Genomic DNA, 57,671 nt, shown 5'->3' with positions numbered 1-57,671 from the left:
TGGTGGTGAAGATACTATAAAAAGCCGATGGTTTTCACGAAATTATCCTATTATTTGTTGATCTCACTGGTAATTTCCTGCACATCTTGGAGCGTAAAACGCCCTAACAATTGCATGACGCTGAAGCCCCCGTCGTCCATGTCGGCTATCATGATCAACTCCTGTATCAGTTCTCCTTGTTGCTTGACGTAGAAATTGGCTTTGGTCTTTCCGTCTTTTACTCGCATGAGTTCCTCATGGTCCTTTCCGATCAAGGCTTTAAACTCCCCTCGCATTCGTTCCCTCAAATCCGCTTTTTGGGTGGTGAGTATTTGCAGGGATTCTATTTTCCCTTTCAGGTTGGCAAGGTTGAGTCCGGCGGTTTCCATGACCGGCATCATCTGAAACATCTTCTTGGAGATATATACGGAAGTAACATCATCCATATCCGCATATTTGTCGAAAAGCTTGTTCTGGGCAAAACAGATATTCACGCAACAGAGAAGCAGTATTGTATATAGATATTTGAGTCTCATTGTATTAATCATTTAAATGTTTATTTACGATCTTGTTTATTTTTGTGATCTCTTGACCGGCTTCATTGACCTGCCCGAGACCTTTGTTTAAATTCCTAGACATGAACGCCAAGGCATTTTGGGCTACGACAGCTGCCTCTTCAGGATCGGTAAAGGTATCGGCCATAATGGGAGCCGGACGATTTGTCTCCGTGAAGATGAGGAATAGGGCGCCGAGAATAGCGGCGGCGATTCCGCTTATCCAATAGAAGGAACGTCTTCGTGATACTCGGGGAGATACCTCTTCTTGGGCTAGGAAGTCGATTCGTCGTTCCAGCCTTTCGGAAAGTCCCTCCGGTAAGGCTAAATCCTCTTGGAGTGCCTTGTTTATTAGTTCATCTATCCTTTTATCATCCATGACAACTTGCTTTTTCTAGTTTCTCCCGGATCAATTTGCGTGCCCGGGAAAGTAATGTTCGTATATTAGAGGAGCTAAGCCCCGTAATCTGTTCAATGTCCTCATAGGAGCAATCCTCAATACCACGCAGGCGGATTACCTGCCTCTGGTTCTCGGGAAGCTGCTCGATCAGTTCCTGTATATGCCGGATATCCTCCTTTTCTTCCAGTTCCTTTTCCGGCGAGGAGTCGGTCGTTAATAGAACGGTCTCCAATGCCTCTTCATTGTCTCTTCGGCTTGCTTTAGGCGAGCGCAGGAAATCCAGACAAAGATTCTTGACCAATGTTATGGAAAATGCTTCCGGATTCTGGATGTCTCCCAGCTCATCCCTTTTATTCCATAATTTGCAATAGGCATCTTGAAGTATGTCTTCCGCATCCGCTTTATTGTCTAATAAGGCATAAGCGATTCGATAGAGTTTAGGATGAAATGGAAGGAACCGTTGTTTAAAAACATCAACGTCCATCGGTATCGCCCTTAATGATTTCCAGTTTTGTGCTCATTGATTACCCGGTCTAGATCGGACGGGCTGATCTTTCCTTTGATACGGATTAACGCATTGTCGTTTCCTGTCGTGAATATGACCAGTTCACGGATCATATCCTCTTTTATTTTGACAAGAACTTTCGTGCGACTGTCCCTTTCATTTGCCGTGACCATCGTCTCGTAATCAGGATCTCTCAGGTTCCGTATGGCGGTAGACAGTCGGTCTTTCACCTCTTGGGCACAATTATCAAATTCAAGGATCTCTATACCGTTTACTCCCATTGTCTCGGTGAACAGGCTGGCTAGCTTCATCGTTATGTTTCCGATATTTACGGAAGTAACATCGCTTTCACCCCGGAAAGCATTGAATAATTGATCCATCTTCTGCTGCCCGTATCCTACTTGGCTGATAAGGAGGATGGCCAGTAACGCTAGTAATCTTTTCATTGTAATTGACTTTTTCGTTAATACTATGTTTTTGGATAGCCCTTCGTCCGTGCGCCTTAGAGTGGGGCTTTCACAAAGAAGACGGGATAAGGGATTTGTTTGTTACAAAAATAGGCAAAAAAAGAATTATTTTTTATTCAACTTAGGTATCCAAATGCAGGCAACTAAGTCGTGAAACTTAATCTCCTTACCATCGAAGTAGAATTTGTATGAGTATTTATATCCTTTATTCCAACAGGTGCCTTCCGGAATGATGTATTTGTAAGTCTTCCCATTGATCGTAAAGATCGCCTCAACTTCTTTTTCCCGGATAGGAGAGTAGGTAGGGACTATACGGATATTTTGCTCCTCCGCTTTCGCGTGTCGTAAAGTTACGGATGGATCTATTGTAAGTAAAGTGGCCTTGTGTGCCCCGGGAGTTCCTTTGATATTTCCGGTTACGATATCCATTGTGCCGGTATACTGCAAGGTATTACCTCCCGCACGGTTACCGATCTGTATGGAGGTTAGCTTGAATAGCCCGTTAATGTTCGAATCTTGATATATTTCGAAAGAGAGAAGTGATAACGCGTAATTCATGGAGAGTTTCGCGAGCGGAGATTTACGGTTAACCTCTTTTTGACCTTGCGAGAGCCTCCCATATTTATAAAAGGGGGTTTCCGCCGCGATTGGGGATATTTTGATCGGTATGGAAGTGGGATCTAACGGTATTTGTACTTTATAAGGTGAGTAAGCGTAGATCATGACTGGTCGATTAGATCTGAGGAATACCTGCGGTGTTTGTTTCCATTTTAAAGAACCTTTTGATGAGCCTACAGCCTTTGATTTTACGTTTTTATAAAGAGATGCGCCTTTATATAAACTGTCTTGATTACCATAGGTTATAAATAATCCTATTTCGGACCCTTCGGGCAGAATTTCGGTGAATACTGAAGAACCTGCCGTATAGGACCGGGTGGTCATTTCAAGAACTGACTTTCGTGTGGTTGATTTCTCTTTGGACATCCACTGCTGATTTTCATGACATCCGGTAAAGATGATTAACAAGATCGTAATTAATAATAATTTGTTCATTTTGTCTAATGTTTTAATGGAACCTTTCAAACAATAAACATTTGAGCCAATATAGTTTATTATTCTATTACTATTAATTATCATTCCTGTTATAAAATGATATTTTTATATATTATATAGTAACGATTGTTTTATCCTCTTAATACGCAAAGTAACCTGCTTTATTGTATACTATAATAATCAATATATCCAAGAGATATAAAGATATTATTAAACGGGTCTCGTTCTTGTAATAGTCAAATAGAAGAGTGTTTTTGGCGATAAGTTGAGAGGGAATGATAGCCCTTGAATGTAAAAGGGTATTTGGACGAGACCCGTTGTTTCTCTTATTGAGAGAATATATAGAGTCGGCTGAGTGAAAAACACATCGTACGGGTAGTGACGCCGATGGTCTAATTCGCCGGAATGATAGAGCCAATTGTTATTTTCAGTGTAGTTGCCGGTGGCAAACGGATCAAAGCTTGCCACGGCATTACACCTTAATAACCACAACATAAAAAACTTACATGATATTGCCAATCAATCCTTCGTCGTTACCCGGTAACCAGTCTGTGATAGAGACGTCTCGCAATTGTAACGACCTTCCGTTAAAGCTTAGCTTATATAAATATTTTTTCCCTTTTTCCCATTGGGTGTTAGCGGGTATGTCAAATTTGTAGGTTTCTCCGTTGATCGTGAATAAGGTCTCCACGTCTCCGGTTCCGATCGTGCCGGAAGGTGGAATTACCATGAGCCGCATAGGATCACAATATTTCTCGTTGATGAGGGTAACTGGATTCGTCAAGGATAATACCGTGGATGCGGACGTGCTACGGGCGGTAGAACCGATGATATCGCCTGTCGTGATATCGAGGGTTCCTTCGCTGACTAAAGTTGTTCCACCGGGCTTATTTCCTACTTGAACGGAACTTATAATAAAGGCACCTGTCTTGCCTTTGCTTAGGTTCAGCTGGAAAGATATAAGCGATAGGGCATGATTCATGCTGAGTAATACAAGTGGCGAGGTACTGTTGACTGCTTTTTGTCCGATCGCATGGGTTCCATACATATAATCATCGGTCTCCAATGCGTTCGGGGCCAGTTTAACAGGTATCTGCCGGGCGTTAAAATTTATATCTTCTTGATATGGATAATATGCGTATATCGTAGCTTCATTAGAGTCGAGGATCACTTCCGGACTCTGTTGCCACCGGATTTTTCCATTCACTCTATAAGCTTTTACGCTTACGTTTTTATAAGTGGATATGCCATTGTATAAATCGTCGACTGTACCGGACGTGATTTGTAGTCCGAGCATAGAGCCTTCTTTAAATTCTTGTATAAAATTGGTGGATTTTGTAGTTAGGATACGAGTCGTTATTTGGAGTGGTTTTTCATTCCAGCCGATATTCTCAAGACCTCCGAAGTCTTTGTCGTTGGAGCAACCCCAAAAGCTTAAAATCATACTGGTAAAGAGTACTAAATTTCTCATTATTTTACTTATTTTTGTGTGAAACTTCTGGATGCAAATATCGGGTGGTTAAGGGGAAAGGGAGGTGCATACGGTCTAAAACGTCGGTGAAATCGTATAAAATTAGATCGTTCAAATTGTCTAAGGCGTTCATATTGTTAACTGAGGGGTCAAAAAGAACATTCGGGGGGGCGTATTGTTTAATAGATAGGAGGTAGTGTTATTATGTTGGATAAAATTCAGTTTCTACTAAGCTTACAGATATTAGGCTTTTGTGTTTTTGGTGGTATTACCCTGCTACTACGGGCCCGTGAGAATAGGGCAAAACAGATTTTGGGGTGGAGTATGTTATTATGGGCGTTTTTAGCGGCGGTACGAGTATCGGTTAACCTGTATTTAGAGGATTCAAAAGAGATATTTCATCCGGATGTGCTGATTATGGGATGTATTGTGGTAGCTACATTGGCTTGTTACGTGATAGAAGTGTTACGACCTTGCTATATGACCGTTCGCCGTTTCTTTATTTTTACCAGTCCGATATGGGTATTGGGTATTTCTTTTTTGATTTACCGGCTATCCGGTGGAAATATTCATCGTTATAACTCTTTTGGCGAGGTATTCGATACCTTGAATCTGGATGTGGTTATAAGGCTTTTGATTTTATTTTTCACGCTTCTGTATATGATCGTTCCTATTTATCTGATCTTGCGCTATAGTGAGGGATTTAAGGTGTATTTAAGGGAAAATGTATCGGACCCGGAAGATTATGATCTGGACTGGTTGAAAAAGACCATGCTGATCCTTTCTTCTATGTATATTTTTTATTTGGTATTGTTGTTTACGGATCGGGTTAGCCTATATGTAATCGACAAAACGTTTTTATTGGTTTTATGGTACTATTTCTTTTATAAGGCCTTGTTCCTAAAGGTTATCCATTTGGATCACACATTCGAGAGCGGATGGGGATTACCCGATTTGGAGGAGGATACGGATGATGATCAAGGTAGTGAGGAACAGAAAGGCATCATACGCCAAAGGTATGTTGAGGAAGTACAGGCGTGGTTTGAACGTGAAAAGCCCTATCTACGGGAAGATTTGCGCTTAACGGATTTACAGCGGATCTTCCCGATGAGCCGTTCTTATCTATCCCAATTGCTTAATAAAGAACTAGGTTGTTCCTTCTCGGATTACGTAAACCATTTCAGGGTAGAGGAAAGTAAACGTCTATTGGAAGCCGAACCTCTGGCCAGTATACAAGAGATAGCCGAACGTTCGGGCTTCCATTCTATCAGTACGTTCCGTCGTGCGTTTATTAAGCAGACGGGGGTTATTCCTTCCGAATACAGGAGAGACGGGAACGAGTCAATTTAACCGGTAGCTGACGAAAGCGAATCGTTTGCTATCGGGTGCCCAAGAGTTTACGTTTATGGTACCTTGGCCGCCGAATAGTTTGACTAAAGTCTTAGGTTCTCCGCCCTCGGCCGGCATAAGGCGTAACTCTACGTTTTTATTGGCGAGGTGCTGTCCGGGTTCCAGATCTCCTTTTGTATAGGTGATGAAAACGATTTGTTTTCCATCCGGAGAGATGTGGGGAAACCAAGAATTACGGGTCTCATCGAATGTCATTTGGGTTTGTTCGGAACCATCCGCTTTCATGCGCCAGACTTGCATAAGCCCGGTACGTACGGAGTTGAACCAGATATATTGTCCGCAAGGTGAGTATTCGGGGCCATCGTCCAAACCTTCGGCTGTCGTAAGACGTTTTTCTTCTCCGCCTAGGGAAGGAATGACGTAAACATCAAAATTACCGTTTCTTTCAGCGCAATAAGCGAGTTGTTTTCCGTCGGGGCTCCACCCGTGTAGGTAGCTAGGACCGAGTGGGGTAATCAACCGGGGAACACCTCCTTCGAAAGGCAGGGTATAGACACGCGATTTACCATCTTCTTTTGTTCCGTTACTGATCGCTATTTGTTTGCCATCCGCAGAGATCACATGGTCGTTGTTGCAACGGGTCGCATAGTCGCTATTGATTAATTGCGGCTCGCCCGGAGATTCCGGAGAGAGCTTATATAATTTTCCTCCACTATTATATACAAGCCAATTACCATCCGGAGTCCAGTTAGGTGCCTCGATTAAAAAAGGGAATTCCTTGACAACGGAACGTTGCCCGGTCGTAATGTCCATCACTTCCAGCACACTAGTCACATTCTTTTTTTGGGCATGCGTACAAAAAACGGCGATACACATACAAAGTACAGAATTGAGAAAACGTTTCATATACATATAGATTTAAAGGATATAAGAAAACCGGGTAAAATTAGCTTTACGCTATTTTACCCGGTTTCAAAGATATAATTTATTTCGATTACTCTTTATACATTGAAACGGAAATGCATGATATCTCCATCTTGCACAACATATTCCTTACCTTCAACGCTCATCTTTCCGGCCTCTTTAACAGCAGCCTCGGAGCCATAAGCGATATAATCCTCGTACTTGATCACCTCGGCACGGATAAATCCTTTTTCGAAGTCCGTATGGATAACACCGGCGCATTGAGGAGCTTTCCAGCCTTTATGGAACGTCCACGCACGACATTCGTCCGGTCCGGCGGTCAAGAAGGTTTGCAGATTCAATAATTTATAAGCCGATTTAATCAAACGGCTTACGCCAGACTCTTCCAATCCGATCTCTTGTAAGAACATCTGGCGTTCCTCATAGGTATCGAACTCAGCGATCTCGCTCTCGATCTTAGCGGCGACTACTAAAATCTGGGCATCTTCGTCTTTAACCGCCTCACGTACGGCATCTACATATTTATTGCCATTTACGGCGCTAGCCTCATCCACGTTACAAACATACATGACAGGTTTATCCGTCAGCAAGAATAAATCGTGGGCAATGCGCTCCTCGTCTTTCGTATCAAAAGAAACGGTACGTGCGCTTTTTCCTTGTTCTAAAGCCTCTTTGTATTTACAAAGTACCTCGTAAGCGATCTTGGCTTGCTTATCACCTCCGGTTTGCGCTTGTTTTTGCACCTTGGCGATACGGCTGTCTATCGTTTCCAAATCCTTGATCTGAAGCTCATAGTCAATGATCTCCTTATCACGGACCGGGTCTACACGTCCGTCCACGTGCACGATATTATCGTCGTCGAAGCAACGCAATACGTGCAAGATAGCGTCTGTCTCACGGATATTAGCCAAGAACTTATTGCCCAGTCCCTCGCCTTTACTTGCTCCTTTCACCAATCCGGCGATATCCACGATCTCTACGGTGGTGGGGATCACTCGCTGCGGATGTTCGATTTCCGCTAGTTTATTCAGTCGCTCGTCGGGTACGGTGATCACGCCTACATTCGGTTCGATCGTACAGAACGGAAAGTTCGCTGATTGTGCCTTCGCGTTGGATAGACAATTGAAAAGGGTAGACTTTCCTACGTTCGGAAGTCCCACAATGCCACATTGTAATGCCATATTATTATCGTATTTTTTATTATCAATCTGTTATATAGTCGCCCCAAGCGACTTGTTTTGAGTTCGCAAAGATAATCAATTTTAGGCTGATACGGTTATTTTCTTAGGCTTTCTCTTCATGCTTAACCGGTTGCCTCATCGATTGTTTGCTTAATAATGTTTTAACGAGTTTGTTCATAGGCTTCTCGAAATAGTAGTAAGAAAGCAGGCTCAACAGGATTATGACACAAAATAGAAGCGGAATCGAGATGTACCAGTCTATATGAAAGTCGCTTTCTTTTTGCCATTTAGCATAAGAGAGCAGTACAAAAAGATGAATCAAATAGAAACTGTAACTGATTTCTCCGCCAATCACTAAGAGGCGGTTCGATAGGAGTCGTGAGACCATACCTTTTTGCAGGGAAAAACTTATTAGGATAAACGCGATGGGAATCCAGTAGTAGCAGGAGTATCGGTATACTTTGGGGATTTCAGCGGCATACAGATAGAAACTTAAGAATAATGCTATTGACACGATCTCTATGATACTTCCTTGGCTGGAGGTGATGTTTTTAGTTTTCAAATGGTCGTATAATTGAAATAATAGCATCCCGGCTATAAAATCCGGAAGTCGGGTGATTGGATTAACATACCAATATCCTTTTATACTTTCCAAAGGCGTAAAATACATACCGACAACGCTCAATATCGCGCAAATCAAGAAAGTGCTAAGTAATTTTCTGTAGTCTTTCGTGAATGCTATAAGGAAAGGAAAACAAATATAGAAAAGCTGTTCACAACATAAACTCCACGAAGGGCTGTTGAATGAAAAAAAGTAATTGTCTTTTGGTATATAGGCGTTTGTCAATGTGAGTGAGGCGAGGAAATGCTTGCACCAATCTATAGTTCCCGATGCTATTACATAGTTTCCTAAAGCGACGGCAATCAATAAGGTCAGCCAGTGTAAGGGATAAATACGGGCGATGCGTGCTACCCAAAAAGTGCGTTTGGTTATCTTATTCTCACTAAATTTCTTTTGATAATTGTACGCTATAATAAAACCGCTTAGCATGAAAAAGAAACTAACCCCTACAAATCCCTCCTTGAAAAATGGATATCGAAGTGATTATCTATTACATAACAGTGCGCCCCAAAAACCATCATGGCGAATATAAATCGCAAAGATGTTAAAGTGTTAATCATAATTTCGTTACATTAAGTCTGTAAATGTAGGAAATTAATATGGAAATTTAGACAAGAGTATTTAAAACAATCTTTTGCTTTAATTATGGCATTACAAATATATTACAGTAATGCCATAATTAATTATTTTGATCTGGCTATATGAGTTCGATTGTATTCTTGATGCCAGTTAAATCAATTGATCCGGAGTTAGCGGGTATCTCTTTTCCATTTATCTTGATAGACTTACAGTTGACCGGTATGGTAAAATGTAGGTTCCATCCGTTTTCTGTACAAGAGATAACAAAAGATTTTTGTTGTCCGGATTTCTGGTAATCAATGCTTAACTGATTATTACCCACTAACAAATTATCAAGTTTGGCATACTCCCAGTCTTCCGGGATATCGGTCTTAATATTTATCTCTTTTTTATAAGCCATCGGGTCTACGCCGAATACGTAGTGTATTAATGGAATATTGTAGCCACTAACGTTCCAAGCTTGCACGAACATGCCGTAATCCGGAGAAACCTCATAAGTCGTTCCGGGTGTAGCGAAACTGAAATTATTCAGGATTTGCCGGATATATTTACGGGCACTCTCAAATCCCCTGTATTGGCACTCCGCTATCGCTAAGCTGGATGTCGCCCCTTGCATGATCGCCTCATTGTAATTGAAATCACCATTGAGGCGGTCGGCCACGGAACACTCCTCCAGCGTGATATCATCCGGTCGTGCGATACCTGCCACGTAAATACCGAACTTATTCGTAAAGAAAGATACCTCGTCCAACATTTGAAGAGCTTTATCCCGATCGGCAATGCCTTCCTTGATCGGTAAGAGGCAAGAAGCATTATAGAATACCGTATAGCCTTTTTCCTTATGCTCCCCTTTCAATATCCGCTCTTTCAAGGTTGTTAGTTCCTTCCGTGCCCATTCGTTTCGGTTGGGGATCACTCGCTCTTGAAGCGCCATATCGATCAATTGAACGGCTTTTTGCTGATCCGAGATAAAATCGGCAAAACGTTTCTCGGACGGACTCCACCAATCCTCGTTGATCTTTTCCTTCAATTGTTCCGCTTTAGAGGCGAAATCTTTCGATAAATCCGGTTCATTTAATACCGCTGCCGCTTGTGACATAACATCCAAGAATGTCTGGGTATGAACGGCTACGTCCAACATCTCGTCATTCAGTCCTTTGATCTCCACTCCTCCGGGGCCTTCCACGTATAAGTTATGGTTGGTATCGTGCTCCTGTAAAAACTCCCATACCTTTTTCCCATGCTCATAATAGGTTCTTAGGAAATCTATATTCCCGGTCCATTTGAATATTTCCCAAGTGGCGATGATAAACTCTTGGGATTCTTCCATACGCCCTTTATCATAGACCGCCCCGTTGGTAGAGAACTCGTGGACGATACGCCCTGTATTATTATTGAACTTGTCCGATACCTCCTTGATCATTTTCATGGAATTGTAGAATAAGCCCGGGTCACGGGTTCCGACTAGGGCCTTGAACGTGATGGATTGGTCATTACTAAAGAACCAAGGATAATCCGGAAGTCCGGCGCTCATGGCATTCCCTAAACCGGGGACATCACGAACCAACCAATCACTATTGTACTTACCCCATTGGTAGGCGGTCATAAGTAAAGTATCCGGTATGGTTATAGCGGCGGTACGGTCTATTTCCTCATACCGTAGTCTCTTTTGCTCATACAGGTCTTTTAGATTCTCTTTCGCTACCCGAAGGTTCTCTTGTATCTCGGTCTCGTTTTTCATGGAGCCGGAGATAAAGAAACGGATGTTCCTCACTTCGTTGGCCGCAAGGTTTAAACGGGGTGTATTAAGTTTCACGGAAATCCCTTGGCCTTGTACCGGGCTATTTCCCAAATCGTCGATCGATAAGCTATCTTGATCGGAAGTAACGCCGACGAACCAATTGTTTAAGCTGTCTTTAGCGAAAACCGTATTATGGATCAAACCGGTATATTGGTCTCTGGTATCCGTCATTCCACTACGTTCACCTAACCAGACCGGAGATAGATCGGTATCGGCGGTAAGTGATAAAAGGATTTCTTTCGGCTGATTCGTTTTATTACGGACTTGATACTCTACGGCCAATACCGGAAGGCTATCCGGAACAAAATCCGTACGTACAATTTCCAAATCATCGGCCCCGTCATATTTGAATTGGGTGGCTAACGGGTACGTGATAAAAGAATCGCATTTATCCAAAACGATGGATTTTGCCCCATCCTGTATGGATAAGGTAAAGCCGTCCAGTAACTTGATCGGATGTTGCCATATACCGCTCATCTCACCGGGTACGTGGAAACCTGCCGGCGGGAAATCTCCATACTGGTTACCGATGGAATATAAGTTATTTCCGGCGGTAACATATAAATAGTTCCCGTTTCTTTTCTTACCTTGGATATTAGGTAATTGACCAACCTCTTTCCCCAAGCTGAATGCTTGGGGAGCCTTAGGTGCGTTACAGCTAAGGAAAAGGGGGATGCTCGCTAATAATATACATAATTTCATGATCGAAGAATTTGAGTTATTTAATTAGATTCCGGATTCAATATCCCGGATTTTGTTTCAACAGCGGGTTTAAAAGTAACGCATTTGTCGGGATCGGTTGCAATATCCGGTCATTATTATTTTTCCATGGCATATCTTTACCAAAATAATAATGATATTTCTCATTTACTTTCTCCAATAACTTGCCGTGTCTCACTAAATCCTCACGGCGATAGCCTTCATGGTACAATTCCCAACCTCTCTCATCGAGAATGGCGTCACGCATGGATGCCATGTTTAAGTTTGCCGGGAGATTCTCCAAACCCGCCCGGCTACGAATTTTATCGACATAGGTTTTCGCTTCCTCCAAATGGCCTAATTCATTCTCGGCCTCCGCATAGGTTAACATAACTTCGCCAAGACGCAATGCGGGAACATTTAGGGAGGCATCCTCTCCTAATGGAATATTCGTTTGCACCTCCCATTTGAACGTAAGTATGCGACTTAGTTGTTCCTCTACGCTTTTGGGTTCCTCGGGAGTACCATAAACCGGCGTTCCATCACTCTTATAAACGATTCCGGATACGGCTATACCTTTGCCGGTAGCTGGATTATAAGGTGTGATGCGTTTATCGTCCGGATCGAAAGTTCGGAAGAAAGGTACGGCCATACCGTATCCGTTGGAAGCGGATACTCCGGTAATGCCAAGGGCGTCGCGGATGGATGCCTCCAATACCAAGGCTACGTATTTGTTTCCATGATTAGCCTCCGCTATATGATTAATAGCCAATATGACTTCATCATTTTGATTCTTGGAGAATATATCTTGATAATCAACCAAGTTGAAACCTCCCTTGTCGATAATCTCTTTCGCATAGATGGAAGCTTTCTTCCAATCTTTCTTATTCAAGTAATAGCGGGCTAATGTAGCCTTGACAGCCCATGAGGTGGGACGGCCATAATCCGTAGAGGAATAAGTTTCCGGCAAGACCTTCTCTACATCAGCCAATTCAGTCTCGATAAAAGATTCCATTTCCTCTTGGGAAGCCCGGGCAATGCCGTTTTTGATATCTTGGCTACCTGTAACCAAAGGAACCGTACCGAATAAATGATATAATTTGTCGTACGAGAAAGCCCTCCAGAAGCGAGCCTCAGCTACATACTGGATAATTTCCGGTTCTGTGGATTCCCCATATTTAGTGATTACCTCATTACATTGCGTAATAAGACTGTAGACACTATTCCAGTTTGTTTCCGACATAGCATGTCCGGCATCCATATTGAGGAAGTTTTGTGCGCCTCCCCATCCGGTTTCAGGCGTACCACCCCAATTACAGAAAAACTCATCGGAGTAAGAGCTAACATTCATTAGCCAATTATTTCCCCCGAAGTAACTGAAATACTGTACATATCCGTAAATACCATTGGTCAATAAACGAGCGCCTTCGATATCGGAAAGGTTACCGTCTCCGATCTGACTGAACAATTTTTCTTCTACCATGGAATCAGAGCAAGAAGTAAAAGCGAGATTGCCAGCTAACAAGGCAAGTAAAATATATTGGATAGAATGTTTACGTATCATATTGAATGTATGTTTTTAATGTTAGAAACTAAAGTTAAGACCAACCGTGAATGTCCGTGCCGGGGGATATGCGTTCATATCTACGCTACCGGGAAGGAATGCGGGAAGATTCTCGGAAGAGGACATATAAGCGTTATTCGCTAATTCCGGGTCCAAGCCGGAGTAAGGGGTGATCAGGAACAAGTTTTGTGCCTGCACATATATCTTAGCCGTCGGGAATATCTTACGAAGTGAAGGGATAGAAGCCAAGTTATAAGACAAGGTTACGTTTTGTAGACGGATAAACCAAGCATCCTCAATCCAGCGGGAATTATAAAGGGCATTACCATTTCCATTCGCACGGTTGGCCGCTATATCTGAGTTCGGATTGGATTCGGACCAATAATTCATGGCATCTACCATATAGTTGGAAGTCTCGAAAGTATTCGGCAGCGTGAAGTTCATCGCTGAGTAGTTATACATCTTATTGCCGAAATTAGCGTTAAAGAAGATATCTAAAGCGAAGTTCTTATACTTGAATGTATTGCCGAAGCCTAGGATTACCCGGGGATCCGGAGTCCCGAGAATCGCTTTGTCTTTGACCGTGATAGAACCGTCTCCATCTAAATCCTTGAAACGATACGAGCCACTGGAAGGATCGATGCCGTCGATGACGTAGGTATAATATGAGTTCGTGCGCTCTCCCTTGATAACACCGATCGTATTCAACGCCGCTACCGTGCTTTCGTCGGTTACGTTATAATCCGTGATCTTATTATCTGTCCAAGAGAAACTCAACTGTGTATCCCATTCGAAATCCCGGGTTTGTATATTGGTTGAGTTCAAGCTATACTCAAGACCCCATACTCGCATGGAGGCGGCGTTCTGCCATTGATATTTATGGCCGGTCATAGGTGATTGTGAAACCTGAACTAACATATCCTTCGTATTTTTCACGAAGAAATCCAGATTACCCGATAAACGGCTGAAGAAGCCATAGTCGATACCCAAGTTGACCTGTGAGGTAGTTTCCCACTTCAAGTCCGGATTTTCCATATAATTCGTTAGCGTGGCTCCGGATACTTTGTTTTGTCCGAGAATGCCATTCGTTGTCATATCATACTTAGAAAGAGATTGGTAAGGATCGATACCCGAGTTACCGGATTGTCCGTAACCCAGACGGAGTTTTAATATATCGACCTTATCTGCGGCTCCGGCCATAAAATCTTCCTTGTCTATTTTCCAACCTACTGAAACGCCCGGGAAATAAGCATATTTATTATTACCACCGAATACGGAAGATCCGTCACGTCTTAACGTTACCGTAGCGAGGTATTTATCATCGAAAGAATAATCGACTCGTCCGAAACCGGAGATATCTTTACGACGATCTTTGGAAGAACTCATCTTGGGAGCGTTTCCACCACCTAGATTGTTTTCGTGTGTGGCATCTGTACCAAAACCTGAGTTCTCGGCACGGAAATAATTGTTATCCCGTTGGTAATACTCGTATCCTAACAACCCGGTTACGTGATGTTTTTTATTGAATACGGCATCATAATGAAGTAAGCCATCGAAGGAGATACCGGTACTTCTCATCGAACTTTGGCTAGCGGTTCCTCCGTGCGTAAAGTTTCCATTATATGCGGTTGTCGACGGTACATAGAAGCTGCGGTGGGCGTTTTGTACGTCGTAGGTAAGCTTGATCTCCGGTTTCAATCCGGGTAATACCTCGTAAGAAGCGCCTGCGCTGAAATTTAATTTGTCCGTATAGATCTTATCGTTTATGTCTAATAAAGAAACCGGATTGGCGATAAAATCATTGTTCGGATCTTTATTATACGCTCCGTTTTGATCCCGTACGGTTACGTTGGGGGCGAAAGCGATGGAGGAGGAGATGACGGAATTACGGGTACCACCTTCCGTCGGCTGGTTCGTATCCAAGATATGGGTAGCGAAAATATTGGAACTGAAGGTGAATTTATCTTTCTTATACTCAATATTACTTCTTCCGGTATAGCGGTCCATTCCAGTATTTTTCACGATACCGTCCATTCCGTAATATCCGAGGGAGAAATAATATTTAAGTGATTCGGAACCACCGGAAAGGTTTACATTATGACTTTGCAAGAAGCCGTTTCTGGTTACTTGATCAAACCAATTCGTGGCTTGCGCCGCATTGATCTCTTGTTCGGTAAAGCTGGTCAAATTGAAAGCGTTGTTGTATCGCATATATTGTTGTGCGTTCATGACGTCATACTCGTTAGCGACAGTTTGTACGCCGGCATATCCATCATAGGATATGCGAATTTTACCTTGTTTACCTCTTTTGGTCGTGATGATAAATACACCATTAGAGCCTTGAGCACCATAAATAGCGGTGGCGGCGGCATCTTTCAAGACCGCTATGCTCTCGATATCGTTCGGGTTGATAGAGTTCAGCGGATCACGGTCCGGAGCGTTGAACGCCATTCCGCTACTAGGAGCGCTAGGTGTGTTTACGACGAAACCATCTACTACATATAAGGGGTCCGTATTTAAGAAAAGAGAGTTACGCCCGCGGATAATCGTCTTACCGCCACCACCGGGCTGAGAGGTGTTTTGCTTGAACTGTACACCGGAGATACGACCGGAAAGCATTTGATCCACCGAAGTAGAGGCTCCTCCTATATTCGTCTTGTCCGCACGGATATTGGAAACGGCTCCGGTGATATCCTCAACCTTGCGGCTGGCATAACCAACGACTACTACCTCATCCAGATTCAAGGAGTTTTCTTTCAAGACGATATCGAAATTACTCTTGTTCGCTACCGGGATAATTTGTTTTCCATAGCCGACATACGAAATCTCTATCGAGCTGTTTTCCGGTAATTCCATAGAGAAACGTCCGTCCAAATCCGTGATCGTTCCGTTCGTGGTATTGCGTTGAACGATGCTGACGCCAATAACCGGTTCGTTATTCTCGTCTTTTACCACACCGGAAATCTTCTTGCTCTTTTGCGATATACCATTCTTTTCTTTAATAATAAGAGCGATCTGGCGGTTATCGATCTCGTAGGTGAGATTTGTGGTTTTTAACATAGCATTGAGGACCTCCTCTATACTTTGACCATTTGCGTTAGCGGAGACTTTCTGAGAAAGATCCGTTCTCTTGTCATCATAGAAAAAGGTATATTTACTTGCGGACTCAATTTTTTTCAAAGCCTCTTCCAGAGAGACATTAGAGAAAGAAATACGAAGCTTTTCTTGCGCATAGGTTACTCCCGCATGGAGGAGCATCACTATAAATAATGATAAAGTGCAAAATGAATGTTTAAAGATGGAATAATTTTTCATACTTTTGTATTAATAAAAGATTAAGAATCTGTGAGCTACGGAAAGCGCCAACTTTTGTCATAACTCACGTTTTTTTTCGTTTATGAGGGCATGCGATGCCCCCGAAAGGCATAATCAAATTATGCCTTTTGTCTTTTGTCATATACTCATAGGCAAAATAATTTAAGGTTCTACACTACTTATTGTTACACGGTTGTTATCATCGAATGTATATTTTATCGGATTAATCTTAGACAAAGTTCGTAATATCGTTTCCAAGGAATCATCTTTTACCGTGAACGTATAGAATTGACTCTCGGCTATCTTTGGATCGACATTGATTTTCACGTTGTACCATCTTTCCAGATATTTACAGATATAGCCGAGCGACTTACTTTTAAAGAATACTGATTCTTTTGCCCAGAATGTCTCTAGCTCCACATCCGACTGTTCAATCTTCAATGTCTGCTCCTTTTTATTGATCCTTGCGATCTCTCCCGGGCTTAGAAAGGCTTCCTTTCCGTCTTTTAGTGATACGGATACCGATCCGCTACGAAGGGCGATCTTCGCGTTATTATCGTTCGGGTAGGAATATACGTTGAACTTCGTTCCATATACCTTTACTTTTAAGTCTCCGCTGGAGACGATAAACGGGTGCCTTTTATCTTTTGTGACCTCAAAGGAGGCTTCTCCCTCCAGAACTAATTGCCGTTTATGGATGAACGAAGAGGCATATTGAAGGGTAGAGCCGGTATTTAGCCAGACAACAGAGCTATCTGGTAAGATTATTCTGGATTTCCCGTTCAAGGCGGAATAATATTGATTTGTATTATATTGCCGTACGAATTGATAGCTATAACCGATACCTAACAGTAATAAGATACTGGCAGCGATGGAGATAACTGAGTACTTGATCCGGCGTAAATTTCTTTGTTTATGTTGGCCCGCATGTATACGAGTTTGCATCTTTTCCCAAGAAACTGCCAGATCCGGTTTCGCTTCCGATACCTCTTCTTGTATTTTGTCCCAGAGCAAGGTGATGTCGACGAATAACTCGGCGTTATCCGTTTCTTTTATCCATGCGTCGAACAATACATCTTGTTCCGGGGTGGATTCGTGTTTTAATTGAGCTATAAGTAGCCCCCATGGTATGATTTTTTCCATTACACCGAAATTAGCCTTTTATAATAGAGACACGGTTTTGGAAAAGAACCCTAACGTCTCGAATGAAATTTTTTCAGAAAAGATAATGATAGCCTTTCCCTAAATGAGCTTTAATATGTTTGAGCGCTTTGGTTATCTGGGCTTCTACGGTTTTTACCGTGATATTCATATCCGTGGCGATTTCTTTGTTAGAACGATTCTCCATACGGCTTTTTAAGAAGACTTCCCTACATTTGTCCGGTAAGGCATAAATGGCTTCGTTTATCAGTTGTTCCAGTTCTTTCATCTCGAGAGGATATTCCTCGATAGCGGATTCGAAAAGGGATATATTCTCCGTGTAAAGCTCTTGTTCATGGTCTCGGAGATAGTTTAAGGTCCGGTTACGGGCAGAGGTGAGGAGGTAAGCTTTTATGGATAATTTGATCTCGATTGTCTTTCGTTTCTCCCAAAGGGCCGTGAATACATCCAATGCTATTTCCTCCGATAACGTATCTTTCTTTATATAGAAAAAAGAAAGTCGATACACAGCGGTGAAGTAGGTGTCGAAGAGATATTTGAATGCCGCCTCGTCATCTTCTTTGATTCGTTGTAAAAGAAAGATATCATCGATATTTTTCATCATACCATTAGATTTACTGATCCTTATCTCCGCAAAAATAAGAGAATATGATGAAATATGTATACATATGGCTAATTTGTCATAATTTTCTAGCATGAATTATCGCAGAGACTTGCCTATGTATAGAAAGAATTTGAAAGCTTTTGATAACTTTGTATGTATTAGTATTTAATATTCATTCAAAACTTTATGTCAATGAAACACGTCTACTTGGCTTTGTTAGCTTGTGCTACGCTATGTGTACAAACACTTTCAGCTGATCCGATAGGTTCGGCCGAAGCGCTCCGGATTGCCCAGCAACAGTATTCGATGGAGAATACCTCGGTGTTGAGGGCCGGTTCTTTTCCTGAGTTTAAGTTGGCCTACGTAGGGACGGAGGAAGGCATCGAGGCCCCTTCTAAATTACGTTCCTCGAGTGTGGAGAATGCCTTACTTTACCTGTATAACGTAGGGGATAACCAAGGTTTTGTAATCGTATCCGGAGAAGATCGTGGAAAGCAGTTATTGGGTATATCCGATAAGGGGTCTTTGCCGGAGAAAGGTCTGTCCGCTACGATGGAGAATTTTATGCGTATGTATATCCATTATGTAAAGGCGTTACGGTCCGGGATGCCTCTAGCGGTGGATAGTGTTGAGGCTTCTTCACGGTTTCCGGAGGCGGTGATCCCTTTGATTAAAACGGAATGGAAGGATGATGCTCCCTACAATGAGATGTGCCCGGTTGTCAATGATGTTCTAACTTTTGCGGGTGGGGAAGGTGTCGCTATGGCGCAGATCATGAATTATTATCAATATCCGAAAAGCGGTATGGGTAACGTAAATTATAAGAATCCGGGAAGTACGTTGCTTGTTTCCGCTGATTTTGGGCATACAACGTATGATTGGGAAAATATGCCTGCTACTCTTGATGAGTCTTCCTCTTGGGATGAGATAGAGGCTGTTTCCACGCTGATTTTTCATTGTGGAGCGGCTGCCTATATGAATTATGAATGGGATATGGGGGCTAATAAAGAAGATGTACGGAAGGCTTTCATTAATAATTTTGGATATGATAAGAATATACAATTGTATGATAGGACCTTCTTTTCCGGAAAAGAATGGACGGATCTGCTGAAAACGGAACTAGCCGCTCAACGTCCGGTTTATTATGAAGGAGGTAGCGGAGAAAATAATCAGGCCTATAAATGGGCATTTGTTTGCGATGGCTATAATCGGAGCGGACTTTTCCATTTAAATACGGGCTGGTTTGGTAGTGGATATTTTGAGTTAGGTGCGATTGACGATAATTTACGTACTTACAATGAACGCCAAGCCATGATCACGGGTATCCGCAAACCGTCTGATGACTCGAAGCCTGTGAAGTTGTTAACGATCAGTTCTTTGGGTACTAAAGATATTGAAAGTATCAAGCTAGGTGAGAAGTTTCCGATTACTTATAACCTATTTAACTTGGGGAAAGATGGGAGCTATGTCCATACATTAGCCTTTTTCGAGGAGAATGAGGCGGTGGAGTTGCCTGTTAGCGAAGCGGCATTTTTAGATACGATCGCGGACTTTCAGCTAGGTAATTATATAACGAAAGATTTCCTTTGTGAGTCCCTAGGTATCCCGGATACTACGGTTACTCTGTATATGTACGTACTGGGAGGAATGGAAGGAGATAGCATCCTACGTCCGATCCGTTCGGTAAATCATCCGTATGATTATATCTTGTTGGATGTGAAGGATAGCGTTATTTCTTTCTCACAGGCACGGAATAGCTTGACCGCCGATCCTGTAAAGGTCGAGTATGATGCGGAAAGTGGGACCGCTACCTTTGAGGTGACTTTCTATAACAAGCAAAAAACGAATTTCCAAGGTACGGCCGGCCTTTACGTGCGAGATCCTAATCTCTCGATAGACGATTACAGTTGGGAGGTGAATAATTGGCTGGAGATTCCGGCAGGGAAGAGCCAGACGGTATCTTATAGTGGCTCGTTTGATTGGGGTATTGGTGATATGCTTGCCGTAATGGCTACTTACCAAGGTGACTTGAGTGAGCTGTGGGAAACCAAGTATACGGATATCCGTGAAAGCTATCGTACGTTCTGCCTAAAGATCGATGGTTCGCTAGTGGTTTCTAATGAGGTTACCGAGCCGTCTGTCTCGGATTTGGAATATGCGTTTGATTCCGCTTCCGGCCTATTATCGGTTCAATCGGATGTGGCGATAGAAAATATGATGCTTTATACTTACGACGGTGCGTCTGTCTGGGGAACTACCATAGATAGCCGGAAACAATATACGACTACCTTGTCGATACCTTCCGGGCATTATATCTTACGTATAAAGACGGCGGATGGAATAATCTCTAAGAAGATTTATAAGCAATAAGAGTTCCTTTTGATCACTAATAAATAGGGTGTCCTAAAAAGCTTCCGGCGATTTAGGACACCCTGTTGTTTTTACTTAGGCTGTTATGGTCTTAAAAAAACACGTACGTGTTTTTGGAAAAAGTCGTACAAGTTTTTCGGAAAACACGTACATGTTTTTTTAAGGGGAATTCCGGCATTATTTTAATGCGCCTCCAACCAGTTCTCTCCCTCGCCGCAATCGGCGATTAAGGGGACTTGTAGTTTCATGACGTTTTCCATTTCCTCCAGCACGATTTTCTTTACCTCCTCGGCTTCCTCTTTGTAGACATTGAAGTTTAACTCATCGTGTACTTGGAGGATCATCTTGCTTTTCAATCCCTCTTCCTCAAAGCGTTCGTAAATGCGTACCATCGCTAGTTTGATGATATCGGCGGCGCTCCCTTGGATAGGGGCATTGATCGCGTTTCGCTCGGCATAGCCGCGTACGACGGCGTTGTGTGAGTTGATATCCGGAAGGAAACGCTTGCGCTTGAAAATGGTCTCTACGTATCCTTTTTCCTTGGCTACCTTGATGCTCTCCTCCATGTATTCCTTGATGCGGGGGTAGGTGCTGAAATAACCGTCTATCAGTTCCTTGGACTCAGAACGAGGGATGCCCAGACGCTCGGCGAGCCCGAAGACGGAGATGCCGTAGATGATACCGAAGTTGGCGGTTTTCGCCTTCCGGCGCATATCGCTGGTTACTTCTTCTACCGGGATTCCGTAGATCTTGGCGGCTGTGGCGGCGTGGATATCCGCTCCGCTTTGGAAAGCCTCGATCATATGCGGGTCACCGCTCAGGTGGGCCATGATACGAAGCTCGATCTGGGAGTAGTCGGCCGAGAAGAAGAGGCAATCCGTATTGTCCGGGATAAATGCCTTACGGATCTCACGGCCCAGATCGTCCCGTACCGGAATGTTTTGCAGGTTCGGATTGGTAGAGCTGAGGCGTCCGGTAGATGTTACCGCTTGGTTGAAAGAGGTATGTATCTTTCCGGTCTGCGGATTGATCAACTCGGGTAGAGCGTCGATATAGGTACTTAATAACTTTTTAAGTCCGCGGTATTCAAGAAGCTTGCCGATGATGGGATGCTTGTTGCGAAGTTTCTCCAATACATCCTCGCTGGTACTGTAACCGCCTGTTTTGGTCTTCTTCGCTTTCTCGTCCAGCTTCAAGCGGTCGAAAAGGATTTCGCCGACCTGTTTCGTGGAGTTAATGTTGAACTCCGTGCCGGCCAGCTCGTAAACCTCTTGCTCCAGTTTGTTCATGGAGGCGGTAAGTTCGCCCGAAGATTGCTTAAGCGCTACCGTGTCTAGCGTGACGCCGGTGGCCTCCATTTCCACTAATACATATATTAATGGCATCTCGATCGTGGTGAAGAGGGATTCCAGTCCTTCCTTCTTTAACTCGGGTGCGAAATAATTCTTTAGCTTGAGCGTGATGTCCGCGTCCTCGGCGGCGTATTCGGCGATTTGCTCCACGGGTACGTTTCGCATCGATAACTGGTTCTTTCCTTTTGGGCCGATCAGTTCCTCGATGTGGACGGTCTGGTACTTGAGGTAGGTCTCCGCTAGGTAATCCATTCCGTGCCGCAATTCCGGATTCAGCAGGTAATGGGCGATCATCGTATCGAACAGAGGACCGGCTACCTTCACGTTGTATTTACGAAGTACCAAAATATCGAATTTGATGTTTTGCCCGATCTTTAATGATTTCGGATTTTGCAGGGCAGGGGAGAAGCGTTCCACTACTTTCGCCGCCTCTACTGAGTTGGCGGGAACAGGGACATACCAAGCCTCGTTTTCTTTCACGGCGAACGACATTCCGACCAATCCGGCTTTCAAGGGATCGATGCCATCGGTTTCCGTGTCAAAAGCGAAAAATTCTTGACCCAATAAAAAGCGGGCTAAATCGGCTTGTTTTTCCTCTGTATCAGTTAAATAATAGTTATGGGGGGTGGACTTTAAGTCCGTGAGAATCGATTTTTTTGGCTCTTCCGTACTCTCGGGCGTAAAAATCGCGAACAAATCGCCTTGAACGGGACCTTTCGGAGCGGCTTTGACCGGCTCAGAACTTAGTTTGTTAATAAATGTTCTAAATTCCAATTCTGTGTAAATCTCAGTCAGGCGCTCTTCGTTTGGCTTTTCACGAACGCAACGGGCGGCATCGAACTCGATAGGGACATCCGTCTTGATCGTCGCCAAGAATTTGGAGAAACGGATTTGCTCGGCGTTCTCCTCTACCTTCTTCTTTTGCGCGCCTTTCAACTTATCAGTGTTCGCTAACAGGTTCTCGATACTTCCGAATTCGGTCAGTAGTTTTTGAGCGGTCTTCTCGCCGACACCCGGACAGCCGGGGATATTATCGGAAGCGTCGCCCATCAGTCCCAGCAAGTCGATCACTTGCTCCGTACTCGTGAGGCCGTACTTGTTTAAGACCTCGGGCACGCCCATGATCTCGTAATCGCCTCCGAATTTCGGACGATACATAAATATATGTTCGGACACCAATTGGCCGTAATCTTTATCCGGCGTCATCATGTACACCTCGAAGCCTTCCTTCTCCGCCTGTTTGGACACGGTGCCGATCACATCGTCCGCCTCGTAGCGGGGTACTTCCAGAATCGGAATATTGTAAGCCTCTATGATTTCTTTAATGATAGGGACGGATTGACGGATCACTTCCGGCGTCTCTTCCCGTTGTGCCTTGTATTGCTCGAAGGCCTCATGGCGGAAAGTCGGTCCCTTCGGGTCAAAGGCCACCGCTATATGAGTCGGGTTCTCACGTTTTAATACATCCTCCAGACTGTTGATAAAACCGAAAATGGCGGAGGTATTCACACCCTTGGAGTTGATACGCGGATTCTTGATGAAGGCGTAATAGGAGCGATAAATTAACGCATACGCATCTATAAGGAATAACTTCATTACTTTTAACACGTTTTAGTGGGACAAAATCTGGGTAAATGTACGAAAAAACTCGCTTACTCGATAGTTTTTGTTACTTTTGCGAATCTTTGCATGGAATTATGGATGAAAGAAGGAAAATAGAAGAACCGGTTTCCGCTGAATTTGAACGTTTCAATAAGGATTTCGAGGCATCTCTACGCAGCGAGACGACCCGGTTACAATCGGCTATCGACGTTATACTGAATTCTACCGGGAAGCATGTGCGTCCGTTATTGGTGCTCCTTACCGCCAAGGTCTGTGGACAGGTTACGGATAACACGATCAATTCCGCTGTTTTGCTGGAGCTTTTGCATACCGCCACGTTGATTCACGATGACGTGATCGATGAGACGAAGCAACGTCGTGGCGTTCCCTCATTGAACGCTATCTTCGATAACCGTATTTCCGTGTTGGTAGGTGATTATGTGCTTTCTACCGCTTTGATCCGTTCCATACAAACCGGCGATTTGCGGATTGTCGGGATTATCTCTAATTTAGGCAGAGACTTGTCCGAAGGTGAGATCAAGCAATTGGAGACCGCCGAGGAGAGTATCTTAGACGAGAATTGTTATCTGCAAGTTATCAAGAAGAAGACGGCTACCTTGCTTTCCGCTTGCACGGAGATTGGGGCCATTTCATCGGGCGCCTCTGCGGAGGTGATCGCTCTTTGCCGTGAGTTTGGCGAGTATCTGGGGTATTGCTTCCAGATCAAGGATGATATCTTTGATTATTTCAAGGAGGCGAATATCGGTAAGCCGACGGGAAATGACATTCGTGAGGGTAAGGTTACGCTTCCATTATTATATGCCTTGCGGCAGGGTAGGGAAGAGGAGGCCGCCCGTTATTTGGATATGATTTTACGGAAGGATTTCGCGGCGGAGAATGTCGATTCCTTGATCGAGTTCGCCAAGGCGAATGGTGGAATCGAATATGCCGAGGCCCGCATGAAGGAATATCATGATAAGGCGGTCGATGTTCTTTTGAGGCTTCCGGAATCCGAGGCTCGGATATCCTTGATCCAGTTGGCGGATTATATTATGACTCGCTCCAAATAGAAATTCCTTTATCTATTAGTTGTAGAGAGATGGCTCTTGTTAGTAAAAAAGTAAGTATGCTTCAATAGCCAATGAAGTTAACTTACTTGACGAAGTCAGTTAACTTCGATGCCAAGGTAAGTTAACTTACTTTGAGAGTGCTTACCGGACACAGGATTCTAAGTCATCTGCGCCCGGTTTAATTAGAATGGACTATTTCCCGAGTCGTTTTTCTATATCACCGACCAGACTGCTCGCTCCTATACGGAACAAATCCTTGTTCAGCCATTCGTTGCCCAGTATTTCCTTTACGATCGTATAATATCGAACTGCGTCTTCCGCCGTGCGTACGCCTCCGGAGATCTTGATGCCAACCTTGTTTCCGGTGATGGAATGGTAGGTTTTGATGGCTTTGCACATGGTATAGGCGGCCTCGAAAGTGGCTCCCGGGTATCCTTTACCCGTGGAGGTCTTGATGAAGTCCGCACCGGAATACATGGCTAGGATGGATGCCTTTTGGATGTTCTCCGCTGTGACTAAAGCTCCGGTCTCTAGGATTACCTTTAAATGGGCGTGGCGACAGCTCTCTTTGATCTCTTGTAATTCTTCCGTCAGTTCCTCGAAATTGTCTTCCATGAAATAGCCTAGGTTCATGACAACGTCGATTTCATCGGCTCCTTGCATGACGGCCATGGCCGTTTCGGCGATCTTGACTTCCGTAAATGTCTGTGAGGATGGAAAACCTCCGGCAACCGACGCGATCTTAACCTCTTGTGCAGTAAGTGCCTGCTTAACCGTTTCCACGAATAGGGGATAGACGCAAATAGCGGCTACGTTCGGGACATCCGGACGAGTTCCCTCGAAATCATTTACCGTGTCTACCATCTTCCAGATACTTTCTTTGGTATCCAGGCTGGTTAATGAGGTCAAGTCGATGCAACCATGAATCGTTTTCAATACTTCCGGTGTAAAGTTCTCTTGGAAATGTTTCTCTAAAAGAGCGTTTACAGCCTCGGTGGTCTGGGTATCCGGCAGGGCCGGCTCAAACTTATTGAAAGCTTCATGATAACGGTCTATCTGTACGGAATTTGATTCGTGTTCATGTTCATGATGATGATCATGTCCACATTCGCAATCGTGATGATGTGCCATATGCTTATAGTTTTTGATTGTTTATATGTCGTTCTTTATCTCGGTCTGTTTTCTTTTGGAGATTCTTCTCGAAAGCGGCGGTAAGATCTACTCCGGTCTGGTTGGCCAGACAGAGCAATACCCATAACACATCCGCCATTTCATCGCCTAAATCCCGGTGTTTGTCACTTTCCTTGAAAGACTGCTCACCGTAGGTACGTGCCATGATCCGGGCTAGCTCGCCCACTTCCTCGGTGAGGATGGTCATATTGGTAAGCTCATTGAAATAACGGACCCCATAGGTCTTGATCCAAGAGTCTACCATTTGCTGGGCTTGTTGTAAGGTTATATCTGCCATACTTATTCTTTATTTTGAGAGTCGATAATAATAGTAACCGGCCCGTCGTTTAAAAGTTCAATTTTCATATCAGCTCCGAATGTTCCGGTTTGTACAGGTTTTCCGAGTTGAAGCCCTACCTCTTCGCAAAAAGCTTTATACATCGGAATGGCGATATCCGGTTTAGACGCTTTTAAGTAGGAGGGGCGGTTCCCTTTTTTCGTAGAGGCGTGTAAGGTAAATTGGCTGACAACCATGATCTCGCCTCCCGCTTCGATAACCGAGCGGTTCATGACCCCGTTTTCATCGTCAAATATGCGTAGGTTGGTGATCTTTTTTGCCAACCATTCAATGTCTTCTTGCGTATCCTTGTCCTCGATACCGACTAATACCAATAGCCCCTTTCCAATTTTGGACTTAAGCTGTCCGTCTATCGTGACGGAAGCGTGCTGCACACGTTGTGTAACTGTTCTCATCTTGTTCGCTTTTTGTTCGCTTTTGTTTTATTTTTGTTCGCTTTCTGTTCGCTTTCCATCCAGTCCCTCTTGTAGTGCCTTGGCTTTCGCCTCGCCAATCACGGATTTCAGTTCCTCGAAGCTTGCTTCCTTGATTCGTTTTACGCTTTTAAAGTGACGTAAAAGTAATACTTTTGTCTTTTCACCGATACCCTTAATGGTGTCTAATTCGGATTTTGTCTGGGTCTTACTTCGTTTATCCTTGTGGAAAGTGATGGCGAAACGGTGTACCTCGTCTTGTATCCGGGTAAGCAGATGGAATAGCGGACTGTCCAAACGCATGCCAACGGTTACGGGTGGGAACCCGAATAATAACTCCGAGGTTCGGTGCTTACCATCTTTCGCTAGTCCGGCGATTGGAATGGACAAGCCTAATTCATCTTCTACCACCGAGCGAACCACTTCCATTTGCCCCTTTCCACCGTCTGTTATAATCAAGTCGGGTAGGGGAGATCGCTCCTCGATCGCTCGCCCGTAACGCCTACGGACGACTTCTTTCATGGAGGCGTAATCATCCGGACCGACTACGGTCTTTATATTGTATTTACGATACTCCTGCTTGGACGGTTTCCCCATCTTGAATACCACGCAAGCCGCTACCGCATCGCTTCCCTGTATGTTTGAATTATCGAAACATTCGATATGAGCGGGCAGTTTTTCCAGATGCAAGGCCTCTTGGATCTCTTTCAAGATACGGGTATTCCGTTGTTCCGGATTCAACTTTTCCGCTTGCTTCAAGCGGTCTACCTTAAACTGCTTAACGTTCATCTCGGATAAATCAAGCAGTTTCTTTTTATCTCCTCTTTGGGGAATGGTGAAAGTGACATTCTCTAGCTGCATGTCCAGCTTGAAAGGCACGATAATCTCCCGGGCGGTGCTTTTAAAACGATTCCGCATCTCGATAATGCCTAGGCTTAACAATTCCTCCTTGCTTTCGTCCAATCGTTTTTTATACTCGAATGTATAGGCTTGTACGATCGCCCCGTTTCCGATATGCATAAAGTTTACATAAGCGGAATGGTCATTCTCTATGATCGTGAATACATCTATATTATGTAGCATCGGGGTTACGACCGTAGATTTAGAACGGTAGTTCTCGATGACTTCGTATTTTTCCTTGATCTTTTGCGCTTCCTCGAACTTGAGCTCGGCAGCGAGCGATTGCATCTCCTCATAGAGGTGTTTGCTAATTTGCGAGATGTTGCCTCGCAGAATCTCTTTGATCTCGGAAATATTTTGCTGGTATTCTTCCAATGATTGCAAGCCTTCACAAGGCCCTTTACAACGCTTGATATGGTATTCCAGACAAACCTTATAGCGTCCTTGTGCGATGGATTCGGGAGTGAGGGGATATTTGCAAGTGCGTAAAGGGTAAAGTTCCTTTAGCATCTGTAGCATCACTTTCGCCGTGAACAAAGAGGGATAAGGACCGTAATATTGCGATCCGTCCCGAACGATGTTCCGGGTTTGGAAAACCCGGGGAAAGTACTCGTTCTTTACCACGATGGAAGGGTAGGTTTTGTCGTCCTTCAATAAAACGTTATAGCGGGGACGATACTGTTTGATGAGGTTGTTTTCCAGTAGTAACGCGTCTTCTTCCGTATCGACGACTATATATTTGATATCCCGGATTTGTTTGACTAACACACGGGTCTTATTACTATCATGTACCTTGTTGAAATAAGAGGATACCCGTCGTTTTAGGTTCTTCGCCTTGCCGACGTATATAATCGTTCCGTTTTCATCGAAATACTGGTAGCATCCCGGCTTTTCCGGAATGACCGATAGGATCGTCTTGATATGTTCGTCTTTATCGGCTATCATACGAATAGGGAAGTAAATTGGAATGTCTCGCTATTGAACAAACCTTTGTTGCTAAGTTTCAAGGATGGGATCACCAGCAATCCCATAAAAGAAAGCGTCATTTGTAATGAATCCATCGGTGTCTTTAACCGTTTGATCTTTTCCTCGATCTCTTCGTAACGGCGGCTCGTCTCTTCCAATGATTCGTCACTCATCAATCCCGCTACCGGCAAGGGCAGGAGAGTGACTTCGTCCATACTGCTTACTGCGATTCCACCTTTAGCCTTTATTACCGCATTGATCGCTTGCATAAGCTCGAAATCGGTAACACCTATAGCGATGATGTTATGGCTATCGTGGGAAATACTTTGAGCGATGGCACCGAGCTTGAGCCCTGTTCCTTTTATAAAGGCAATAGCCGGAGGAGCCGTTTGATAGCGATTTAGAATGACGAGTTTTAAAATGTCTCGTTCTGTATCCGATTCTACAAATCCATCGAATGTATGTACAGGATATAGTTCTTCTTTCGTGATTAATTCGCGGTCTTCGCAAACAATGACACGCATCTGTTCCCCTTTCGCTTTTACCGCTAGCTTTTCTAATGGGATCGGTTTCGTGTGGAAATTATTGCGATGTATAGGCTTTTGGAGTGAAAGCATGCATTTCTCTCCATCGTATACACGGGTTCCTTGTATATAGGTTGCCTGTATGGTTAGATCCTTTAAATTGTCTACTTGGATAAAATCGGCGGAGTCTCCCTCTCGTAAGAAACCTGCGGGAATTTTATAGTGCATGGCCGGGTTATAGGAAGCGGCCCGTAATACATCATATAGATCATATCCTAAATCCAGCGATTTTTTTACCATCCTATTTATGTGTCCTTTGTTTAAAAAGGAAGGATGCGCGTCATCCGTACAGAACATGATTTGTTCGGGATACTCTTTCAATAGCGGATGAAGTGCGTCAAAGTTTTTCGCTGCGCTTCCTTCCCGAATAAGGACATGCATCCCAAGATCACATTTCTCACGGCCTTTTTCTAGATAGATGGTTTCATGATCGGTGGAAATGCCAGACTCGATATATGCCTTTAGCTTGGGGCCTGTTGCTAGGGGATAATGTCCGTCGATGGGTTTCCCTGCGTTTTTCGCGGCTTCTATTTTGCGCATAACTTCCGGATCTTTATTTAAGACTCCGGGGTAATTCATCATCTCTGCCAAGAAGTGTAGATCCTCTCGTTCCAACAAACGAGCGGTTTCATCTGCGTCTATGATCGCACCGGAGGTTTCCATAATCGTAGCCGGTACGCAAGATGGGACACCGAACCATGTGTAGAAAGAAATCCTTTTCGCGTTGTCGAGCATATATTCGACTCCTTCGGTACCCATTACATTCGCTATCTCATGAGGGTCCGCCACGGCACCGATACTGCCATGGCGTACGGCTGCGTGAATGAATGCCGCAGGGGTTACCATGCTACTCTCTATATGGACATGCGCGTCAATAAAGCCGGGGAGGAGGTAATATCCCTCATCTTGTCCGGTAGGGGTTACCTTTCCGATATGCCCGTTTAGGATTGAAATCTCTGCCCCGAAGGTGCGCCTGTTGATTATATCTACCAGATTTCCTCGTATAACCAGTGTTTTAGCTTCATTCATTTGAATATCTTCTTTAATATGTTTCACGTGGAACATTTCGTGTTTTATCTTCCGAGCAGTACCAAAAGGATGTTGATGTCGCTAGGGGAAATACCCGGGATGCGGCTCGCTTGAGCGATCGTGTCGGGGTCTATCCGGGTCAATTTCTGGCGGGCTTCCGTAGATAAAGACTGGATAGAATTGTAATCGAATTTACCCTTGATCCGGATATTCTCTAAGCGGTTTATCTTGTCCGCTATGATTTGCTCTCGTTTGATGTAGCCGCTATATTTAATCAATATCTCGGCGGCCTCGATGATCTCTTCCTTACGAGAGGCCGGGACTTTGTCCAGCTCCGCACGAAGGGCCGGAACTAGATCCGCTAGGTTCTCTAAGGTAGTCTGCGGACGGAGTACGACATCGAATAATTTGCAACCATGGGATAGGGGGGCTGTGCCCAGTTTCTCCAAACCGCTATTTATATATTGAGGCTTTACGGAGTAGGTCTCCACAAAACGGATGATAGCGTCACGGCTCTCTTTTTTCTCTCGCAGTAAATCGTAGCGGTCTTGTTTGGCCAATCCCATTTGGTAGGATTTCTCGGTGAGTCGCATATCTGCGTCGTCTTGGCGCAGTAAGATGCGGTACTCCGCACGAGAGGTAAACATACGGTAAGGCTCGTCTACGCCTTTTGTTACCAAATCATCGATAAGGACACCGATATAAGCCTCATCTCTTCCAAGGATAAAAGGTTGTCCGCCGTGGCAATTGATGTGGGCGTTGATACCCGCTACCAAACCTTGTCCGCCGGCTTCCTCGTATCCGGTAGTCCCGTTGATCTGTCCGGCGAAGAAAAGATTTCGGATTTGTTTGGTCTCCAAATTGTGTCTTAGCTGAGTCGGGTCGAAGAAATCGTATTCAATCGCATATCCGGGACGATAGATTTGCACGTCACGGAAAGCGGGGATCGCTTGGAGCGCACGAAGCTGGATATCCAAGGGTAGGGAAGAGGAGAAGCCATTTAGGTAGTATTCCTGCGTGGTCTCGCCTTCCGGCTCTAGGAATAGTTGATGCTGCGTCTTGTCGGCGAACGTCACGATTTTCGTTTCGATACTAGGACAATAACGGGGACCGATACTTTTGATCTGTCCATTATAAAGAGGAGAGTCGGGGAGACCTTCCCGTAATATATCGTGGCAAGTCTCGTTCGTAAAGGTAGTCCAGCAACTCAATTGTTTTAATTTACGATGACTAGTATCCATGTAGGAGAACTTATGGAAATCGTTCTCCCCCGGTTGTTCCTCCATTTCATCGAAGTGAACGCTCCGGCCATCGATACGGACCGGTGTTCCGGTTTTCATACGATCTGTTTGGATACCTAAAGAGATGAGTTGCTCGGTAAGTCCGGTCGCCGCAGGCTCGGCGATACGTCCGCCCCGTATCTGGGTTCTTCCGATATGAAGCAGGCCGTTTAGGAAGGTCCCGTTCGTAAGCACCACCGCTCCGGCACGGAATACGACATTCATTCCCGTACGAACGCCGCAGACTTGTCCATGCTCGATAATCAGTTCTTGAACCATATCCTGCCAGATGGATAGATTCGGCATATTCTCCAGTATGCCCCGCCAGCAATCGATAAAACGGGCACGGTCGCTTTGGGCACGCGGGCTCCACATGGCCGGTCCTTTGCTCCGGTTTAACATACGGAATTGGATAGCGGTCTGGTCGGTCACGATTCCCATATATCCGCCTAGCGCGTCGATCTCTCGTACGATCTGTCCTTTGGCGATTCCCCCGACTGCCGGGTTACAACTCATCTGGGCGATCTTGTTCATGTCCATCGTGATCAAAAGCGTCTTTGATCCTAGATTCGCCGCGGCGGCGGCGGCTTCACAGCCGGCATGTCCTGCGCCTACTACTATTACGTCGTAATTGAAAGTCATTTTTATTCCCTTTTATTTTACGCGAAGATAGTGAGTGTTCGTGAAAGAATTCGTTTATATTTGTATAATAAATACATACATTGTTTTCAGGTTTAACGAACTAAAGATTTAAGCTGCTATGAATTCTATTCAATGCCGTATCCTTGTTTTCCTGGTTTTACTGACCTCTTGCTTCAGTCCGGTTTATGGGAAAGATAAGAAACCTCGTCAAGCGATCGAGAAGTTATCGATCGATGGTCCCTATCTATTGAAAGCGGATGATGGTAGTATGCGTGCGATATCTGTAGATGGGAAAGGCCGGTTATTGGATAAGCATTATAAAAGTATACCTACCACCTTTTCATTCGAGGTGTTTTCCGATAACGGGGAGAGATTGTTTCCGGTAACCATACACTCCGTCTCTCGTCCGAAATGGAAAGATGTGCAACCGGAGAAGACATTTGTTCTTTCAGATCCACATGCGAACTGGTCTTGTTTCGCCTCCCTGTTAAAGGCGGGAAAAGTGATCGATGCGGACTATAATTGGATTTTCGGGACTAACCAATTGGTAATAATCGGTGATGTCTTTGACCGGGGCGTGGATGTACTCCCTATCTATTGGTTGATCTACAAATTGGAGAAAGAAGCGGAGGATGCCGGTGGAAAAGTGACTTTCTTAATCGGAAATCATGAGACCATGGTTCTGGGAAATGATTTGCGATATACGAAGAAGAAATATACTCAATTGGCGGATACTTTAGGAATGACCTATCCGGAGCTTTGGCAGAAAAGCGAGTTGGGACATTGGTTGAAAACTCGTAACTCTATACAAGTGGTCGGAGATAACCTGTTTGTCCATGCTGGGTTGAGCAAGGAGTTTTTAGACCGGAATTACGATATCCCTACCGTGAATGAGATCGTGAGCGATGGTCTCTTCTTGACGAAAAAAGAACGTAATATAGATAAAGGCTCCGATCTTTCTTTTATGTTCGCTACGTATGGACCGATCTGGTATCGGGGTATGGTACGTAGCGCGGATAAGTATCATCCGCTAGACCGGGATGATTTGCGGAAAATATTAGAGAAATATAATGTGAACCGCATCTTTGTAGGTCATACCATTTTCGATGATATCACGACTTTCTATCATTATAAAGTGATTGCCGTGAATGTCGATAATCAAGAAAACAAGGAGAAGGAACGAGGCCGTGGCGTCATGATCGAGAAAGACGGCTCTATGTTTGTCGTATATGATTCGGGAAAACAGGAGCCGTTGTTGATCGAGTAATATTTGGTGCTTGAGCTGTCAAGGCTGCTACCATCATGGTGGAGGAAGAAGTGCCTCCCCTAATGTGAAGTAATGAGATAGGGAGTGCAACTTTTATGTATCTTAAATCATCTATAAATATAGATATGTTTTAAATGTAGGAGTTATGAGAAAAGTTGTATTACTGTTTATCTTGTTTGTTTTCTCTTTGTCGCGAGCCGATGCTCAAGAGTTCCATTTTATTCCTAGGATTGGCTTGAATTTGGCAAATACTTATCCCGAAAGTTTTGCGGACATGCGTCCGGGGTTAAATATTGGTGTGGCGGAGGAAATACGTTTTAGTAAACTGTTTGCTTTAGAACCGGGTGTTTATTATTCTATGCAAGGTTATCAAAAAGAAAACGCTAAAGGCGAGACAGCCCGGCTAAAGGCAGATTATTTAAATATTCCTATTTACGCTAAATTTTATTTGTATCGAGGATTCCATCTTTTCGCGGGCCCACAAGTTGGCTTTAATGTAAGGGCGAAAGCTTCGAATTATATTTTCGTCTCAGGTCCTACTCCGGTGCACCAGAGCGAGTACGATTTCTCCGGTGATAAAAAAGAAGAGATCCGGAATTGTGATTTCTCCGTTTCAATGGGGTTTGGCTATACCTTTGACATGGGATTAGTCATCTCCGCCAATTATAATTTAGGATGTACCCATTTCTTTAAGGAGCCGGAATACTCATTCGGTGGAAGCAATCATTTTAGGGGAAAAGATCATAATGGGGTTATTCAATTCAATCTAGGATGGCGTTTCTGATCTCCAGTAAATCGTGAATTAAGAGAGATCGCTTGTTCCTCGTTCAGCCTTGCGGCATGGCTACGCAGGCAATGGACTGCTTTCGGGCATTGCTCGTCCGTGGCGTAGCAATACGTGTAATCGTAAGGTATGTCTTCTGTTTTCATATTTGTGTTTTTGGGATTGATCGATGTTTTATCCCCGACATTCCTCCGGCAAGATCGCTAACGCTCTGTTCTCGTTCTCCTCCATGATCTCCCGCTCGCCGGGGCCTTTGTCGTTGATACCGCAAAGGTGCAGGATGCCGTGGATGATGGTACGGTGGAGTTCCTCGTTATAATCCGTGTGGAATGTCTCGGCGTTTGTCCTGACCGTATCGAGGCTGATGAACAGGTCCCCCGAGATCTTATTTCCTTCCGTATAATCGAAGGTAATGATATCCGTGTAATAATCGTGTTGGAGATATTGGCGGTTTACCTCCAATATCTTCTCGTCGGAACAGAAGATATAGCTGATATCTCCCGTTTTCTTTCCGTATGTCTCGGCCACAGCCTTGACCCAGCCGCTAACCGCTCTTTTCTTGATTGCCGGAAGCTCGATATCTTCGGCGTAATATGCTATTGCCATAAGGTCTATTTATCGTATTGAAATTTCGTTACAAATGTAATCATTCGATTTTAAATAGATTCATTTTAAATCCATTGATTGCATGGAATGTTAAAAGAACAGATAAGCCATCGCTATCGCCGCTATCGCCCCGGCCAGATCCGCTAACAAGGCGCATTGTACCGTATAGCGGGTATTACGGATACCTACGCTACCGTAGTAAAGAGCGACTACATAGAATGTCGTATCGCAAGAGCCCTGAACGATGGATGACAGGCGGCCGACGAAAGAGTCCGCCCCATACGTGTTCATGGCGTCCAGCATCATGCCCCTAGCCCCGCTCCCGCTTAACGGTTTCATCAACATGGTAGGCAGCGCTTCCACGAAATCCGTGTTGAGTCCTATCGAAGCGATGCCGAAACGAACGCCTTGTATGATGAAATCCATCGCTCCGGAAGCCCGGAAGACACCGATACCTACTAGGATAGCTACCAGATAAGGAATAATCGTTATAGCTGTCTGGAAACCTTCTTTCGCCCCTTCTATAAAAGCATCATATACATTGATCTTTTTACGCATGCCGCTGATGATAAATCCGCAGATAATGGTAAAAAGAAGCGTGTTGGCGAATAAGGTCGAATACAAGGAAACTTGCTCTTGTTCCATCGAGTTGAATAGCCATACCAAGCTTCCGATAAATAGCCCCAGTCCCCCGAAAAACAGGATTAGGTTCCGTTGGAGGATATTGATCTTCTGCCGTACGCAAACCGCTAAAATAGCGACTAGGGTTGATGTGAATGTAGCGAGCATGATCGGCAGGAATACGTCTGATGGATTCGCCGCTCCTAACTGCGCCCGGTACATCATGATGGTGATCGGGATCAAGGTCAGTCCCGAGGCATTGATGCATAAGAACATCACCATGGAGTTGCTGGCGGATTCTTTATTCGGGTTTAATTCCTGTAACTGTTGCATGGCTTTCAATCCCATTGGCGTGGCGGCATTATCCAGTCCCAGTAAATTTGCCGATAGGTTCATGAAGATAGAACCGGTCACGGGATGATCTCTTGGGATATCCGGAAAAAGCTTGCTGAATACGGGAGCCGCCAATCGTGCGAACGCTTGTATCACCCCCCCCTTCTCGCCGATCTTCATGATGCCCAGCCAAAGCGACAAGATCCCCGTTAATCCTAACGAAATCTCGAAACCCGTCTTGGCCGAGGCGAAAGAAGCGTTGATAATCTCGGTAAAAACAGCGGTATCCCCACCAATGACCAGTTTACCTACGGCCACGACGAAAGCGATCAAGAAGAAAGCGATCCAAATATAGTTTAGTACCATAATAAATATATATTGGTCACAAATTTAGGAATTAATTGCCAATTGATTTGTATTTTTGCTTTTTGAATAACAAATAGATCCAAGATGAAGATATTAGTGACATACGACATGTTCCGCGAGGGATTCACTGAGCTGGAAAGTAAGTACGAGGTAACCTTTCCCGAAGGAAGAGATTTTACGTATGAGGAGGTTTTCGAGATGATACCGGAGTACGATGTGCTCTGCTCCATGTTCGATTTCCCGGTAAACAAAGAGTTGATCGACCATGCGTCGAAATTGCGGCTGATCGCTAACTACGCCGTTGGTTATAATAATATCGATGTGGCCTACGCCCTCGAGAAAGGCTTGACGGTGGCGAATACGCCTGATCCTGTCACGGCCCCTACCGCCAATATCGCTTTAGGCTTGATGCTGGATACCGCCCGGCGTATCACGGAATGTGATCGTAAGCTGCGTACGCTTGGTAAGGATATGAAGGTCGGTGTACTGGAGAACCTCGGTATGCCGGTTACCGGACAGACCTTGGGTATTATCGGTATGGGACGTATCGGCAAGGCTTTGGCGAAACGGGCGAATGCTTTGGGCATGGATGTGATCTACCACAATCGCCGTCAGCTTTGCATCGAGGACGAGACCAAATTGAATGTTACCTACGTCTCCAAGGAAGAGCTTCTGGCGAAAGCCGATTTCGTATCCTTGAACGCCCCTTATACCCCCGATACCTATCATATCCTCGGCGAGGAAGAGTTCAAGCAGATGAAGCCTTCCGCCATCCTGATCAACACGGCCCGTGGCCCGTTGGTGGACGAGCATGCCTTGGTAAAAGCCTTGCGAGAAGGTACGATTCATGGTGCCGGTTTGGATGTATTCGAGTTTGGAGACTATCCTCTCCCCGAGTTATTGGAAATGGACAACGTGGTATTAACCCCTCATATCGGCACCCAGACGATGGAAACCCGTATCATTATGGCACGCACGGTATGCAACAACGTGATCGGGTTCTTGGAGGGCGATCGTCCCGTATCACGGGTACTCCGGCCATGACGGCGGCGTTTATCCTATCCGAGCTACAGTCGGTCGGTACACCCGAGAAGGCGGTTCATTTGAGCCGCTTTTTCAAGACTGGTCCCGGTCAATATGGCGAGGGCGATCAGTTTCTCGGGGTGGTTGTCCCGCAAACCCGCAGCATAGCGAAGGCTAATAAGGCGACTCCTTTCGATGAGCTGCAGCTGTTGCTGGATAGTCCGTGGCATGAGGCACGTCTATGTGCCTTGCTGATTTTGGTCTATCGTTTCCAGGATCGGAAAGTGATGCCGGAAGAGCGGGAAGCCATCTTCCGATTCTATCTGAAGAATATGCGGCGTTGCAATAACTGGGATTTGGTAGACTTAACCTGTCGGGATATCGTCGGCGAGTATTTGGTGGACAAAGATCGTTCCCTCCTCTACCGTTTGGCGGAAAGCGAGAATTTATGGGAACAACGGATCTCGATCGTCTCTACGTGGGCATTTATCCGTCGGAATGATTTTGGGGATACTTTGGAGTTATCCGAACGGTTGATCGGTCATAAACACGATTTGATGCATAAGGCGGTTGGGTGGATGCTGCGTGAGGTCGGCAAAAAGGAGCGGCAGACGCTTACCGATTTCTTGGAACGCAACGCTACTCGTCTTCCTCGTACGGCGCTTCGTTACGCTATCGAGCATTATCCGGAACCCGAGCGGCAATATTTTCTAAAGAAGAAATAACATGGATACAAAGACCATCTCTTTACTTCGTGAATGGGCGAAAACGTACAATACGGAATCGTTTATCAAGGATGATCCGGTGCGATTCCCCCATCGGTTTACGGAGAAACGGGATATTGAGATATCGGCTTTCCTGACGGCGTGGATCTCTTACGGTCGCAGGGCGCATATTCTCCAAAAAGCGGAAGAGCTACACCGGCTGATGGGCGAAAGTCCTTACGAGTTTATCCGTACCGGAGAGACTTCTTTCGCTCCCCTACGGAACCGCCCGGTTCGCGGGCGGGATACCTTTTACCGTTTTTATACCTATCATGATCTGCATCTCCTTTGTTGTCGCCTAAAGGATATATACGATACCTACGACTGTATGGAAGACGCTATGGCCGCCGCCGGTCCTTGCGAAGATCCTATCTTGCGGTTGCGACAACTTTTTGCTGATCTCAATGGCATTCCGGTCTTGCACGGGACTTCCGCTTGTAAGCGTCTGGCGATGTTCTTGCGTTGGATGGTGCGTACGGATGGTATCGTCGATCTCGGTATCTGGAGAACAGCCGTGCATCCCCGCCAATTAATCATCCCGTTGGATACGCATGTGCACCAGATCTCCTTGCGCTTGGGCTTGACAGGCCAAAAAACCGCTACCCTTCGTACGGCCCGTGAGATAACGGACGCATTGGCGAAAGTCTTCCCCGATGATCCTTGTCTGGGGGATTTCGCCTTATTTGGCTACGATATAAATCAAGAATAAAAAGATATGGAAGAAAAGAAGATAAATAACATCTCGTCTGTTTGCGTGTATTGCGCATCCAGCACGAAGATTCCCTCGGTTTATTTTGACGCCGCCAAGGAATTGGGGCGTCTTTTGGGGGAGCGAAAACTACGGGTAGTCAATGGTGCCGGGAATATCGGTTTGATGTGCGCTGTCTCCGACGCTGCGTTAGCGGCTGGTGGAACGGTAACGGGCGTTATCCCCCATTTTATGGTGGAGCAGGATTGGTATCATAAAGGCTTGACCGAGTTGATTGAGGTCGAGACGATGCACGAGCGTAAACAGCTCATGGCAAACCTCTCGGATGCGGTGATCGCCCTTCCCGGTGGATGCGGTACATTAGAGGAACTTCTGGAGATCATCACTTGGAAACAACTCGGTCTCTACCTCAATCCGATCGTAATCCTCAATATTAATCATTACTATGATCCCTTGTTGGAACTTTTGAGGAACGCCATGAACGAGAATTTCATGCGTCCCCAGCACGCCAAGATGTGGGCGGTAGCCGACACGCCGGAAGAAGCTATCCGTCTCATCCACGCCGAGCCGAAATGGGACGCAAGCCTTCGGAAGATCGCGGCGATTTAATACTATTAGGCGAAAGGAGACGCAGCACGCTACGTCTCTACAATTAAAAATGAATATGATAATGAAAAAACTAGGTTTATTAATGATGTTGTTGCTCCTGTCAAGGATCGCTTTGTTCTGCCAGGCACAGACGGCGGGTATCGAGGAGAAGGAAGTGCTTAGGAATGAAGATGTGATTTTCCATCAGATTGATGAGCATACATGGTTTGGAACAGGTCATTTAATGGCGAACGAGAGCCTGTATCTGGTCGAGGGAGAAACGAAAGCGATCTTGATTGATGCCGGAACAAAGATCAAGGATTTGGATAAGCTCGTGGCTTCCATCACGGATAAGCCGGTTACGCTGGTCGCCACGCATGTGCATCCGGACCATACAGGCTCGGCTATTGATTATTTCCCGGAGATTTATATCAATCCGGCTGATACGATAGGTATACCGGAATTTATGCCGAATTATAAAGGCAAAGTTTGTTTCCTTGAAGACGGTGAAATCCTAGATTTAGGTGGGCGTATCCTAGAGATAGTCTTTACTCCCGGGCATACTCCCGGCTCAACCACTTTTGTGGATAAGGATGCCGCTTATGGTTTTAGCGGCGATTCGTTCGGCTCCAGTAATCTATTGCTGGGAGTTGACTTTTCTACGCTCATATCTACTTGTAAGAAGATGAGTGCGGTGATCGAGAAATATGATATCAAATACCTCTACCCCGGACATTATTTCGGAATGAACAAGGAAACCCCTCAACGGGTAAAGGATCTAATCACGATGAGCGAGGAGATCTTATCCGGTAAAGCGCAAAGCGAGCCTAACCCCAGCGGCCTGATGGGGTTAGACCGAATATACACGAAGTATGGTGTCCGTATAAATTATAAAGAAGAAAGTATGAAATGAGGGGACCTTTAGATTCTGAACCCGATTTCACTGATAATCTTCAATTCAAGCAATTTCTCCAATATTAATCTATCCATATGAGAGTAAGCGGTTTTTCCGTGTGCTAACTTATATACACGGAAGCCGCTGACATTGAATTCTTTCCCTAATTGATCATACAAGCTTTTCTTGTTTGTCTTAAACCAGTAATTAAATAAGTTCTTCATAATCCGACTTTTGTAATTATCTTTCATTGTACGTTGTTAAAGAGCGTATTTTTACCTACCAGAATTGTAAGTGATGAAAACGAATAGCTAAAACGATGGTTTAAACTAGTCGTTTTAAAGAAGCACTTAGGAATGAAGATGTGCTTTTCCATCAGATTGATGAGCGTACATGATTTGGAACAGGAAATTTAATAGCAAACGAGAGCCCGTATCTAGCCGAGGGAGAAACGAAAACGATCTTGATTGATGCAGGCTTATTGTATATTTCCATATACGCTCTTGTTTCCTGTCGTGTGATTCAGTAAAAACATGTACGTGTTTCCCGAAAAACATGTACGACTTTTTCCAAAAACACGTACGTGTTTTGCGGAAAGTATAATCGTCTTTTTAAGATATTTATGTTCAATGATTTATATAAGAACATTATTTACGTGCTTATTGTCTAGGATTTGCCTTGGGATACGTATGCTCTAAATAGACTCCGGATACTGAAAATCGGGTGGGAAAAGTAAACAGGGATCGTTGGCAAACTTACCAGCGATCCCACTAAATCCCTATTATAATTTCGCTTGATTCACTTGCGGCGTGCGGATACCCGGTTTCAATTCTCCGTTGATGATGGTTAATCGGCCATCTTGGATAACCGCTCCCGCTCCGGCACGGGCCAACTGCTCATATTCGCCCAGATCGCTCCATGCTTTCGTGGATAGGTCGTATTGAAGTAAGGTGGTATTGAATTGGTACCATTCTACCGGATGGTGCATATAGGCCTTGGCTTCCGCTTGCAGGCGGGTAATGGCCGCTGAATCTTGCGTCGCCTCCGCTTTTGCTAAATGGATCGGGCGGGCGATGGCGGCTAGGAAACAATCGTAGTTCACACCTCCCATAAATAAGATTTTATCCGTTTGGAAAGTCACGGCACAGCCTCCTGTTAGGGTACGGTTCGTTCCGTCCTTAAACGGGGGAAGAACGGTCTCTCGTTGCCAGGTAAAAGTTGCCGGGTCGAATACCAATACATCCGTCGGGACGATCGGTTCCTCTTCGTTTAGGATGGGCTGGAAGCCTCCGGCTAGATAGATACGTGTGCCGTTGGGACTTTCTCCGGCCGCTAATACCGGTTGTACACGGGCTGCTCCCGGGAAGTCCGGTAGTTGTTCCCATCCCTTTTCGATATTCGCTAGGTTGAGGCGTAAGAAGGTATGGCAGGGCTGTCCGTTCTCATTTCCCCCTGCTACGTAAATCTCCTGTCCGGTAAAAGCGGCCGAGAGATTATCCATTGGAGACGGTAAGGAGGGTAAGGCGCAAACCGCTACCTCTCCTTTCGTGGGGTTATAGGAGATGCGGGAGACCTCTACCAAGGAAGAATCACTGTTGTTTCCTCCGATGCAAACGATACCTTCCGGGGTGGAAACCGTAGCGCCGTAGGCGACGGGACGAGGCAGTCGGCCGATCTCTTTCCAGCCTTCAGGAAGAAGGACGAATATCTCGCTATAATATCGCTTGGCTCCTCCCTCGGTGACGGGTTTGTCCGGAAAGTTGCAACCTCCGGCAACGATCAATACGCCGTTATGGATGCCGGCGAACGGGGCAGAAACGCCAAGGGAAGCCGTATCGGCTGCTCCCGGTAGATCCGGTAATTTTGTCCAGTTTATCATGGTGTTCTGTTTTTTAGATACAGGCTGGCCGCATCCCGCTACGCAGAGTAGCAGGAGGAACAACCAGCCGGTGATTTGTTGTTTATTATGCATAGCTTATTCTTTTATTGCCCGGAACGTAGAGGCCGGCATGCCCGCCTCGTTTACAAGATTCGCTCTCGTGAAGGGTTGCCAGCCGTAGCGTACCAGCTTCGGGTGAGTCACTTGATCGTTCCACACCTTTACTTTCCCGTTCTCTACCACGGCTTGCGCCGGATAGTAAAGTCCTTCCTGCTCGGCGATCTCGAATGTACGGATGGGGTCCCCATCGGAAGTTCTCAAGCCCTTTGCGTAATCGAAAGTGATATAGGCGGCGTTATCGGTAAACGTTGCGTTGCGGAACAAAGGGCCGGATGGGATTACGTTATGTCCGTAGGTCTTGTTCAAGGCCCAATGTGCCAGTCGTTCGCCAATCTCTTTTTTTCGGGTAGGGTGAACGTTTAAAGAATCCCCGCGATCGCTACTAACGGCCATACCCGTATTCGATACGGTTTGCGCCAGGCGGCGTTGGCTGTCCCTGAACCAAGTCCAACTCGGGCGGTCTATGCTGGATAGTTGGACATAGTAGAAAGGCAGGTCTGCGTTCCAATTCTGGCGCCAGCTGTTCACCAATAACGGGAATAATCGTTCGTGTACTTCCATATTATGGGCGTTCGATTCTCCTTGGTACCAAATAATCCCTTTGATGGGATATCGATGAAGGGGTTGGATACCCGCCTCGAACAGATAACAAGGCTCATACGGATGGCGTTGGAGCGGGTTGGACGCTTGCTTGATGTTTAAGGCCGCCCGTTCACGTACCCAATCTTGGATAAAGTCGTTCTTCGTCCAATCCTGTAAGATATCCGGAAACTCGAATTCCAGTGTTTTCCGGTCGATCCATGCCTCCGTAGGCGAGCCGCCAACAGCGTTCAATATCAATCCGATGGGTACTTGTAAGCTATCGGCCAGCATACGCCCGAAGGCAAATCCTATGGCCGAGAAGCGTGCGGTATTCCGCGTGTCGCATACTTCCCATTGGGCGTCGTGGTAATATTGCAGGCGGTTCAATGAATCCAGTACGGAAGCGTCCCATTCCACGGCGTAGGTCTCCCAGCGGGGCTTTAGGTCGAATAAACGGATTTGCGAGTGTTGTTTCGCGTAATCCAATTGTTGCTGTTGTTCTTCCTTTACGCTCTCGTTTACCCGAAACGCCATGTTGGATTGTCCGGAGCATAGCCAGACTTCCCCGGCTACTACATCCCGATAGTTCAGCGTGCGGCTGGGGGTAGAAACCGTTAAGGTATAGGATTTCCCGCTTACCCGCAAGGGATCGAGCGTGACAGTCCATTTCCCGTTCGTACCGGCTACGGTCTCCTTCCTTTGTCCGGCGAGGGTAACGGTTACTTTCTCCCCTTGGTTGGCGATACCAGATATAGGAAGCGGTTGATCCCGTTGCAAGACCATCCGGTCCGAATAGATGGCAGGAAGCTGTAATCCTCCGTAATCGCCGGTTAGCGCACCATAAACGGTGCGGGCCAAGATACCGGCACCTTCAGCGTTGGGATGCAATGCGTCGGGCAATAGATCCGGACGGTCATATAATCCTTCCTGCAAATCGACCAAGGTCGCGCCGGCTATCCGGGCGATTTCTTCGATAAGCGCTTGCTCCATCCAGTACCAGTCTCTTGTACCGGATTTAAAACGAGGATGGCGGTGAGATATCGGAGTCATACGGCAAACCCATACCTTGCATTTCGGATTGGCTTTCCGGAAGGATTCGATCAAGGAAAGATAATCCCGAACGAAGTCGTCCCGGTAATTCGGCCATGCCCGAGGGTCCGTATCGTTCAATCCCAGATGGATGATCACGTAATCTCCGGCAAACCTCAGTGCCTTTTGATACGCCTCTTGTTGGGTATAAGGACGATATCCCTTGTTTAATAAAGTAGCCCCGCTATGCCCGAAGTTCTCCACTTCGTAGGCATCTCCAAGCATCTGTTGCAATTGGGCCGGGTAGCAGTTTGTTTCCCGGTTCTCGATTCCGTAGCCGTAGGTCACGCTATTACCTACGCAAGCCACCTTGATCTTTTGCGCTTGGCTCATAAATGCGAAAGCGAGGAAGATGGATAAGATTCCTATTATTTTTCTCATTTCATTCAACCGAATTAGACGTTATTTAAGTTGTTTATCCGGAGAGTAAACCAGTCCTTCCACCGCTTTCTCTCCATCGGGTGTGACGCAAACGAACGTAAACATCCATTTCACCAGACGGACCTCGGGGGTATTGAACGTACCGACCGGAAGCTTCATGAACACCTTGTTCCAGCCTTTTCCCAGATGGACCGGGGTTGGTTTACGGCTTACGCAGTTCTCGTTCCCCAGTGGGATCTCATTGGACTTCTCCCGGTGGGTAGCGGTCCATACGGGGGGCGTTATCTCTTGATCATTTACCCAGATACGGCTTTCTTTATAATCCCATTTCCCTTGTGAGGGAGGAAGATCCATCTCCGAGCGCCCGTAATTCTGGAATTCGATCCACGCCCCTACGTCTTGCGTCTTGGGCGAATAGATCCAAGTCCATGCGTAAGCGGTATGATTCGGCTGCGGGTCCTTATAGACACCGGGAACCAGCGGTCCCCAGACATGGCGCAGGTAGATTCCGGCACCGATGGCGTCGTGCGTACCGTAATTTTTCCCTTCATAGGTATATTGCGCTTGAAGCGACTTTTCCGGAGGGAAAGAACGGGTCAGTTCCCCATCATTCGGGAAAGGGTCGGTGATACGCCATCTCACGTTGGTTTGCTTGACGTAGGCGAACGGGTATCCTTGGAAATGATGTTCTTTATGCCATAACATCCGCCGCTCAAAATCGACAAATGTCTTATGCTCCTCGTTATCGGGATCGATAGGCAGCATCGTTCCGTTCTTATCGAAATATTGATAGCCGCCGCCCAACCAAGAACGTTCGGCGATCGCTAATAGATTCGGATACAAATTATTCTCCCGGATCAATTTGTCCTCCGGCTGTACGACCCGGTCGTGCCATACGGCAAGGATCGTACCCGCCAAATCATGGCTTCCTTGCGGTTCATTGTAAATACGGCTGGTGTACAAGGCGATTAAGTCGGCGAACGTATCAAAATGGTTGATATAATGGAAACGGGAGTCGATCGCGGGAATGCCCGGTCGCGCTTTTCCCCGGTAACTCCACATTTGCTCCATGTCGATCTCACCCGGTTTGTACTTCCATCCCGGGTTCCAAGAGATCACTTGTTTCCCTTTCGCACGGATATAAGCGACCATCTCGGGTACGAACTTTGGATTGGTAAACTTTACCTCGTCCGTACCGATATGTAAGTAAGGAACCTCCTCGAATACCTCGCAAACCTCGTCCATCAATAGTTTTAAGATCGCCATACCCTCCTTGCTCTGCATATCATGACGGAACGCCCGGATGAAAGCGTCGCTATGCCCCGGCATATCGATCTCCGGGATCAATAGTACGTTATGCTCTTTGCAAAAGCGAACCAGCTCCTTTGCGTCCTCGATCGTGTAATATTTTCCGGGCATACGGCTCATATTGCAGCTGTCGTTCAGCATCGGAAAGATCTTGCTCTCCAGACGCCAAGCTTGGTTCTCCGTGAGATGCCAATGAAATACGTTCATCTTGTAGCGGGAAAGTACCTCGATCTCCCGTTTCAGTTCTTCCATGGAGATATAGCTCCGCCCTACGTCTTGCATGAATCCTCGTATGCGGAAAGCAGGCCAGTCGGTGATCTCGCAGCCTTGGATGGAATATCGCTTCCCTTGCCGCTCGGTCAGTTGGCGCAAGGTTTGTATCGCCCAATAAGCTCCTTGCTCGGATACCGCCCGGATGGTTATCCCCCGGGAAGAGACGCTTAGTTGATAAGCCTCCTCGGAGTTGAGGGGGATTCCGTCCAATTTGTCAACCAAGGAAACCTCTATCTTGTATCGGCTGTCCGGTTGGACGCTTACCGGCAGCTCCTCCAAGAATTCCATTAGGATGGAACGGAGTTTCCCTTCGGAAGAAACTGCGATTTGCTTCGGGTGGAACGAAGCGTTTGTCCGGACGTATTTTTGAGGCAAGGGCAATAAAACAGGATTCCGGGCCTGTACAGACCCGGAAATGCCTATATATACAATAAGAATAAGATTCAGTATTGATCTCATAGATTGTTTCTCTAAGGAATAAGATCTGTTAGCTTAACGGCTTGGAAGGTCATATGCGCCACGCTTGACTCGTAAAAGATTCCAACCGTTTCCTTATCGATCATGGAGAGACAGGAATATCCCCAGCCCTCGGCCTCGTCTAATAAGACTTGATGTTCCGTAGGCCAAGTAAGTCCGCCGTCCAGACTCGCCTTGATCGTGATATGATTACGCCCTTTTGTCGTGTTCGGGTTGGAGAAGAGTAGAAGGTCCTTGCCGGTGATGTTATCCTTGGCGTTTACCTTGATCAAGCTGGCCATACAAACGGATTCCTGTAAGGCGCTACGGCTGGAAGGATGCTCCGTCCATGTCTTGCCTAAATCCTTTGTAGTGGCTACGGCACGGCTACCTCCTCGGTTATCGCGCATATTTAGCATCAATACGCCCGGTTCTACCTCGGCAACTTGTGCCTCCGTGGTATTCGTGCGGGCTAAGTTATGCAGGTGCCATGTTTTCCCGCGGTCTTTGCTATACATAATGCCGGCGTTGGGCACACGGGTAGCGTCGATAAACTGGATCGGGAAGACCAAGGTACCGTCTTGCATCGTGATGCCTCGTCCCGGGCCTTGCAATAGGAAATACCAAGACGGGTCTTTTACTTGAGACGTGATGTTGATCGGTTCGCTCCACGTCTTACCATCGTCCTCACTTTTCACGAGCATAAGTTGGGCGGTCTCGTCCGGTGTCATTCCCGGCATGGAGTTCCACCAAGCCCGTTCGTTACCCATACCATGCGTCCATGCGGCTACTACCCAGATCGTATTGGTCTTTTCGTCTACCAAGATCGATGGGTCTCCCACGCCGTTTTGTCCGTGGGGCAGGCCATCCGTTTGTTTGAAAGTCATGGCTACTCGCATCGGTTCCCAAGTTTGTCCCTTATCGGTACTGCGGCTTACTCCGATATCGATTTTCTCTTGCAGGTCCACGCTGCTATTATAGCGAATATCGTAGACTCCGAGTAATGTTCCGTTATTCGTCGTCACTAATCCCGGGATGCGGAAGGCCGCCGATCCGTCATCCCCGGCTTGGCGTACGCCGATACCTACATGGCGTTCGTCCACCTTTCCTTTCCAAGTGATGTCGATCGGTTTGTTGTTGATCTGGGCGTTAGGTATCGTAGTCGCTACTTTTGCCAATAAGGAAGTCTCAGGCTTCATCTGGATACTTACCCAGAAATAGTTGATGCCTTTAAGCATCGGTTGCTTAGAGGTTAGTTTTACCGTGCGCGACAAGGGGGCGGTAACCTCATCTTGCCGTACGGAATAAGATTCAAGAGCCTTACGGGTATTTCCCGGTATATGGCTGGATATGTACGTAACGGGACTGAAATGTTCCCCTTTGCGGGAAGGAGCTTCCACTCCGCTATAAAATAGACGTATCGCTTGGATGTCCGACAGGTCGACATTGTCTCCGATCTGTATCGTGATCTCGTTTAATACATCCCCTTTTTGGGCCGGTATCCGCATCTCGTAAAGTACATTGTCGATCCGGTCTATCAAGATGGGGATTTGTTGCTCTCGCACATAAAGACTGTCTGCCGCAAAAGCCGTTTGTACGATGAAAAGAAGGCAGAAATACAGGAAAGTTTTTTTCATGATGTTTTTTGTTTGTAGGTTGAAATTAATAGATATGTGAATTCCAAAGGTAGCGATATTCATTCATATGAACAAAGCCCCTTTGGAATTCGTGCCAAAAACCTAGTTATATCCAATCGCCTTAAACCTATGTACGATTAGTATCCGGGAGTCTGTTTCAATGCTGGATTGTTTGTCAATGCATCCTCGTTGATCGGCCACAAAAGACGGGACTCTTGTGCGGTCGTGTATTTCAAGACATATTGATTACCGAAACGTCTCAAGTCATACCAACGCTTGCCCTCGAAGAAGAACTCGCGCAGCCGTTCTTTCAATATAGCTTCCATCACGTTCTCATCGCCCCCCTCAAATGGGTTATCGTTATAGAAACTTCCCTTGTCATTCGGATAAGCGACCTCGTTTTTATGTGCGTTGAAATATTCAGAACCGTAAGCACGCTCGCGTACGGCATTGATCTCCGTGGAAGGATCTTCTCCTAAGAGAGCTTTAGCCTCGGCTAGTAGTAACAGGGCATCGGCATAACGGTAAATAGGATAATCATCCAGCCAGTTACGTTCGTTGCTACCCTCCAATGTTGTTCCTTGGAATTTGTATGCGAATGGAGCGATGTACTTTATGCTTCCGTCTTCCTGTTTTTGATAAACAGCTTTCAAGGTTCCTGTCAGACGGGAATCATTTTCGCGGAAAGTTTTCCAGTAATGATCTTTCTTAACTTGGTAACGCATTAAACCGTGGAAATTATAACCCGGAATTTCCATGAATGGGGTTCCTGATTCATCGCAATAGTTTGCCATGTATTCACGTTGCGGAACCATGTTGTTTCGCCAATTATAATCTTTCCACATGGTGAATTCATCTTTGATACTCTTGAAAGCGAAGATGATCTCGCTATTCTCCTTATTCCCATAGGCGAATACATCAGTAAACTTATCCTGTAGCTTTAGGTTGCCGTTTTGTTGAAGATCTTGCAAAGCAGCCTTGGCGGTAGAATAATCTCCTGTACCTCCACCCATTTGGCGACCACTCCATAAATAAACTTCACCTTTTAGTATCAATGTGGCTGATTTAGACCAGTAGCCTTTTCCATATTTGTAAGAATAATCACTACCGAAAGCATTGACGGAAGCGTCAATGTCTTTCTTGATCTGGTCCATGACCTCACTTGCTGGAGATGCCGCTTTTTCCAAATGAGAGATATCCAGTTCGTTACCTAGAGTAGGTTCGGTTACCAAAATTACATCTCCCCATGAACGTAATAGATGGAAATAAATATACGCACGCATACCATATGCTTCACCTAAGAAGTAGTTCTTCTCATTTTCATCTAATAAGGTAGTCTCGTTGGTCTTACGGATCATGAGGTTTAATTGGTTGATTGTCTCATAGAAATCTCCAAAATTGCTGATGCCCGTAAATTCAGCGTTGATCGTATTATACGGATATCGTTCTACGCCTTGAGTGGCTTCACCTCCGAAAGGCTGGTCGCCATAAATATCGGCACGTGGTTCACCCAGTACGAATATATTATAGCTACGTAAGCGAAGCAAGGAATGCAGACCTGTATTGAATGCCTTGAATTGGTCCGATGATTTCCAATAGTTAGCATCGGAAATACTGCTGACTGGCTCCATGTCCAACGAGGTGCATCGATTGAATGTCAACAAGGACACAGCCACCATAAAGGTTATAAATATCTTTTTCATATGATGTTTAATTTTTATGCGTTAATTAGAAAGTTACAGATACACCCATAAGGACAGTCTTAGGAGTCGGATATCTACCATTGTCGATGCCTTGACCATAATAGGTATCTACGGCTGGTTCTGGTGATACTCCGGAATAACCGGTAAAGTAGCACAGATTTTGTCCGGTGACATAAACAGAGGCGTTTGACATAAACGCTTTATTGATCCATCTTTTCGGTAAGTTCCATGTCAATGTGATCTCGCGAAGTGCCAAGTAATCACCCTTTTCATAGAATCGTGAGCTGTTGTTATCTACAGCCGTAAGTCCGTTGTTGGAGCGGGTGATATTCTTTTTGCTCAATTGATCCGCATAGTAGAATTTCGGGATATCCGTATTCGTGTTCTCTTCAGACCAGCTTTGTTTAACCATGTCGATGATGTTAAATGAACCTTGGTATTGTCCGATAGAGCGTGCGGCCAAGTCGTTATACAATGTATGGCCTAATGCGTAGTCGAAACGGGCGTATAAAGAGAAATCCTTGTAAGAAACGGTGGTAGAGAAACCTCCTGTTACGTTCGGGAAGATATTGCCTACCTTCACACGGTCTAGATTGTTGATGACACCGTCACCATTCAAATCGGCCCAACATACGTCACCCGGCTCGATTTGTTGTTTTCCGGTTTTGTCTTTCAGGGCTTCCCATGCCGCTGGACCATATAATTCACCAATGGCGTCATAACGATTATTTGCGTTTGCTTTTACGTCATCCCAATCTTTGAAAATGTGATCTTGCTTGAATGCGAACAAGTCACCCAGCTTTCCTCCTTCTTGTTTTCCGCCAACCCAAACGACTTCGCCTTTTTTCGGATCCCATACTTGGTATCCACCTTGGCGGTTGTTCTCGTTTCCGTTTGCCGGAAGCTTGATGATCTTGTTGGCTACCGTAGATAAGTTAGCTGTTACGTCCCAACTGAAACCTCCTACATTATTTAAGATGTTAGCTTTTACCTCCATCTCAAAACCTTGGTTACGCAGTGTTCCTAAGTTGGTTTTGATACTTTTGAATCCCGTGTAATTAGGCAAATCCAGATCAGTCAACAAATCGGAAGTCGTACGGTTATAATAGTCTAAGATAAAGCTTAAGCGGTTATTGAAGAAACCTATATCCAGACCTACTTCGAAAGACTTACTTTGCTCCCAACGTAAACCGCTATTAACCAATTGGTCATTGTAAAAACCAACGGAATTGTTGTAGTTTGTTATGATGTTTCCGTCTTTGTCCTTCTGTCCGTAACTACCGTATACGTCATAATAGCCTAATCCGTTTACATTACCGTTTACACCATAGCTGACACGTGGTTTCAGGTTCGAGATAATATCCGCTAATTTGGAGTCCTTGAAGAAATCTTCCTCCATGATGTTCCAACCTGCGGAGACACCCGGGAAGAAACCCCAACGGTGGTCGCTCAGTTTGGAGATACCATCATAACGAGCTACAACAGACAACAGATATTTGAGGTTGTAGTTATAGTTTACACGAGCGAAGCCGGAAAGGATACGATAGCCTTGTTTGTAACTGTATGAATACGTACGGTTACTTCCTGCGTTCAAGGTTGGGATATCATCCGAAGGTGAATTTTGAGTCTTGGCGTTTAACGTATATTGATGCCAATTGAAATACTCACCGCCGACCATGGCTTCCAAATTGTGCTTGTCCTTGAAACTATCAGAATATGTCAAGGTCACACTATGTTGCTGTTGATTTTCCTTTACATATTTCGCTTCAGCCTGGCGCGTTAGGTTCGGTGTGCTAGAGTTCTGTTGTTGATAGGCTTTATCAAATTTATCCGTTTGATTATCTACGTGATACAAAGCGCTATTAGCCTTTAATACTAATTTCTCGGGAATGATTTGCAAATCGAAACCTATGTTGTATGTTGAACGACGGATTCCATTTGTATTCGTTAGCTTGTCCTTGTAGTAAAGAGGATTACCATCACCGGTACCGAAACCGGAAGCGGGAGATCCATCTTCCATATAGGGGTTCCAAGTTGGGCGTTGGCTCATCGTACGATAGAAGAACTCGTATTGACCGATCCATAATCCCGGCGTACGAGACCAAGTGTAAGTCGCCCCGCCGTTTACAGTTAAGATCGGGAATATTTTATAGGAACCGTTTAACGTTCCGGAGAAGCGTTCGTAACTAGTACCTTTGATCAAACCATCTTCTTTGTAATAACCTAAACTAGCAGCGAAAGTACCCTTATCGTTACCGCCTGTAATGTTCAAATAATGATCTTGCGTGAATGAGGGGTCTTTGAAAGCTGCATCTTTCAATTGGCCTGAATAATCCTTAAATAAAAGTTGCTTTGTAGGATCATTGGGATCTGTCATTTGTTGCCAACCTTCGTTTAACAGACCTTTCGTCGTGTCATCTAGATAGCGAATGTCGAATAAATCGTTACCAACTCCATAGCCCATTTGGTTATCGATACCCGAACGTCCGGTTCGCTTGTATCCTAAGCGATTATAATAGATATAGTCCTCTGCGTTCAAGTAATCATATCCTGTACGGGCGAAGTTTGCTCCTCCTTTAAATTTATAGGAAACGGAAGCTACGCCTTCTTTTCCCCGTTTGGTCGTGACAAGGATTACACCGCCATTCGCACGTGCTCCATAAATGGCCGTTGAGGCAGCATCTTTTAATACTTGGATGGACTCGATATCTGAAGGGTTGATATCTGCCAAAGAGTTACGAACGATACCGTCTACCACTACCAAAGCTCCATTGTCTTTTCCGGTCATGGTAGCTCCACCACGAAGTACGATATTGGGGTCTTTACCCGGCTGGCCACTTATGTTTACTACGCGTAAACCGGAAACCGTACCTTGTAAAGATTGTCCGGCATTGGCCATAGCTGCATTTTCCAGTACGGCGTTATCCAATTTAGAGATAGAGGTTGTCAAGGTCGCTCTCTTTTGTGAGCCACCGTAACCGGTTACCACTACTTCGTCTAGCTGTTCGGCGTTTTCTTGTAGGATCACGTCTACTTTGGCCTTTCCGGCTACTGGAACTTCTTGTGTCTTGTACCCAATGAAAGAAAATACTAATGTGGCGTTCTTGTTGGATACGGTGAGAGTGTAATTACCGTCGAAATCGGTAATCGTTCCATTTGTCGTGCCTTTTTCAACGATAGACGCACCGGGGACACCCATGTTGTAGGTATCCAGCACTGTTCCGGAGACTGTCTGCTCTTGTCCGTACATAAATGTCGGAAGTAGGAGCGCGAGCATTAAGAGCAGTAGATTCTTCTTCATAATGAATTACTTTTTTGTTGTTTATTTAGTTTATTGGATGAGATTAATTAGCATTCGTCGGTCATATTAGCGACTTTCGGACGTAAGAAGATCACTTGGATTAAAAGTGCGATGAGTACCAATCCGGCTAGCATGGCGAAGTCATGGCCAAGATTACCAGCGTCGGTAGATTTTCCTAGTATATCCGTGATGGCGGCTCCGGCAAATACACCGGTCATATTCATAATTCCATAGGCTGTAGCCCGATAACGGGGGGAGATGAATTGGCAAAGGATAGGCATATTATTGGCGTCGAATATACCATAACCGATACCGAAGCAAAGACCACCGCCGATAATCATCGGGAAGTTGTGCCCAAATCCTAGTAATAGGAGAGAGGGTATCGTTAATGCCAAACCAATGGCGCCTGTGTATACACGTCCCCGGACATTCCGCTGGATCCATTTATCGGATAAAATACCTCCGGCGATTACCCCTATAAAGGAAGAGATAGCGATCGTGAATGTAGATAACGGACCGGCCTCGGACATATCCAACGAGAGATTTTCAGCGAATAGGGTAGGGAGCCAGTTCTTTGTCGCCCAACCCGGTAAGCTCGGCGTGGCGAAATAAAGAAGAATGATCCAAAAAGCGATGTTCGTGAATAACATCCCTAATCCTTTAAACGCACCGGAAATCGGATTCTCTTTCGGATAATTTTCCAGTTTTACGGCTTGTTCGACATGATCTTTCTTATCGTGTAAGAAGATGATCAAGACCACGCTATAAGCGATGCCGATGATACCAAACCAATGGAAAGTCGTTTCCCACGTATAAGCGCTGGCCACCGTAGCTCCGAATCCTCCCAAGGCTTGGCCTACGTATAGACCTGTCATATGGATACCTACGGCTAATGACCGTGTTTTCTCTTGGTGATAATCTGTGATAAGCGATAATCCGGCAGGAATATACAGGGCCTCACTGACCCCCATCAAGGCACGTAGGTAATAGATCTGATTGAAATCCGTGCAATACCCCATCATCAAAGTCACGAAGGACCAGACAAATAAGCTACCCACGATTAGCCACTTCCTGTTTACCCTGTCTGCCACCATACCGGCTACAGGGCTCATGAATCCGTAGATCCAGAGGAAGACTGCCATCAAACGTCCGAAGTTCGCCGCAGACTATGTCATTCAACTTCTATTACAAATTCTTACAATTAAGATAGCTCCTTATGAAAAAATTTTATTTTATTACGCTTAGTTTTTGAAAAAACTTATTGTACCTTTGCCCTAATCACTCAATAAAGGTATAACCATGACAACTAAGTTCTTGCTCTCGTCCGATGACAATACTCGCAGTGGCCTTCTGAAAAAGAAGATCATACATTATTATATGGCCAATGGAGACGCTACTATAGCGGAGGTATGTAAAGAAATGAATCTCAGTATCCCCACCGTCACTAAGCTAATTAGCGAATTACAAGAGGACGGTTATATACTCGACTTTGGAAAACAAGAGACTAGCGGAGGGCGTAAACCTAGTATTTACGGGCTCAATCCCGTATCCGGCTATTTTGTGGGCGTAGATATACTGAAAGATCAACTGAATCTAGCCATATTAGATTTTAAAGGAGATAAGATCCGCATTGAGCAGAATATCCCTTATACACTCGAAAACACACCAGCCGCTTTAGACCATCTTTGCGAATGTATCAATGAATTTATAAACTCGTTGCCGATCCCAAGGGAAAAGATATTAAGCATTGGCATTAATATATCCGGACGGGTAAATCCTTTCGCCGGATATAGCTATAGCATTTTTTACTTTGAGGAGAAGCCCTTGTCTCAAATCCTTGAGGAAAAACTACATATAAAGATCTATATAGAGAATGACACCCGTTCCATGGCTTACGGCGAATATCTTCAAGGAGTCGTAAAAGGAGAAAAAAATATCCTATTCATCAATATATCTTGGGGATTAGGTATCGGTATCATCATAGACGGCAAGGTTTATTTCGGGAAATCAGGCTTCTCCGGAGAATTTGGGCACTTCAGCTTCTTCGAGAATGAGATTCTTTGCCATTGCGGTAAAAAAGGATGCCTCGAGACTGGAGCTTCCGGTTCTGCCCTGTACCGTACCCTCCTTGAGCGGTATAAAGAGGGTAGCAACACCATATTGGCCAGTAAAATCGATGCCGGGGAATACATCGGGCTCTCTGACTTGATCGACGCTATTCACAAAGAGGATATGCTATCTATTGAGATACTGGAGGAGATCGGTTTTAATCTAGGTAAAGGAATAGCAGGATTGATGAACATTTTCAATCCAGAACTGGTCGTACTGGGTGGGCCCTTGTCGCAAACGGGAGAATATTTAAGTCTACCTATTAAAAGTGCCGTTAGGAAGTACTCTTTAAACTTGGTAACCCGTGATACACAGATCAAAGTATCCAAATTAGGTGAAAGAGCGGGCATATTAGGGGCCTGCCTGCTATCTCGATCTAAAATTCTAGGTATGATTTAACAACCATTTCAAAGGAATTAAATAAAAATCAAATAATTATTTCATTTTCTTGATAAAATATTGGTTTGTTATTAAAATATTTTATTTATATTTGCATCGTAATTAAAATTAGAGGTTAAAACTCATAAAAATAACGCAGGTATGGATAAAATTAAAGGACTGATCGATGCTCCCTTTACTCCGTTCCATGAGAACGGGGAAGTTAATTACGAGCCAATTGAAGCTTATGCGAAACTTCTTGTGAAAAACGGACTGAAAGGCGTGTTCATCAATGGTTCTTCCGGAGAAGGTTATATGCTGACAGAGGAAGAACGCATGAAACTGGCCGAGAAATGGATGGAAGCAGCTCCGGAAGGCTTTAAGGTAATTGTGCACGTAGGTAGCACATGCGTTAAGTCTAGTCGTAATTTAGCGGAACATGCTCAAAAGATCGGCGCTTGGGGTATTGGCGCTATGGCTACCCCTTTCCCTCGTATCGGTCGAATTGAGGAATTGGTAAAGTACTGCGAGGAGATCGCTTGCGGCGCTCCTGCCTTACCGTTTTACTACTATCATATCCCTGCGTTTAACAACGCTTTCCTCCCTATGCTGGATTTCTTAAAAGCAGTAGACGGGCGTATCCCTAATTTCGCCGGTATCAAATATACATACGAGAGCTTATACGAATACAATCAATGTCGTTTGTACAAGAATGGTAAATTCGACATGTTGCACGGACAGGATGAGACGATTCTTCCTTGCCTTGCGATGGGTGGAGCGCAAGGAGGTATCGGTGGTACCACAAACTATAACGGAAAAGAATTAACCGGTATCCTAGAGGCTTGGGCAGCCGGTGACTTAGAGACAGCTCGCGAGAGACAAAACTTCTCTCAGGAGGTTATTAACGTTATCTGCAATTACCGTGGTAATATCGTCGGAGGAAAACGCATCATGAAATTGATCGGATTAGATCTCGGCAAGAACCGTACCCCGTTCCGGAATATGACGGACGAAGAAGAGGCCGCGATGAAAGCGGAATTAGAGGCTATCAATTTCTTTGAAAGATGTAATAAATTCTAAGGTATGGCAGCGTTTGACAACTTATCTAATCCATCGGAATATCTAGCTTATTGGGGCAAGACCTATCGGAATGAGCTTCTTTCCAATATTCTTCCTTTTTGGATGAAATACGGGCTGGACAAAGAGAACGGCGGTTACTTTACTTGCGTAGACCGGGATGGTACTCTGATGGACTCCACTAAGTCCGTTTGGTTCCAAGGACGATTCGCCTTTATCTTGGCATATGCCTATAATCACATTGAGAAAAACGAAGAATGGCTGAGAGCCTGTAAAAACGGTATCGATTTCATCGAGAAACATTGTTTTGATACGGACGGACGTATGTTCTTCGAGGTGACAGCGACAGGTATCCCTGTACGTAAACGCCGTTACGTATTCTCCGAGACTTTCGCGGCGATCGCTATGGCTCACTATGCATTGGCATCAGGCGATAAAGGCTATGCCGAGAAGGCCGTGAACTTATTCAAGCAAGTATTGCGCTATAAGAATACCCCGGGATTATTGGAGCCTAAATTTCGTGAAGGTCTCGTGGCGAAAGGCCATTCTTTCTGCATGATACTGATCGATACGGCGGCACGCATCCGTGAGGCCATAAACGATCCCATACTTACACAACAAATCGATGATTCCATAGCCGAGCTACGCCGTGATTTCATGCATCCCGAATTCAAGGCTATCTTGGAGACAGTAGGACCCAACGGTGAGTTTATCGACTCTATCGCCGGGCGTACCATCAATCCCGGCCACTCCATCGAGACCGCATGGTTTATCTTGGAAGAGGCCAAATACCGAGGATGGGACCCTCAACTGAAAGAGATGGGTTTACAAATCCTCAACTGGTCTTGGGACTGGGGCTGGGATAAGACGTACGGCGGAATCAACTATTTCAAGGATTGCAAAAACTTCCCTCCCCAAGAGTATTGGCACGACATGAAGTTTTGGTGGCCACAATGCGAGGCGGTTATCGCTACGCTTTACGCCTACCAAGCGACTGGCGACGCCAAATATCTCGAAATGCACAAACTAATAAACGATTACACATTTAATCATCTCCCCGACAAAGAATATGGGGAATGGTATGGCTACCTACACTTCGATGGTAGTGTCTCTCAATCTGCCAAAGGCAATCTATTCAAAGGTCCGTTCCACATTCCTAGAATGCTTCTCAAATGTAGTTTACTCTGCGACGAAATTCTTTCTAAATAACTTTATCTAAAATACTGAAAATTGGTCAATTGACATCAGGGGTCACAACCGTGGCTCCTAATGTTTCTAAGGCTTTGTTTTCCTTTTTATTTTCCTCAATCAAATGAAAAATAAGAAATTATATCCTTGGATCGTAGTCGGTTTACTATGGGTTGTCGCCTTACTGAACTATATGGATCGCCAGATGCTATCAACCATGAAATCAGCTATGATGGTGGATATCGTGGAACTAGAGTCTGCGGCGAACT

The 57,671-nt window shown here is 45.2% G+C and carries 43 protein-coding genes and 3 pseudogenes; 14 read left to right on the top strand and 32 right to left on the bottom strand.

The features are described 5' to 3' along the window. Positions 1–50: 50 nt before the first annotated feature. The 6 genes from DWX33_RS16530 to DWX33_RS16500 all read right to left on the bottom strand — a co-directional run bounded on the left by DWX33_RS16530 (position 51) and on the right by DWX33_RS16500 (position 4,429). Positions 51–527 (bottom strand): DUF4252 domain-containing protein, encoded by a 477-nt coding sequence (locus DWX33_RS16530; RefSeq protein WP_008773209.1) that lies wholly within the window; start codon positions 525–527, stop codon positions 51–53. Continuing rightward, entirely contained in the window at positions 520–912 is a 393-nt protein-coding gene (locus DWX33_RS16525; protein WP_057329510.1) for a hypothetical protein, read from the bottom strand. The genes DWX33_RS16530 and DWX33_RS16525 overlap by 8 nt, the downstream gene beginning before the upstream one ends. Beyond that, a complete protein-coding gene (locus DWX33_RS16520) occupies positions 905–1,417 on the bottom strand; it encodes an RNA polymerase sigma factor (protein ID WP_005863772.1) in 513 nt (170 codons plus the stop codon). Before DWX33_RS16520 ends, DWX33_RS16525 begins: the two co-directional genes overlap by 8 nt. 11 nt (positions 1,418–1,428) lie before the next feature. Further along, positions 1,429–1,884, bottom strand: a complete 456-nt coding sequence (locus DWX33_RS16515; protein ID WP_048926930.1) for a DUF4252 domain-containing protein — start codon at positions 1,882–1,884, stop codon at positions 1,429–1,431. Positions 1,885–2,010: 126 nt separating this feature from the next. Next, entirely contained in the window at positions 2,011–2,958 is a 948-nt protein-coding gene (locus DWX33_RS16510) for a fimbrillin family protein (RefSeq protein ID WP_048926929.1), read from the bottom strand. Between the two features lie 502 nt (positions 2,959–3,460). Further along, positions 3,461–4,429, bottom strand: coding sequence for a fimbrillin family protein (locus DWX33_RS16500; protein ID WP_005860423.1), 969 nt, complete (start codon positions 4,427–4,429; stop codon positions 3,461–3,463). Between the two features lie 204 nt (positions 4,430–4,633). Between DWX33_RS16500 and DWX33_RS16495 the strand changes: the two genes are divergently transcribed. After that, positions 4,634–5,779, top strand: coding sequence for an AraC family transcriptional regulator (locus tag DWX33_RS16495; protein ID WP_121962049.1), 1,146 nt, complete (start codon positions 4,634–4,636; stop codon positions 5,777–5,779). Here DWX33_RS16495 and DWX33_RS16490 read toward each other — a convergent pair. The 8 genes and pseudogenes from DWX33_RS16490 to DWX33_RS16455 form a co-directional block, all read right to left on the bottom strand. Further along, the gene (locus tag DWX33_RS16490; RefSeq protein ID WP_008773214.1) at positions 5,771–6,685 is read right to left on the bottom strand and encodes a TolB family protein; all 915 of its coding nucleotides are present in this window, start codon (positions 6,683–6,685) and stop codon (positions 5,771–5,773) included. The genes DWX33_RS16495 and DWX33_RS16490 overlap by 9 nt on opposite strands. A 95-nt stretch (positions 6,686–6,780) precedes the next feature. Continuing rightward, positions 6,781–7,884 (bottom strand): redox-regulated ATPase YchF, encoded by a 1,104-nt coding sequence (gene ychF, locus DWX33_RS16485; protein WP_005863784.1) that lies wholly within the window; start codon positions 7,882–7,884, stop codon positions 6,781–6,783. A 103-nt stretch (positions 7,885–7,987) separates the two neighbouring features. Continuing rightward, positions 7,988–9,066, bottom strand: a pseudogene (locus DWX33_RS16480) (acyltransferase family protein). A gap of 137 nt (positions 9,067–9,203) precedes the next feature. Continuing rightward, on the bottom strand, positions 9,204–11,588 hold the full coding sequence (locus tag DWX33_RS16475; protein WP_122380694.1) for a hypothetical protein: 2,385 nt from the start codon (positions 11,586–11,588) through the stop codon (positions 9,204–9,206). Positions 11,589–11,625: 37 nt separating this feature from the next. Continuing rightward, the gene (locus DWX33_RS16470; protein WP_005863790.1) at positions 11,626–13,149 is read right to left on the bottom strand and encodes a RagB/SusD family nutrient uptake outer membrane protein; all 1,524 of its coding nucleotides are present in this window, start codon (positions 13,147–13,149) and stop codon (positions 11,626–11,628) included. A gap of 21 nt (positions 13,150–13,170) precedes the next feature. Continuing rightward, the gene (locus tag DWX33_RS16465) at positions 13,171–16,464 is read right to left on the bottom strand and encodes a TonB-dependent receptor (RefSeq protein ID WP_005863792.1); all 3,294 of its coding nucleotides are present in this window, start codon (positions 16,462–16,464) and stop codon (positions 13,171–13,173) included. Positions 16,465–16,626: 162 nt separating this feature from the next. After that, positions 16,627–17,607: a FecR family protein gene (locus tag DWX33_RS16460; protein WP_087345158.1), complete on the bottom strand. Its 981-nt coding sequence runs from the start codon at positions 17,605–17,607 to the stop codon at positions 16,627–16,629. Positions 17,608–17,680: 73 nt separating this feature from the next. After that, on the bottom strand, positions 17,681–18,229 hold the full coding sequence (locus tag DWX33_RS16455; RefSeq protein ID WP_008773220.1) for an RNA polymerase sigma-70 factor: 549 nt from the start codon (positions 18,227–18,229) through the stop codon (positions 17,681–17,683). 192 nt (positions 18,230–18,421) lie between these two features. Between DWX33_RS16455 and DWX33_RS16450 the strand changes: the two genes are divergently transcribed. Further along, positions 18,422–20,599: a thiol protease/hemagglutinin PrtT gene (locus DWX33_RS16450; protein ID WP_233570195.1), complete on the top strand. Its 2,178-nt coding sequence runs from the start codon at positions 18,422–18,424 to the stop codon at positions 20,597–20,599. Positions 20,600–20,781: 182 nt separating this feature from the next. Here the strand turns inward: DWX33_RS16450 and polA are convergent, their stop codons facing one another. Beyond that, the gene (polA, locus tag DWX33_RS16445) at positions 20,782–23,547 is read right to left on the bottom strand and encodes a DNA polymerase I (protein WP_048926926.1); all 2,766 of its coding nucleotides are present in this window, start codon (positions 23,545–23,547) and stop codon (positions 20,782–20,784) included. A 101-nt stretch (positions 23,548–23,648) separates the two neighbouring features. Between polA and DWX33_RS16440 the strand changes: the two genes are divergently transcribed. Next, on the top strand, positions 23,649–24,623 hold the full coding sequence (locus tag DWX33_RS16440; RefSeq protein ID WP_057327041.1) for a polyprenyl synthetase family protein: 975 nt from the start codon (positions 23,649–23,651) through the stop codon (positions 24,621–24,623). Positions 24,624–24,815: 192 nt separating this feature from the next. Here DWX33_RS16440 and deoC read toward each other — a convergent pair whose 3' ends face one another. The 6 genes from deoC to mnmG are packed head-to-tail and all read right to left on the bottom strand — an operon-like array spanning position 24,816 to position 31,965. Further along, entirely contained in the window at positions 24,816–25,754 is a 939-nt protein-coding gene (gene deoC / locus DWX33_RS16435) for a deoxyribose-phosphate aldolase (protein WP_057327042.1), read from the bottom strand. Positions 25,755–25,758: 4 nt separating this feature from the next. Further along, positions 25,759–26,091 (bottom strand): nucleotide pyrophosphohydrolase, encoded by a 333-nt coding sequence (locus tag DWX33_RS16430; RefSeq protein WP_005860438.1) that lies wholly within the window; start codon positions 26,089–26,091, stop codon positions 25,759–25,761. A 2-nt stretch (positions 26,092–26,093) separates the two neighbouring features. Further along, positions 26,094–26,546: a D-aminoacyl-tRNA deacylase gene (dtd, locus tag DWX33_RS16425; RefSeq protein WP_005860440.1), complete on the bottom strand. Its 453-nt coding sequence runs from the start codon at positions 26,544–26,546 to the stop codon at positions 26,094–26,096. A gap of 27 nt (positions 26,547–26,573) precedes the next feature. Then, complete coding sequence (gene uvrC, locus DWX33_RS16420) at positions 26,574–28,409, bottom strand: excinuclease ABC subunit UvrC (RefSeq protein ID WP_005860442.1); 1,836 nt, start codon at positions 28,407–28,409, stop codon at positions 26,574–26,576. Then, complete coding sequence (gene ade / locus DWX33_RS16415; protein WP_122380709.1) at positions 28,406–30,043, bottom strand: adenine deaminase; 1,638 nt, start codon at positions 30,041–30,043, stop codon at positions 28,406–28,408. The genes uvrC and ade overlap by 4 nt, the downstream gene beginning before the upstream one ends. 44 nt (positions 30,044–30,087) lie before the next feature. Continuing rightward, positions 30,088–31,965 (bottom strand): tRNA uridine-5-carboxymethylaminomethyl(34) synthesis enzyme MnmG, encoded by a 1,878-nt coding sequence (mnmG, locus tag DWX33_RS16410; RefSeq protein WP_122380692.1) that lies wholly within the window; start codon positions 31,963–31,965, stop codon positions 30,088–30,090. A 118-nt stretch (positions 31,966–32,083) separates the two neighbouring features. Here mnmG and DWX33_RS16405 point away from each other — a divergent pair, with 118 nt between their 5' ends. Together DWX33_RS16405 and DWX33_RS16400 are read left to right on the top strand one after the other, a co-directional pair. Further along, complete coding sequence (locus DWX33_RS16405) at positions 32,084–33,232, top strand: metallophosphoesterase (RefSeq protein ID WP_122380691.1); 1,149 nt, start codon at positions 32,084–32,086, stop codon at positions 33,230–33,232. A gap of 145 nt (positions 33,233–33,377) precedes the next feature. Then, on the top strand, positions 33,378–34,016 hold the full coding sequence (locus DWX33_RS16400; RefSeq protein WP_122380690.1) for a porin family protein: 639 nt from the start codon (positions 33,378–33,380) through the stop codon (positions 34,014–34,016). On the opposite strand, the gene DWX33_RS22615 is transcribed toward DWX33_RS16400, so the two are convergent. From DWX33_RS22615 to DWX33_RS16390, 3 genes are all read right to left on the bottom strand, one after another. Further along, positions 33,989–34,162, bottom strand: coding sequence for a hypothetical protein (locus DWX33_RS22615; RefSeq protein WP_005863815.1), 174 nt, complete (start codon positions 34,160–34,162; stop codon positions 33,989–33,991). The two genes, DWX33_RS16400 and DWX33_RS22615, sit on opposite strands and share 28 nt — an antisense overlap. 28 nt (positions 34,163–34,190) lie before the next feature. Next, positions 34,191–34,622, bottom strand: coding sequence for an rRNA maturation RNase YbeY (gene ybeY / locus DWX33_RS16395; RefSeq protein WP_005863817.1), 432 nt, complete (start codon positions 34,620–34,622; stop codon positions 34,191–34,193). A 90-nt stretch (positions 34,623–34,712) separates the two neighbouring features. Then, positions 34,713–35,942 (bottom strand): nucleoside recognition domain-containing protein, encoded by a 1,230-nt coding sequence (locus DWX33_RS16390; protein WP_122380689.1) that lies wholly within the window; start codon positions 35,940–35,942, stop codon positions 34,713–34,715. Between the two features lie 84 nt (positions 35,943–36,026). On the opposite strand from DWX33_RS16390, the gene DWX33_RS16385 reads away from it, so the two are divergent. The 5 genes from DWX33_RS16385 (at position 36,027) to DWX33_RS16365 (ending at position 39,939) form a co-directional block, all read left to right on the top strand. Beyond that, the gene (locus DWX33_RS16385; protein ID WP_005860460.1) at positions 36,027–36,986 is read left to right on the top strand and encodes a 2-hydroxyacid dehydrogenase family protein; all 960 of its coding nucleotides are present in this window, start codon (positions 36,027–36,029) and stop codon (positions 36,984–36,986) included. Then, positions 36,983–37,690 carry a DNA alkylation repair protein gene (locus tag DWX33_RS16380; protein ID WP_048926921.1) on the top strand — a complete coding sequence of 236 codons (708 nt, stop codon included), beginning with the start codon at positions 36,983–36,985 and terminating at the stop codon, positions 37,688–37,690. The genes DWX33_RS16385 and DWX33_RS16380 overlap by 4 nt, the downstream gene beginning before the upstream one ends. Position 37,691: 1 nt before the next feature. Further along, a complete protein-coding gene (locus DWX33_RS16375; protein ID WP_005863824.1) occupies positions 37,692–38,438 on the top strand; it encodes a TIGR02757 family protein in 747 nt (248 codons plus the stop codon). A gap of 6 nt (positions 38,439–38,444) precedes the next feature. Continuing rightward, a complete protein-coding gene (locus tag DWX33_RS16370) occupies positions 38,445–39,047 on the top strand; it encodes a TIGR00730 family Rossman fold protein (protein ID WP_008773231.1) in 603 nt (200 codons plus the stop codon). Positions 39,048–39,108: 61 nt separating this feature from the next. After that, entirely contained in the window at positions 39,109–39,939 is an 831-nt protein-coding gene (locus DWX33_RS16365; protein WP_122380688.1) for an MBL fold metallo-hydrolase, read from the top strand. Positions 39,940–39,947: 8 nt separating this feature from the next. Here the strand turns inward: DWX33_RS16365 and DWX33_RS16360 are convergent, their stop codons facing one another. The 8 genes and pseudogenes from DWX33_RS16360 to DWX33_RS16320 form a co-directional block, all read right to left on the bottom strand. Beyond that, complete coding sequence (locus DWX33_RS16360) at positions 39,948–40,145, bottom strand: hypothetical protein (protein ID WP_227154305.1); 198 nt, start codon at positions 40,143–40,145, stop codon at positions 39,948–39,950. Between the two features lie 557 nt (positions 40,146–40,702). After that, entirely contained in the window at positions 40,703–41,893 is a 1,191-nt protein-coding gene (locus DWX33_RS16350) for a cyclically-permuted mutarotase family protein (protein WP_122380687.1), read from the bottom strand. A gap of 3 nt (positions 41,894–41,896) precedes the next feature. Next, positions 41,897–43,972, bottom strand: a complete 2,076-nt coding sequence (locus tag DWX33_RS16345; protein ID WP_122380686.1) for a GDSL-type esterase/lipase family protein — start codon at positions 43,970–43,972, stop codon at positions 41,897–41,899. 21 nt (positions 43,973–43,993) lie between these two features. Then, on the bottom strand, positions 43,994–46,012 hold the full coding sequence (locus tag DWX33_RS16340) for a family 20 glycosylhydrolase (protein WP_122380685.1): 2,019 nt from the start codon (positions 46,010–46,012) through the stop codon (positions 43,994–43,996). Positions 46,013–46,023: 11 nt separating this feature from the next. Continuing rightward, on the bottom strand, positions 46,024–47,646 hold the full coding sequence (locus DWX33_RS16335; RefSeq protein WP_122380684.1) for a sialidase family protein: 1,623 nt from the start codon (positions 47,644–47,646) through the stop codon (positions 46,024–46,026). Positions 47,647–47,783: 137 nt separating this feature from the next. After that, positions 47,784–49,349, bottom strand: coding sequence for a SusD family outer membrane lipoprotein NanU (gene nanU / locus DWX33_RS16330; protein ID WP_005863837.1), 1,566 nt, complete (start codon positions 49,347–49,349; stop codon positions 47,784–47,786). Between the two features lie 25 nt (positions 49,350–49,374). Continuing rightward, positions 49,375–52,650 carry a TonB-dependent receptor gene (locus DWX33_RS16325; RefSeq protein ID WP_122380683.1) on the bottom strand — a complete coding sequence of 1,092 codons (3,276 nt, stop codon included), beginning with the start codon at positions 52,648–52,650 and terminating at the stop codon, positions 49,375–49,377. A gap of 47 nt (positions 52,651–52,697) precedes the next feature. Next, positions 52,698–53,816: pseudogene (locus tag DWX33_RS16320) on the bottom strand (MFS transporter); the annotation flags it as partial. Positions 53,817–53,949: 133 nt separating this feature from the next. Between DWX33_RS16320 and DWX33_RS16315 the strand changes: the two are divergent. The 4 genes and pseudogenes from DWX33_RS16315 to DWX33_RS16300 all read left to right on the top strand — a co-directional run. Continuing rightward, a complete protein-coding gene (locus DWX33_RS16315; protein WP_005860500.1) occupies positions 53,950–55,158 on the top strand; it encodes an ROK family transcriptional regulator in 1,209 nt (402 codons plus the stop codon). Positions 55,159–55,299: 141 nt separating this feature from the next. Then, positions 55,300–56,217: a dihydrodipicolinate synthase family protein gene (locus tag DWX33_RS16310; RefSeq protein ID WP_121962054.1), complete on the top strand. Its 918-nt coding sequence runs from the start codon at positions 55,300–55,302 to the stop codon at positions 56,215–56,217. A 3-nt stretch (positions 56,218–56,220) separates the two neighbouring features. Then, positions 56,221–57,423, top strand: a complete 1,203-nt coding sequence (locus DWX33_RS16305; RefSeq protein WP_122380682.1) for an AGE family epimerase/isomerase — start codon at positions 56,221–56,223, stop codon at positions 57,421–57,423. A 103-nt stretch (positions 57,424–57,526) separates the two neighbouring features. Continuing rightward, a pseudogene (locus DWX33_RS16300) lies at positions 57,527–57,671 on the top strand (MFS transporter); the annotation flags it as partial.

This window comes from Parabacteroides sp. AF19-14, assembly GCF_003635485.1.
In the GTDB taxonomy this organism is placed as follows: Bacteria; Bacteroidota; Bacteroidia; order Bacteroidales; family Tannerellaceae; genus Parabacteroides; species Parabacteroides distasonis.
The sequence above is the reverse complement of the archived record's forward strand: the minus strand, read 5'-3'. Positions and strand labels throughout refer to the sequence as shown.

Excerpts from the sequence above, each read along its gene's own strand:
- DWX33_RS16530 (WP_008773209.1), bottom strand. The coding sequence starts at position 527 with ATGATTAATACAATGAGACTCAAATATCTATATACAATACTGCTTCTC.
- DWX33_RS16525 (WP_057329510.1), bottom strand. The coding sequence starts at position 912 with ATGGATGATAAAAGGATAGATGAACTAATAAACAAGGCACTCCAAGAG.
- DWX33_RS16520 (WP_005863772.1), bottom strand. The coding sequence starts at position 1,417 with ATGGACGTTGATGTTTTTAAACAACGGTTCCTTCCATTTCATCCTAAA.
- DWX33_RS16515 (WP_048926930.1), bottom strand. The coding sequence starts at position 1,884 with ATGAAAAGATTACTAGCGTTACTGGCCATCCTCCTTATCAGCCAAGTA.
- DWX33_RS16510 (WP_048926929.1), bottom strand. The coding sequence starts at position 2,958 with ATGAACAAATTATTATTAATTACGATCTTGTTAATCATCTTTACCGGA.
- DWX33_RS16500 (WP_005860423.1), bottom strand. The coding sequence starts at position 4,429 with ATGAGAAATTTAGTACTCTTTACCAGTATGATTTTAAGCTTTTGGGGT.
- DWX33_RS16495 (WP_121962049.1), top strand. The coding sequence starts at position 4,634 with ATGTTGGATAAAATTCAGTTTCTACTAAGCTTACAGATATTAGGCTTT.
- DWX33_RS16490 (WP_008773214.1), bottom strand. The coding sequence starts at position 6,685 with ATGAAACGTTTTCTCAATTCTGTACTTTGTATGTGTATCGCCGTTTTT.
- ychF (WP_005863784.1), bottom strand. The coding sequence starts at position 7,884 with ATGGCATTACAATGTGGCATTGTGGGACTTCCGAACGTAGGAAAGTCT.
- DWX33_RS16475 (WP_122380694.1), bottom strand. The coding sequence starts at position 11,588 with ATGAAATTATGTATATTATTAGCGAGCATCCCCCTTTTCCTTAGCTGT.
- DWX33_RS16470 (WP_005863790.1), bottom strand. The coding sequence starts at position 13,149 with ATGATACGTAAACATTCTATCCAATATATTTTACTTGCCTTGTTAGCT.
- DWX33_RS16465 (WP_005863792.1), bottom strand. The coding sequence starts at position 16,464 with ATGAAAAATTATTCCATCTTTAAACATTCATTTTGCACTTTATCATTA.
- DWX33_RS16460 (WP_087345158.1), bottom strand. The coding sequence starts at position 17,607 with ATGGAAAAAATCATACCATGGGGGCTACTTATAGCTCAATTAAAACAC.
- DWX33_RS16455 (WP_008773220.1), bottom strand. The coding sequence starts at position 18,229 with ATGATGAAAAATATCGATGATATCTTTCTTTTACAACGAATCAAAGAA.
- DWX33_RS16450 (WP_233570195.1), top strand. The coding sequence starts at position 18,422 with ATGAAACACGTCTACTTGGCTTTGTTAGCTTGTGCTACGCTATGTGTA.
- polA (WP_048926926.1), bottom strand. The coding sequence starts at position 23,547 with ATGAAGTTATTCCTTATAGATGCGTATGCGTTAATTTATCGCTCCTAT.
- DWX33_RS16440 (WP_057327041.1), top strand. The coding sequence starts at position 23,649 with ATGGATGAAAGAAGGAAAATAGAAGAACCGGTTTCCGCTGAATTTGAA.
- deoC (WP_057327042.1), bottom strand. The coding sequence starts at position 25,754 with ATGGCACATCATCACGATTGCGAATGTGGACATGATCATCATCATGAA.
- DWX33_RS16430 (WP_005860438.1), bottom strand. The coding sequence starts at position 26,091 with ATGGCAGATATAACCTTACAACAAGCCCAGCAAATGGTAGACTCTTGG.
- dtd (WP_005860440.1), bottom strand. The coding sequence starts at position 26,546 with ATGAGAACAGTTACACAACGTGTGCAGCACGCTTCCGTCACGATAGAC.
- uvrC (WP_005860442.1), bottom strand. The coding sequence starts at position 28,409 with ATGATAGCCGATAAAGACGAACATATCAAGACGATCCTATCGGTCATT.
- ade (WP_122380709.1), bottom strand. The coding sequence starts at position 30,043 with ATGAATGAAGCTAAAACACTGGTTATACGAGGAAATCTGGTAGATATA.
- mnmG (WP_122380692.1), bottom strand. The coding sequence starts at position 31,965 with ATGACTTTCAATTACGACGTAATAGTAGTAGGCGCAGGACATGCCGGC.
- DWX33_RS16405 (WP_122380691.1), top strand. The coding sequence starts at position 32,084 with ATGAATTCTATTCAATGCCGTATCCTTGTTTTCCTGGTTTTACTGACC.
- DWX33_RS16400 (WP_122380690.1), top strand. The coding sequence starts at position 33,378 with ATGAGAAAAGTTGTATTACTGTTTATCTTGTTTGTTTTCTCTTTGTCG.
- DWX33_RS22615 (WP_005863815.1), bottom strand. The coding sequence starts at position 34,162 with ATGAAAACAGAAGACATACCTTACGATTACACGTATTGCTACGCCACG.
- ybeY (WP_005863817.1), bottom strand. The coding sequence starts at position 34,622 with ATGGCAATAGCATATTACGCCGAAGATATCGAGCTTCCGGCAATCAAG.
- DWX33_RS16390 (WP_122380689.1), bottom strand. The coding sequence starts at position 35,942 with ATGGTACTAAACTATATTTGGATCGCTTTCTTCTTGATCGCTTTCGTC.
- DWX33_RS16385 (WP_005860460.1), top strand. The coding sequence starts at position 36,027 with ATGAAGATATTAGTGACATACGACATGTTCCGCGAGGGATTCACTGAG.
- DWX33_RS16380 (WP_048926921.1), top strand. The coding sequence starts at position 36,983 with ATGACGGCGGCGTTTATCCTATCCGAGCTACAGTCGGTCGGTACACCC.
- DWX33_RS16375 (WP_005863824.1), top strand. The coding sequence starts at position 37,692 with ATGGATACAAAGACCATCTCTTTACTTCGTGAATGGGCGAAAACGTAC.
- DWX33_RS16370 (WP_008773231.1), top strand. The coding sequence starts at position 38,445 with ATGGAAGAAAAGAAGATAAATAACATCTCGTCTGTTTGCGTGTATTGC.
- DWX33_RS16365 (WP_122380688.1), top strand. The coding sequence starts at position 39,109 with ATGAAAAAACTAGGTTTATTAATGATGTTGTTGCTCCTGTCAAGGATC.
- DWX33_RS16360 (WP_227154305.1), bottom strand. The coding sequence starts at position 40,145 with ATGAAGAACTTATTTAATTACTGGTTTAAGACAAACAAGAAAAGCTTG.
- DWX33_RS16350 (WP_122380687.1), bottom strand. The coding sequence starts at position 41,893 with ATGCATAATAAACAACAAATCACCGGCTGGTTGTTCCTCCTGCTACTC.
- DWX33_RS16345 (WP_122380686.1), bottom strand. The coding sequence starts at position 43,972 with ATGAGAAAAATAATAGGAATCTTATCCATCTTCCTCGCTTTCGCATTT.
- DWX33_RS16340 (WP_122380685.1), bottom strand. The coding sequence starts at position 46,012 with ATGAGATCAATACTGAATCTTATTCTTATTGTATATATAGGCATTTCC.
- DWX33_RS16335 (WP_122380684.1), bottom strand. The coding sequence starts at position 47,646 with ATGAAAAAAACTTTCCTGTATTTCTGCCTTCTTTTCATCGTACAAACG.
- nanU (WP_005863837.1), bottom strand. The coding sequence starts at position 49,349 with ATGAAAAAGATATTTATAACCTTTATGGTGGCTGTGTCCTTGTTGACA.
- DWX33_RS16325 (WP_122380683.1), bottom strand. The coding sequence starts at position 52,650 with ATGAAGAAGAATCTACTGCTCTTAATGCTCGCGCTCCTACTTCCGACA.
- DWX33_RS16315 (WP_005860500.1), top strand. The coding sequence starts at position 53,950 with ATGACAACTAAGTTCTTGCTCTCGTCCGATGACAATACTCGCAGTGGC.
- DWX33_RS16310 (WP_121962054.1), top strand. The coding sequence starts at position 55,300 with ATGGATAAAATTAAAGGACTGATCGATGCTCCCTTTACTCCGTTCCAT.
- DWX33_RS16305 (WP_122380682.1), top strand. The coding sequence starts at position 56,221 with ATGGCAGCGTTTGACAACTTATCTAATCCATCGGAATATCTAGCTTAT.